This is a genomic window from Chloroflexota bacterium (assembly GCA_016197225.1).
Lineage (GTDB): Bacteria > Chloroflexota > Anaerolineae > Anaerolineales > VGOW01 > VGOW01.
Window position 1 is genome coordinate 1 of record JACPWC010000022.1, and the last position, 57,056, is coordinate 57,056.

A 57,056-nucleotide genomic window follows, 5' to 3' on the forward strand; every position below is an offset into this window, starting at 1 on the left:
GACTTCGCCGCCTTCAAGACAGCGATTGAAACGTGTCTCCGAGAAATGCCGACGACGCATAAAGCCGCTTTAGATTCGTTACTGACTCTGCGCTTTCAGCGATTTGAAAAAGCGCAGTTTATGCCCGCGTGAGGTATAGTTCGGATGGTATTACTTTAGCCTCAGGAAGTTGTGAATTGTATTCATCTCGCCAAGGGCGTTGTGTCCGAAGCACACTCAAGCTCTGGAACGCCGCAACCGGCAGACTGGACAAGTCAATCAGCGAATACTCAGACGCCGTGTTATCAGTAGTGTTCAACCCGGATGGGCATATGCTTGCATCTGTGATAGATGAGCCGAATACGGCAGTCCAGTTTTGGGATACCCGTAGTGGTCAACTCATCCGTCAGTTTGAGTGGTATACAGGGCCATCGTCCAACATTGGCTTCTCTTTGCAAAACGACACAATCGCATTCGGAAACTCTGACCATACAGTGGATTTATGGAGCACATTCTCAGGCAAGCAAACATTGAGCCTGAAGGCCCATGACGCCCCTGTTAGTGGGGTCGCTTATAGCTCTAGCAGTTCCAAATTGGCATCTGTGAGCACTGATGGAACAATCTACATTTGGGATTTAGACACTCAGCAGGTTATCCAGCAAGTTAAGACAGAACGATACGAAATCAACAATATCTCATTCAGTCCGGATGGTAGATCGCTGGCCTGGTCAGGAATCCGTCTCGGCGAAAGTGGAACTGTGCAAGTAATAGACACCTTGAATGGTCAGACATTGCATACACTCGAAGGGGAAGTCATATTTGCAATAGCATTCAGTCCAGACGGCTCCATTCTAGCTGGCGCAGATTTCACAAAGAAAGTTATCTACCTGTGGGACGTGGCATCCGGCAAACTAATCACGACCCTAACTCAATCTGATAGCATAACCAGTATTGCCTTCAGTCCAGATGGGCGTATCTTAGCCTCCGGAAGCTGGGACTCTTATATTTGGCTATGGGACATTGCTTCAAAGCGCCTTGTGAAGAAGATTGCGGGTAACACGGGGCAGATTGAGGCGGTGGCCTTTAGTCCCGACGGTCACTTTATTGCTTCGAGTACGTCTTTTGACTCGGATGTGTATATCTGGGACGCAAAGAACGGCGAGCTAAGAGACGTGCTCAGGGCACATTCCGGCGAGATAAGGCAGATTGTATTTAGTCCGGATGGGAAATTGCTCGCCTCAAAGAGTTTTGACGGTACTGTGGTTGTGTGGTCTATCAACGAAAGTAGGTAGTTTCTATACCAGCATGCTTAATTCACTTATCACTGTTGGCTGCGAGATTGTGCAAAGCGGTCTCGTGCAAGGCGCTGGTGGCAACCTGTCGTGCCGCATTGACGACACGATTCACATCACTGCCTCCGGCGCGAAACTTGGCGCGCTGACGGCGGATGACTTTGTCGCCGTCACCACCGAAGGCCAGACGACCTCGCTGCGTAAACCCTCCTCCGAATTATTGATGCACCGCGCCGTCTACGCCGCCCTGCCCTGGGCGCGAGTCGTCCTGCATGCTCACCCGCCCAAAGCCATCGCCCTCGGCGCGCTGGGCCGCGATCTGCCCGCCCTCACCCCCGACTTCTACTTGCACCTCGGCCCGTGTGTGCCGCTCGTCTCTTACGTTACGCCGACCACAAAGGAACTGGCTGACGCCGTGAGCCAGATCATCGTCGGCCAGCGCGCCGCGCTTCTGCAAAATCACGGCGTCATCGTCGCCGGCACCGACGCGGCGTCTGCCCTCCTTCGGTTACAATTGCTCGAAGAAGCGGCGGGCATCCGGCTGATGGCGCTGGCCGTTGGCGAGCCGCGCGCACTCAGTCCGGCAGACTGCAAAGCATTGGACGAAATTACCGGCGGGCGCTATCGAATTTCACCCTGACTCACTATGTTCTGGTTACTGGTCGTCGCCTCAACACTTGCCTCAGCTTACGCCATCTTCCGCCGCTCGTGGCGCTGGATGTTAGTCAGCGCCGTGCTTTACTCGCCCTTCGCCTGGTATCTAAACGCCACGCCAAACTTCAGAGGCGCGTGGCTCATCTTGCTTTTTCACCTGGCCGCCGCCTACGTCCTGCATCGCGGCAATCGCCTTACAGCCTGGCTCTTATTGACTCCAAACATGTTTCTCAGCATTTGGATTGCCCTGTTGGTAATTACTCAATAACAACCATGACTCACCTCACTGGCGCCGAGCGTGCAACTTACGTGCAAAACATGTTCGCCCGCATCGCTGGAAAGTACGACTTGATGAACCGGCTGATGACGGGCGGGCAGGACATCCGCTGGCGCAAAATTTTGTTGTCCGTGGCCGCCGTCCCTCGCGGGGGAAGTTTGCTCGACCTGGGAACCGGAACCGGCGACATCGCCGCCCAGGCCTTGCAAAACGATCCGACGCTCACCAGCGTCGGCGGCGACTTCACCCTGGAGATGATGCGCGTCGGCAAAGCCGACTCCTCCCGTCAAACCGTCCGCTTCACCGGAACCGATGCCCTCAACCTGCCTTTCCCCGATAACACGTTTGACGCCGTCACTTCCGGCTACCTGATGCGAAACGTGATTGACGTGCGCCGCGCCTGGGCGGAACAGTATCGCGTCTTGAAACCGGGCGGGCGCGTCGTCTGCCTCGACACAACGCCGCCGCCCAAAAATTTGCTCTGGCCCTTCATCAACTTTCACCTGCACGTCGTCATCCCGGTGCTGGGCCGCCTCATCGCCGGCGCGTCCGCGTCCGACGCTTACACCTACCTGCCCGACTCCACCGAGAATTTCCTGCCCGCCGAAAAACTGGCCGAGCGCATGGCCGAAGCCGGGTTCAAAGACGTAAGCTTCCAGCGGCTCATGTTTGGCACTATGGCGATCCATTGGGGGACGAAAGGGTCAACGGATTGAACGGATTTAGCGGATGATTTTTGGTTTTCCGTTCAATCCGCTAAATCCGTTGACCCAAAACCGCTATGCCAAAACGACTCATCGTCGGCCTCACCGGAGCCTCCGGCGTCATCTACGGCATCCGCGCCCTCGAACTGCTCAAGGGCAGTGAGGTCGAAACCCACCTCGTCCTCAGTCCGGCGGCCAAAGCCACCATTGCTCAGGAAACCGACTGGAAGGTGAGCGACGTTGAAGCGCTGGCCTCGGTCAGGCACGATCATCGTGACGTGGGCGCGGCCATTGCTTCCGGCTCATTTACGACGCTGGGCATGTTGATCGCGCCCTGCTCGATCAAAACCCTCTCCGCCGTCGCCAACTCATATTCCAACGATCTCATGTCTCGCGCCGCCGACGTGTGCCTCAAAGAGGGCCGCCCGCTTTTGCTTATGGTGCGCGAAACCCCGCTTCACCGCGGCCACATCCGTCTCATGGCCCAGGCCGCCGAAGCAGGTGCCATCATCTTTCCGCCCGTGCCCGCTTTCTACGGCAAACCGCAGACGATTGACGATTTAGTGAATGGCACAGTGGGCCGCGCTCTGGCCCGGCTGGGCATCGAGAACGAGGCTTATACGAAGTGGAAGGGGATGGGGGAGAGCGGCGCTGGCTGAGGCCCGGTAGATGGTGTTCAATCACCCCAGCCTGTTTATCCCATCAAATGCCGCCGTCTTGTAACACTCGGCCAGGGTCGGGTAATTGAAAACGGTGTTGACGAAGTAGTCTACCTTGCCGCCAAAGGCCATGACGGCCTGGCCGATGTGAATCAGTTCGCTGGCGCCCTCGCCAATGATGTGGACGCCGAGCAGTTCGCGCGTCTCCAGATGGAAGATGAGCTTGAGCAGGCCGGTGCTGTCGCCGATGATCTGGCCGCGCGCAATCTCGCGATATTGCGCCTTGCCAATTTCGTAGGGAATGCCCTGCGCCGTCAATTCTTCTTCGTTGCGGCCTACGGTTGAGATTTCGGGGATGGTGTAGATGCCGTAGGGGAACAACTCCGGCACGCTTTTGGCTTCGATGCTTAAGGCGTGGCAGGCGGCGAGGCGGCCCTGTTCCATCGAGGTCGAAGCCAGGCTCGGGAAGCCGATCACGTCACCCACCGCGTAAATGTGCGGGATGTCAGTCTGGTAGTGAGCGTTCACTTTGAGCCGCCCCCGGCCATCGGCGGCCAACCCGGCGGCGGCCAGGTTCAGGGTTTCGGTTGCCCCCGTGCGGCCAATGCTGTGCAGCGCCGATTCGGTGATGATCTGTTTGCCGCTGGCGAGATGAATCTTGACTCGCTGGCCGTGGTTGTCGTCGTTGATTACCTCCAGGCCGCTCACCTCTTCGCCCAGGCGAAGCGTGACCCGGTTCTGGCGCAGGTGGTAAGCCAGGGCGTCAATGATCTCATGATCGACGAACGGCAGGAGGCGGTCGCGCTTGTCAATCAGCGTCACCCGCATACCGAGGGCGGCGAAGAGGCAGGCGTATTCACAGCCGATGACGCCCGCGCCGACGACGGTGAGGGTGCGCGGCAGGTGGTTGAGCCGGAGGATGTCGTCGCTGATCAGGATGTGCTGGCTGTCGAACGAGACGTTGGCGTCTTTGGTGGCGCTGGTTCCGGTGGCAATGATGATGGTGGCGGCAGTCACGTCGCGCTGAACGCGATCGTCCACGTGATTGAGGCGGACGGTGTGCGGATCAACGAAAGCGGCCTCGGCGGTGAGCAGTTCCACACGGTTGCGCTGGAGCTGGTGGCGGGTCACGTCCAGCTCGTGGCGGATGACGTGCTCGGTGCGAAAGAGCAGGTCGTTCATGGTGATGTTTTGCTTCACCGTGTACGACGCGCCGTACAGCCCGCGCTCACGGAAGCCGGAGAGATGCAACACGGCTTCGCGCAACGTTTTGCTGGGGATGGTGCCGGTGTTGATGCACACCCCGCCAACTACTGCCTTGCGTTCGGCAATTGCCACCCGTTTGTTGAGCTTGGCGGCCTGGATGGCCGCCCGTTGCCCCGCCGGGCCGGAGCCGATGACGAGCATGTCGTATTCGTAGTCGGGCATGGCAATCTCCCTCGCAGTTATTGATAAACGAAAAACGTCAAACGTGTATGTCGTTTCACGTTTGACGTTTTTGATCTCAGCCGCGCTTTTTTGTCATGGCTATCTCGTCAGGGCGTCGTCGCCCCCGGTTCAACCGTTGAAGTAGAAGCCGGCAGTTGAGCCGTGTCCGGCAGGTTGAACAGATACGGGCTGTTCGACGGAACCAGCATCACCTGCACGTTGCCGCCCAGCTTTTGCACGTAGGTGTACTGGATCAGATCAGGGTTGTCTTTCAGTTGAGCGGCGATCAGCGCCAGCGACTTGGCTTCGGCCTCGGCCTGAATGAGCCGGGCTTTTGCTTCGGCCTCGGCCTGGATCACGAACGCTTCGGCATCGCCCTTAGCCTCAATTACGGCGGCGTCGGCCTGGCCCTGAGCCACCTGCCGGGCCTGCTCGGCCTCCTGCCTCTTCTGCTCCACCACCAACTGCGCCTGCTGGGCTTGTTGTTCGGCAATCTGCTTCTGTTCTACAGCCAGCGAATATTGCTCGGAGAACGCCACATTGCGCACCAGGAAATCCACCAGGGTCAAATTGTTCTCGGCAAACTTCTTGGTCAACTCGTCGGTGATCAACTGCTCCATCTCCACCCGCTTGGTGCTGACGATCTCCTCGACGCCATACTGCGAGGCCAGATCGCGGATGATGCCTCGCGCCAGGGGGCGCACGATGGCATCCTCGTACCGGCTCTGCCAGGTGATATGAAGCGCAACCACCTTCAGCGGGTCAATCGCATAGATCACCGAAGCGTCAATAAAAATTTCCTGCCCGTCCTTGGTTCGCGCCTTGACCGAGTCGTCGCCTGAGACTTGCCCCTCGGACGGCGAGGACGACATGGTGTACGATTGCCGTGAGATGGGATATTTCTCCACCCGCTCGGCAAACGGTATGATCCAATGCAACCCTGGTTTGAGCGAGTCAGGCCGCACACCGCCTGCCGTCAGCGGCGCAATCACCACCCCGTGTTCCTGCGGCTCAATCACCACTAGTCCGGCGCCAACAACATTCAACACCACGGCCAACACCACCGCGCCAATGACTAGCGGCACCATCCCGCCAATTTTGCCGCCGCGGGCCACCGTCAACCCGGCCAACACAATTGCCGCGAGCACAATCATCCAGGATAGGCCGGCCAGCACTTGAACAATGCTTGAAATATTCATTTGAAGTCTCCTTATGTAGGTCGCAAGCTTGCGACGTTGGTGAAGATTATATCACCCGCAAAATATGAATTGCATTTGTGTTATCATCGCCGCGTGCGACAGGCTGAAGCTCGTTGTAAACAACTGGAACTGATTGGCGACCAGGTACGGATTCGCTTTGAAACGGACCTGATTCCGGCCCCCGGCCAACTCGTCCTCGCCCGTTTGGCCGCCACTGCCGACCCGTACCTTCGTCTGCCCCTCTTCCCGTCGGCCCTTTTTCAAACCGGGTTCGCGGTAGATGTGGCCGCCTCTCACCCGGCCCTTCGTTTTCTTGCGCCCGGCGCAACGTTGGACTTGATCGGCCCGGTGGGGGTTCACATCGGCGGCCTCCCATCCCGATCCCGCCTGGCCCTGATCGCCGACTCTGATCCAGCCATCCTGCTCCCGTTCGCTTCTCAAGCCATCGCCGACGGTGGAACCGCCACCTTGCTTCTCGCCCGGCCTTATCCGCTCGACGCCCTCGACCCTGAAATCGAAATCCGCGTGGGCGACTTGCCCCAGCTTGCCGCCGAATTTGCCATGCTGGCCGACCGGGTTCTCATTCACACCGACCCGGTCTTGCATCAACCTTTGCGCCAACAACTTGCGCACGCCCGCGCCTTCGTCCCGCCCGATTATGCTTACGCGCTGGCCGAGCGTTCACTGCCCTGCGGCCTCGGCGCGTGTTGCGCGTGTGCCGTGAAGACAAGGCGCGGCTGGCAATGGGCTTGCCTCGACGGCCCCTTCTTCAGCCTGGCCGAACTCGACACCTGATCTTGTAAGGGCGAAGCATTCGGGACAACGGCTCAAAGTTCACCAGAATCTTTGCTCCGATGCTTCGCCCCTACCACGACCATGAACGTTCTCTGCCTTGTAGCTCATCCCGACGACGAAACGATCTTGTGCGGCGGCACGCTGGCCCTGCTGGCCGCGAGAGGCGCGGCGGTTCACGTAGCCTGCCTCACCCGCGGCGAGGGCGGCGAACTTGGCGAGCCGCCGCTGACCGGCCGCGAGCATTTGGGCGACATGCGCGAGCAGGAGATGGTGTGCGCCGTCGGCAAGCTGGGTGGCAAGAGCCTGACGTTTCTGGGCTACGTTGACCCCGTCGTCGGCCCCGAGGACAAACTCTTTGCGCCCGAACACGACCCAACGATGCTGGCCGGGCAAATTGTGGCCGCCATCCAGCAATTCAAGATTGATGTCGTCATCACCCACGGCTCCAACGGCGAATACGGCCACCCGGCCCACATGTTGATGAATCAGATGACGCTGGCGGCGGTCGCTTCTTTGCGCCAGGAAGTAGAAGCGCAACCGGCATTTCCCAACCACCTTACCACCCAACCACCCAGTTTCTACACCTTCGCCGCCGCTTTCCCTGATCATCCTTACCCGCGCCTCGCCAACGCCGAAGACTCCGCTGATCTGATCCTCGACGTGTCGGCTATGCTCGACAAAAAAGATGCCGCCGCCCTGTGCCACAAAACGCAGAACGCTCTCTTCGTCCGCCGCCGTTCGGAGCAAATGGGCCGCCCCGTCACCGTGCGCGAAGCTTTGCTCTCGGTCGAAAGCCTCCATCGCGTCTTCGGTCAGCCTGGTGACGAATTGTCGAAATTGTTGATCCGTTAGAGCCTGTTTGATGATTGCTCTCCAACCGCGTCCTTCGCGAAGCATCCCGGTGGGACGCGGTTGGCCCGAAGGGGCCTGCGAAGACGCGGGCTTTGAGCATTTTCCAAACAGGCTGTTAGCGATTGGAGTTGGGATTTGTCTATCGAGCTTGCTCCTTCTCACAAAATCGGCCTGCCGTTAGCCTCGCCCCTCATCGCCGGCGGCGGCGCGTTTGGCTTCGCCGACGAGTATGCCTCGCTCGCGGGTGAAACCCGTTTCTCGCGCTTCGGGGCATTCGTCACCAACCCGCTCACGCTCCGCCCGCGCTCACCTGCTAACCAGCAACACGTCATTCCATTTCCGGGTGGAACATTGATTCACACCGGCCTGCCTAACCCCGGCCTGTCGGCGGCTATCCGCGACTACGAGCACAAGTGGGAAAGATTGGGTTGCCCGGTCATCGTTCACGTGGCGGCTACCACTGTGGATGAAGTGGCAATGTGCGCAGAGAAGTTGGAGCGGGTGGAGTCGGTTGCCGGAATCGAGATCGGCTTTCGCGACGACGAGCCGCTGGCCGAGGCCGAAGCGATGTTGCGAGCCGCCGTCCAGCGCGCCCGTCAACCCGTCATCGTCAGCCTGCCGCAGGCGCGGGCACCGGCTTTTGCGCGAATGGCCGAGAGGGTTGGGGCGCAGGCGGTGACGGCGACTGCCCCGCCGCGTGGCACAATGCGACACAAAGACGAATGGGTGAGCGGGCGGCTTTACGGCCCGGCGCTCTTGCCGCAAACGTTGAGCCTTGTCCGCGAACTAAAAACACAAACCGCCCTGCCGATCATCAGCGCAGGCGGCGTGCATACGAAGGATGATGTTGAAGCGATGCTGGCAGCAGGGGCAACCGCCGTGATGGTGGATAGCGTTGTTTGGGTTCAGCCCGGCTTTTTTGACAACGGATGAAACGGATCGAACGGATTCTTCTTTATCCGTTAGATCCGTTGTCAACTACTTCTCAAGCAAAATAGTCACCGGCCCGTCGTTCAAAATCTCCACCAGCATCATCGCTCGAAAGACTCCGGTTTGCACAGGCACGCCGTAAAACTGTAGTCGCTTGGCAAAGTATTCGACGAGCGGCTCGGCCTCGGAGGGTGGGGCGGCGTCAATGAATGAGGGTCGCCGCCCTCTCTGCGCGTCGGCGTGGAGCGTGAACTGCGAGACGACGATGGCGCTCCCGCCCACTTCCAGCACTGAGCGGTTCATCTTCCCGGCTTCATCCTCAAAGATTCGCAGGTTGGCGATCTTCTCGGCCAGCCAATCGGCCTGCTCTTGCGTGTCGCCTTTGCCCACGCCGACCAGCACCACCAACCCTTTGCCGATCTCGGCCACACGCTTGCCCTCAACTGTGACTGAGCCTTTAGCAACTCGCTGAATTACTACTCGCAAAGATTAACTCCTGAGCCTACAAAAAAATCATTCCAAGCGGAGCAAGGAATGACGTTTGTCGTTTGACGTTTGAGATTTGTCGTTTTCACTTCCCTCGATCCACCACCGCCTTCACCAGCTTCACGGCAATGCTTCCACCAGGCACAATCATCCCCACCGCGTCGGCGGTGACATCGAAGAGCAGGTCGCGAGTCATGAGACTCTTGATCTGGTCTTGAAGTTTCTTGCCGCCAGTGCGCGTCTCGCCCGTTATCCCGTCGTACTCGACGATCACCTTTTTGCTTTTGGCCGCCCACTCATACTCAAAAGCGTACACAGGCCGGAAGTACAAATCAATCGCTTCCACGTCCACCCGCTCTTCGTGGATCATCTGCGCCTGCACCGGCTTGACGGCTTCGCTCATCACCTGCCGCACCACCGCAGTAGCCCGGGCTTGGGGCGGAATCACCAGCACGCCCTCGGGCGCAAACCCGGCCAGGTCGGGAATCTCCTCAGCCGTGAATGTCAGATACTTGCCGAAATCAGCCTGGTTGCCCGACATGCCATCGAAGGTGCGCGTGAGGCGGCCTTCGTCAATGCAATGCTCAACGACGTCGAGGGCCACGCCCGGCCCGCCTTTGGTCTTCGGGTCAACCGCCACTTTTTGCCCCAGCACCGTCAGGCTCTTCACTTCCGGCCCGCCGACGTTCAGGGTGTAACTGCGGCCCCGGTCATAAACCGTGCGCGTGGCAATTGTCACTTGCCAGAACGGTTCGAGCCGATTCTCGGTGGAGAGCAGTTGAATCTCTTCCGGCTTGGGTCGTGAGAGCAGAGCGCCCACCATTCCGGCCACCAGATTGGTGCGCTTGTCGTCCACCCGCACCCGGGCTACCTCCAGCGTCGTCTGCGGAATGAGTCGAAAAGCGCGTTCGGATGCCAGGGAAATGTCCATAAGTCACCTACGAGTTCAACGCCGCCAGTCCGACAGACTTAAGTTCGTCATAGAACTCGCGGAAGTATTGGCAAGTATCATGAACTGGTTGGAACTGAAGGCACTGAAAAAGTGGCGTACCATCATTAATTTTGTGATAGTCGTCGCGATGGCGGCTCTTGAACAAAACTTCTATGCGTCTATGCGGCGGGTTATCGAAGTTCTTTGTTTCGGCATTCCGATCAGGTTTTATATTCGTGTCATTCAATCGTTTTGCTAAACAATCGCCTTCAGCCAGCAACCAGGCTTCGATCTCATGCACCGAGAGATGAGGTCGAAAGAAAGTTGGCTCGAAATCATCTTGGAGCCAGTTCTTGACTCTGGTGACTTTCTCAGATAGCTCATCGTCAAGATTGTGCTGAACGTGACTTATTCCATAGAGGTCAATCAAAGTAAAAACGGCAATGACTTCGGGCTTTCGGCGATACAGAGGAACGTATTCGAATACATCTTTCAGCTTGCCTTTCAGATTAATTGGAAGCAGGCCTACTGCTTTCAAGCCATCTGCCTCCCACTGCCTCGAGATGAAATGCTTGACTGCGATTTCTTCTGTGCGACCCTCACACAGGATGACAATATGTCGTCCCCCCTTGAGTTCTCGCCGTTTCACGGGCGTCCCCCAATATGCCCGGCTAACCACAAGTCGCCCAACGTGAACTTGTCAAGCCAACCTGCTAATTCTGTTTCAGTCAGGCGTGAAAGTGTCGTTCCCCCATCCTCTTTTTCGACAACGACAACATGTTCAGGTTTGACGTAAGAAACAAGTTGGGGAGAATGAGTTGCGACAATCACCTGAGTGCGAGTCGCCGCTGACTCTAGCAACTCGGCCACTAGTTCAATCCAATCTGGGTGCAGGCCAATTTCAGGCTCTTCAATACAAATCAGGGGCGGCGGGTTGGGTGTTTTTAGAATGGCAAGCAAACACAACAAGCGCAAAGTTCCATCTGAGAGAAGATTGGCTGAGAAGCCATAGTCTTTTTCAAACGGGCGTTCCCACCAGCGCAGGACAATTTTGCCGTCGCCACCTTCGGCGGGGAATGAAATATGGTGAAAACCCTCGTAAACGTTTTTCAAAGTCTCGCAAATTTCATCCCATATCACAGGGTAGTCGCTTTGGATCGTGTGAAGCACGGGTGTTAAATTGCTGCCATCGGGTAATAAGCGGATGCTGGAACGGGCAGTCTGAGAGCCTCGAACGGGCGCGTCGGCGTCTACCCTGAAGGGCTGATAAAACGTCCAGTTCTCAAAATGATTCAATAATTTATAAGGAATGGGATAGGCTGTATAGTCTTTAACCTGATAGATAGCCAGTTCATAGGTGCTTTGAAGCTCCTTTTGCTCTTCCTTCTTGCTAGACATATTACGGAACATAGCTTTATGTCCATCAGAGCGCATCAAGTCAAGAGGCACGGTCTTCGATGGAATGGAGGCTTGGGAAACCTGCTCGGATTTTACAGAGCCCACCCGGTGCAATACCAATTTATATTGAACGGGTGTAGTCTCATAGCTAATTCCTCTTTCGGAAGCGAAAGAAAATTCAAAGCTAAAAGAAAAAAGAGCACTTTTTCCGCCTCTGAAGGTTAGAATGTCATCTATAGGGAGGTTATTCTCGAATTGTCCAGCCGCCGCCTGTGCCATCAAATTGAAAACATCTAAAAAATTAGACTTACCACTACCATTCGGCCCGATCAGCACCGTCAAGCCAGGCATGTCCAACTCAACATGGCGCAAACTACGATAGTTTTCAATTTCAATTCGCGTCAACATCGTTTGCCTCTGCTTGGGATTTTACAGCGGTAATCCCACCGCTTCTTTCACCTCAGCCAACGTTTGCTCGGCCAGACCTTGCGCTCGCCTGGCTCCGTCGTGCAGAACGTCCCACACATGATCCGGGTTCCTGGCAAGCTCGGCCCGTTTCTCGCGAAACGGCTCGAGGTGGGCGTTGATATTCTTGGCCAGAATCTTCTTGCAGTCCACACAGCCAATGCCGGCCACGCGGCACTCGCGGTCAATCATCGGTAATTCGCGCGGCGCGGGCGAAAAGGTCTTGTGGAGAGTGAAGACGTTGCAGACCTCCGGGCGGCCGGGGTCGGTGCGGCGCTGGCGTTGCGGGTCAGTCACCATCGTCATCACTTTGGCCTGAGTCTCTTCGGGCGTGGCCGCCAACTCGATGTGGTTGTTCAGGCTCTTGCCCATCTTTTGCTGGCCGTCGGTGCCCAGTACTTTGGGATACTCGGTGTTCTTCATCTGCGGCTCGATCAGCACTTGCTTCCCGGTGCGGAAGTTGAAGGTGCGCACGACCTCGCGGGCAAACTCGATGTGTGACGCCTGATCAATGCCGACCGGAACCGTGTCGGCCTTGTACAGGGTGATGTCCGCCGTCATCAGCACCGGATAGCCGACGAGGCCGTAGTTGATGTTGTGAGGATGAAGCGCCACTTTCTCTTTGAACGTCGGCAGATCGGTGAGCTTGCCGAGCGGGGTGAACATGGACAGGATGGTGTGCAGTTCGGTCACCTGCGGCACGTGGCTCTGCACAAACATGATCGTCTCGTTCGGGCGGATACCGGCGGCCAGCCAGTCCAGGGCCATCTCGGCGGTGTTCTGCCGCAAGTCCTCAAACTCGTCCATCGTGGTCAGCGCGTGCAAATCTACAATGCAGTACACGCACTCGTAGTCATCCTGTAGAGCTACGTAGTTTTTGATCGCGCCCAAATAATTGCCTAAGTGCTGGCGGCCGGTGGGCCGCGCCCCCGAAAACACTCGTCCTTTTTTCATCGTTGAATCATCCGTTTCCTTCCGTTTTATCCGTTGTCAGTTTTTCCGCTACCAGCGCCGCAATCTCCCCCGGTTCAACGTGGCGATGCGTAGCAAGCTTGGAATAGATCAGTTCGCCATTCAGACTGACCTCGAACCGCCCTCCTTCTGACGGGACGATGCGCACCTCTGAAAGTTGCGGCTCGAATTTGGTCAGCAGTTCGCCCGCCAAACTGGCGGCGCGGGCCGTGTAGTGTCAAACCGCGCAGTAAACAATCTCAATGGTGTGCATGGGCAAAAGTATAACACGCCAGCCATGAGACGCGATATACTGACTCTATGTCTAATATTCTTTCCACCGCCACTTCCATTGCCCGTCGGGCCGGAGAAATTCTCAAAGAAAATAATGGCGACCGCCGCGTTGACTTCAAAGGCGAGATCGATCTCGTCACCGACTACGACCGCCGCTCCGAAGCCTTCATCGTCTCAGCCCTGGGTGAAGCTTTCCCCGACCACGCCCTGCGCGCTGAAGAAGGAAGCCGGGCCAACACCGGCGCCGATTACGAATGGCTGATTGACCCTCTCGACGGCACCACCAATTTTGCGCACGGACTGCCAATTTTCAGCGTCAGCATGGCGCTGTTGCATTGCGGTGAGCCAGTCGTCGGCGTGGTTTACGATCCGTCGCGTGACGAATGTTTCACCGCCGAGAAGGGCGGCGGGGCATTTCTCAACAGCCACAAGTTGCAGGTGTCGGCCACCCCGACGCTCGACGCGGCTCTGCTCGTCACCGGCTTCCCTTACGACATCCGCACTAATCCCTACGACAATCTTGCCCAGTTCAATCACTTTGCCGTGCGAGCGCGGGCTGTGCGCCGCCTGGGTTCGGCCGCATTGGATTTGGCTTATGTAGCCGCAGGCCGTTTGGATGGCTATTGGGAATTTCGCATGAAGCCGTGGGACATTGCCGCCGGGGCGCTGATGGTGCGCGAAGCCGGTGGACGGGTGACTGATCATAACAATCAGCCAACATTTGTGCCTGATGCCGCGCTCCTGGCCACGAACGGCCTGATTCACGACGCGATGTTGAGAGTATTGCGCGAAGGCGAGAATGCGCCGCGACCGTAAGTTGTGTTACTATTTCTGCCATGACCGACTATACAACCCTCCTTTACTCCCTCGCCGACGGCGTCGCTGAAATCACCTTCAACCGCCCCGAAGCCCTCAACGCCTTCAACGACCTGATGGCCGCCGAGTTTCAAGAGGCGCTCAAGAACGCCGAACGCGACTCGACCGTGCGGGCCTTGCTTATCACGGGCGCCGGCAAAGGCTTTTGCGCCGGGCAGGATTTGAGCGCAGTGCGCGAACGCCCTGGAGGTCTCTCGTTCCGCGAACACTTGCTTAAGACCTACAATCCGATTGTGGCGAAATTGCAGTCGCTTGAGAAGCCGGTAGTGGCCGCCATCAACGGGGCGGTGGTGGGCGCGGGCTTCGGCATCGCCCTCGCTTGCGACATTCGCTACGCCTCCGTGTCAGCCAAGTTTCGCATGGCCTTCATCGGCATTGGCCTCGCGCCAGACTCCGGCACGAGCTACTTCCTGCCGCGCCTGGTCGGCATGGGCCGCGCTCTCGAACTGGCTTACACCAACGAGCTGGTAGACGCCGCCACTGCCTTGCAACTGGGCCTCGTCAACAAAGTGTTCCCCGCCGACGCGCTGTTGAAAGAAGCTCAGGCCTTGGCCGCCAGACTGGCGGGTGGCCCAACCAAAAGTTACGGCCTCACCAAACGGGCCATGCTCCACGCCGCTGGCGGCACCCTCGACGATGCGCTCGACTACGAAGCGCACCTGCAAGACATTGCCGGCCGCACTGACGATCACAAAGAGGGCGTCGCCGCCTTCCTGGAAAAACGCCCGCCGCAGTTCAAAGGGAAATAAGAGAGGAACCGCCAAGACGCAAAGATCGCAAAGCCCCTTCCACGTTCCTGGCCTTTGCGCGCTTCGCGCCTTCGCGGTGAACTGAAATTGCAAACGATAGCGATTCTCGGCAGTGGCACGATGGGCGCTGGCATCGCGCAAGTCTGCGCCCTGCGCGACTTTGAGACGATCCTTTACGATATCAGTGACGAGATTGTCAGCGCCGCGCTGGAAAAGATTCAGGCCTCGATCCGCAAAGGCGTCGAACTTGGCAAGACTCCAGCCGGTGAAGCCGACTCAGCCCTTGCCCGCCTGAGGACGGCCACTCGCCTCTCCGATCTCGCCCCCGCCGATCTCATCATCGAAGCCGTCCCTGAAAAGCTTGATCTCAAACAGCACCTCTTCCACCAACTCGATTTCATTCTTGCCCCCTCGGCCCTGTTGGCCTCCAACACCTCCTCGCTTTCCATCACCGCCATTGCTGGAGCCACCAAACGCCCATCGCAAGTGCTCGGCCTGCACTTCTTCAACCCGCCGCTCCTCATGGCTCTGGTCGAAGTCGTGCGCGGCGACCAAACATCAGATAAGACTCTCAACGCCGGCATGGAATTCGCCCGCGCCCTCGGCAAGACACCGGTCGTGTGCAGTGATACGCCGGCCTTCATCGTCAACCGCGTCGCCCGGCCTTTCTATGGCGAAAGCTTGCGCTTGCTCGGCGAGCACGCGGCTGATGCGCCGACGATTGACAAGCTCATGAAGTCGCTCGGCTTTCGCATGGGGCCGTTTGAACTCATTGACCTCATCGGCCTCGACGTGAACTTCGCCGTCACCCAGTCGGTCTACAACGCCTTCTTCCACGACCCCAAATATCGCCCGCATCCCATCCAGCAAAAAATGGTGGACGCCGGACTGCTGGGGCGGAAGACGAAACGCGGATTCTACGAATATCCGTAGAAGGCTTCACCGCCAAGGCGCGAAGAACGCAAAGGAATTTAAGAAGTCTCTGTGAACCCCGTGCGCTTCACGTCTGTGGTGAAAACGTTTTTAACTGGGCGATGGCAAACATTGGCCGTCGCCCTTTTTCATCTCTTTGCTCTTGCCCTCACCGCCCGCCTCGCCCACTGGCCCTTTCTCGCCGTCACTGCCGCCCTCATCGCCGTCATTCTCCCTTTTACGTTTTACGTTTCACGTTTCTCTTCTTCGTCTCTTCATCTTGTCACCCTGTCGCCCCGTCTCCTTGTCTCCCTCTCTCCTCTTCTCTTCCTCTACACCGTCACCGCCCTCCGCCTCCTCCTCGCCCTCCTCGCCCGCGTTCTCTGCCCGGCGTGTTCAACTTCCCTCACGGTTCCTAAGCCGTTCGCTTCGTGGCTCTCGTTCGAGTGGGCGGCCATCTTTTCGCTCGTCGACCTCATCGCTCTGCAAGCCGCGCAAACCTTTCCAGCCAGCCACCATGCCCGCCTCTCTACCTTTGCTCTTACAACACTTGCTGTTCTCTGGATCATCGCCCTCTTTCCGCGCCTCATTCCGGCTGGCATCACCGGCGCTGATCCGTTTGCTTACGTTCAAATGGCCGTTGACCTGGCGACACGCGGCGCGCCGACTCACTCCTTTCCGTTAGCCGACCTTGCCGGACGCCTCAACATCCCTATCTACCCAACCCTCTTCGTCGGCTACACCATCCCAAACAACGGTGAAGCCGCCACCGTCTGGCCGCCCGGTTTCTCCGCCCTGCTCGCCCTCGCCTTCAAACTGTTCGGCGAGCTCGGCCTCTACCTCCTCAACCCGGCGCTCGCCTGCCTCTGCCTGTTTGCCACCTTCCTTCTCGCCCGTCGCATCTTCAACCTGCCAACGTTCTACGCCCTCCTCGCCTCGCTCCTCCTCCTCACCTCACAAGAGCAAACCGTTCGCCTCTCCATCCCTCTCGCCGACCTTGCGGTGCAACTGTTTACGACGCTTGCGATCATCATCGCCCTCAGAGATTGGAGATTGGACGCTTCGCGTGGAGATTTGAAATTGGGATTTTGGGCTTTGGGTCTTGGGATTTTCTCCGGCCTCGCCTTCGTCACCCGCTACACCCAGCTCCTCCTCGCCCCCGGTCTCCTTTTTCTTCTTGCAACTGACCAACGGAATACGCCACATCGAATACGCAAAACCATTATTCATTGTTCATTGTTCATTGTCTCGTTCCTTATCATTGCTTTGCCTGACTTCTACTACCGGGCACTCGCCTTCGGCTCGCCCTTCGCCTTCGCCTCAGGCGAACTCGCCCAATTCTCCGCCGCCGACGTTCTCCCCGTCACCCTCCGCCTCCTCGCCGAACTCACCGCCGATTTCAATCTCGCTGTGCCATTCATCCTCGTCGGCGCAATCTACCTCGCCAAAAATCGCCGCCTTGCTCTGGGCCTCGCCCTGGCACTCGGCCCCATCGTCCTCTTTCATCTGCCTTACCATTACCTCAAACTTCGCGACCTGCTTTTCCTCTTCCCAACCCTCTGTGCCCTCGCCGCCCTCGGCTTGCATCGCCTCGCCGCTTACGTTTCACGTTTCAAATTTGACGCTTCTCGCCAGACCTCATTCTTCATTGTTCATTGTTCATTGTTCATTCTCCTCGCCTTCCGCTGGAACGCCCAACTACCTCTTCTCAACGGCTTCTACACTTATGGCTTCCTCAGCGGCGAGCAACGCGCTCACCTCAACTCACTTGCCGACCTCACCCCGCCCAACGCCGTCATCGCCGGCTCGCTCAACACCGGCGCCGTCTCCCTTTATGCTGGCCGCCAAACCGTCCGGCCCGGCCATCTTTTGCAACCTGGCCGCACCTGGACAGACTCGGAGTGGCGAAGCTTTGTCGCCGCCCTGCACGCCGACGGTCGCCCCGTGTATCTGCTCATGGACAGCGAAGAGATGATCGATCCAGCAAATGCGCTCGTGTCCTGCTGTCGGCTGAGTCCTATTGCCGAACTCTACCTTCCGTATTACTATCGGAGTGGCGCGGCCACCAACGAAATCGTGCCGCTCTATCGCGTGGACTTCAAATGAATGTTTTGATTCAAGGGAACGCCGCCGAGTGTGAGACCTTCAGCCGACTCTATCAACAGGCCGGACACACGACTGACGCTTCTGCTCGCGTGGACATCGCCCTCGACCTTCACCTGGCCGATAAGGCCGCCAAGCAAGCCTGGCTCAAAGGGGCAACCGCCGATGTGATCCTCACCGCCGCCGTTCCCTGCTCGGCCACCGAAGCCGCCTCGTGGTCGCCGCACCCGGATCGAGTCGTCGGCATCTCGCCTATCTTCGGGAATATGATCGAGCTGGCCCCGGCCCTGCAAACGCCGCCCGATGCGCTCGAACGCGCCGAAGCCTTTCTTCGCTCGTTGAACCTTGAAGTGGTGCGCGTGGCCGACGGCCCCGGCCTGGTGCGCTTGCGTGTGTTGTGTTGCCTGATCAACGAAGCCGCCTCGGCCCTGGCCGAGGGCGTGGCCTCGTCGGCGAACATTGATACGGCTATGAAGCTTGGCGTGAACTATCCGCGTGGCTTGCTGGAGTGGGGTGACGCGCTCGGCCTCGAGGTGGTGCTGGCCGTCCTGCGCGCCCTGCAAGCCGACTACGGCGAAGATCGCTACCGGCCTTCACCGTTGCTGATTCGCAAAGCGTTAGCGGGTCAGAAGTTTTCGTAGAGCAAGCTGGCAACTTGCTCCACGAAGGAGAATGCAATGGATACCGTCGCTAAGAAAACTGTTTTGCGAATGTTCACCTACGGCCTGTTTGCCGTCACCGCCAAGGATGGCGAAAGCGGCCATGCCATGCTGGCGAACTGGATCACGCAGGTGTCGTTCGAGCCGCCTATGCTGGTCCTGGCTGTGGAACACGACAGCCACATGCGAATATTGGTTGACATGCACGGCGCATTCGCCGTCAACGTCCTCGAAAGCGGCCAGCGCGACTTTGCCGGGCAACTTGGCCGAACCTTCGCCAAGCATCCCGACAAGCTCAAAGAGGTGGCCTGGAAGCCCGGCCCGGTTACCGGTTCGCCGATCATGGAAGTTGGGCTGGGTTGGGTGGAGTGCCGTGTCGTCGAAGAGCAAATCACCGGCGACCACAACCTCTACATTGCCGAAGTGGTCGAAGCCGGCGTGAACAAGGAAGGCGAGCCGTTGACTTTGAAGGAGACGGGGTTTAAGTATTCGGGATAAAACAAAAACGCCGCTGGCTTTCACCTCAGCGGCGCAATTTCTAATTCTCCAATCCTCTAATCACAACCATCAATTCCTCAAATACGCCTCCAGCCCCCGCACCTCGCTCATCGTTCGCAAGTGCGCCAGCGCCCGCTCGCTAATCTGGCGCACGCCCTCGGGACTCATCTGCCAGTCGGCGGCAATGGCCCGCAACGGTAGCGCCTCGCCGCCGCCCAGCCCAAACCGCAAGCGCAAAATTTCTGCTTCCCGCTCGTCCAGCCGCGTCAGCGACTCTTCCAGGATTCGGCGCAAGCCCCGCTCAACAATGGCGGCTTCGGGGTCAATGGCTGTATCGTCCACCAATCGCTCAAGCGAGTCGCGATCTTCGGGATTGATGGGCACGTCGAGCGAGATGACCTCTTGCCCATCCTGTAAAAGCTCGGAGGCCGCTTGAGGCGAAAGCCCCGCTGTCTCAGCCAATGTCTCAAGGCTTGGCGCGTCGCCGATCTGTTGAGTCATTTGCGCCGCCAGGCGGCGAAGCTGGCTGAGCTTGTGAACGCGGTTGACGGGCAGGCGCACCGAGCGGCCCAAATTGGCGATGGCCCGGCCAATGCCCTGCCGGATCCACCACACGGCAAAGGTGGCGAAGCGCGTGCCGCGCCGAGGGTCGTAGCGGTCGGCGGCTTTGATCAGGCCCAGCACGCCTTCTTGAACCAGGTCGTCGTAAGTGAGCGATGCGTTGCGAAAGCGGCCAGCCAGGTTGAGCACCAGCCGTAAGTTATGCAGAACAAGCGCCTCGCGGGCGGCTTCCCCGTCCGCCTCCTGCTGCCGGAGCGAACGGCGCTGGCCCGGCGTGAGGGAGCGTTTTTCGAGGCGGCGGCGAGCCACGTGGCCGGCGGCTACCCGTCGAGCCAGGGCAATTTCCTCTTGATGAGTCAGCAAGTGCAGGGGTGCTTCTTCTCCCAGCAAACGTTGGAGTGGTTTTGTGGCGAACATCATCATGTCACCTTTTTGATAAGCCAGACCTTATTTGTCCCATTTGTCACAAGCATATTGCCTTTCGAGGGGGAAGTCAAAGACGAGATTAAGTTAGTAACTATAAGTTATACTGATAGGCGGGAGAGAGAATGGAGCTTCGACACCTGATTTATTTTGTGGCGGTGGCCGAACGGCTGAACTTTTCGCGAGCGGCTGAGGATTTAAATGTAGCCCAGCCGGGAATCAGCCAACAAATTCAGGCGCTGGAGCGCGAACTGGGTATGCCGTTGTTTGAACGGCTGGGCAAACGGGTGGCGCTCACCGAGGCCGGGCAGGCGTTTCTGCCCCATGCTCGGCAAATTCTGGCGGCAGTGGAGGCGGCCCGCAACGAAATTCGGGAGCGGGGGACGTTGAAGCGCGGCACGGCCAGCCTGGGCGCGCCGCCGACCGTGAGCGCCCATCTCCTGCCGGCCCGGCTCACCGCCTTCGAGCAAAAATACCCCGGCCTGGAAGTGACTTTGCGCGAGGCCGGAACCGAAACGCTCCTGAAGTTCGTCGAAGAAGGGGAGCTTGATTTGGCGATTGTATCCACTGACTTTTTGCCAGCCTCGGTTGAGGCCATGCCGTTTTGGGAAGAGGGCTACGTGTTAGCCGTCGGCGTGGGGCACCCTTTGGGTGGCCGGGACACCGTCTCCATGCCGGAGTTGGCGGCTGAACCTTTCATCCTGTTTCCTGAGGGTTACAAGCTCCGGGAGGTGACTCTGGCCGCCTGCCGCCGGGCCGGGTTTGATCCCAAAGTAGCGCTGGACGGCGGCTCGATGCAGAGCGTGCTCCAGTTTGTGGCCGCCGGTTTGGGGGTGGCGCTTGTTCCTGAGATGGCCCTGATAAACACGGCCACGATTCACGCTCTGCAAATTTCCGATCAGACCTTGCGCCGTTCGCTGGGCCTGGTGTGGCGCAAAGGCCGCTACCTCAGCCCGGCGGCGCGGGCACTGCGCGAGTTTTTGCAAGAGGAATGACGGTTTTGCCCGGCTCGCCTCGCCGCTCATTCAAGTGGGAATGGGTGGCGTTCGGCGCCATCCTTCTCCTCGGCGTTGCCCTGCGTTTTTATAAGCTTGGCGACCTGCCGCGCGGAATCTACCACGACGAGGCCTATTACGGCCTCGACGCGGTGAGCGTGATCGAGGGCGCGCGCCCGATCTTCTTCCCGGCCAACAACGGGCGTGAGCCGCTGTACATTTACCTCCTGAGTCTTAGCGTGGGGGCGTTTGGGCGCACATCGTTTGGCCTGCGGTTTGCCTCAGCCGTCATCGGCACGCTGATCCTGCCGGTCACTTACCTGCTAGGCCGGGCGTTGTTCAACCGGCGCGTTGGCTTGCTGGCGATGGCGATTTGCGCGATCACGTTCTGGCCGGTGGCGCTCAGCCGGGTGAGCTTTCGGGCCGGGGCGTTGCCGCTTTTTCTTGGCCTGGCAATTGCGCTTGGCTGGCTTGGCCTCTCGCGCCGCAACTTGCTGTTGGCGATCTTGGGCGGGGTTGTTTACGGGCTGGCGTTCAACACCTACACGGCGGCGCGGGTGACACCGCTGGCGTTCGGAGCGATAGCGGTTGTAGCATTTCTAACGCAAAGACGCAAAGACGCAAAGGCGCAAAGTTTTGTAAATACACAAACATCTAATCCGCCCACGACCCCTGATTCTAATCCTGGCCTGGCTCTGCCGGGAAAGCGCCCCGGCAAGACTACAGCTAATCTTCAGAAGGATGTTTCCCAGCGGATTAGAAACGTCGCTCCTATTCCAAGTTCGCCGACTGAACAGATAAGTTTTCATTGGCGCGAGGCTCTCGCTTTCGTATTGAGCGCCTTGCTCGTCGTCGCGCCGCTTGGCGTTTATGCGTTGACTCATCCAGAGCAGGTGTTTGCCCGCGAAGGGCAGGTCTCGATCTTTGAGACCGAGAGCGGCAACCCGGTTTTGATTTTGCTCAAACACGTTTGGCTGGCCCTCGGGATGTTCGGCTGGCATGGCGACTCCATCGCCCGCCACAACTTGCCGGGGCGGCCTGTGTTCGACCTTTGGACGTTTGCATTTTTCATCGCCGGACTCGTTATCGTGTTCATTCGCGCCTGGCGGGCAGACACACGGGTCTGCCCCTACAGATTTGTTCTGGTGTGGCTGGCGGCGACAATTCTGCCCACCATCTTGGCCGAAGACACGCCTCACTTTTTGCGGGCCATTGGCTTGTTGCCGGTGCTGTGGCTGATTCCGGCGGTTGGGTTTGAGACACTACTAGACCTCACCGGTCTTAAGAGACCGGTGAGGTCTGGAGCGGTTGCGTTGCTCCTTCTTGCCTCAACTTTCTCCACTGCTCGCGACTACTTTTTGGATTACGCCAATGACCCCATCACCAATTACTCCTTTGAATCTGCGGCCACCGACCTGGCCGCCCACATTAATAGCCGCCCCGAATTTTCTAATCGGATAGATAATCGCCTGTGGGATAATTTCGCCGCGCTTCATTTTTTGATTCCGGATCGGGAAGGAAGCGACTCGGAGAACCGGGTGCAACTTGCGGTTTGGCCGTATGAAGCCGACGAGGTTCGGGCGGCAGTGGCGGCCCTCCCGGCGAATTCGTTGATCAGCATCAGGCGCGGGGAATTGGCGAGAGGTGATTTAGAGACGACGCCCTATTCGTTGTATACGCTCTTCACCGCCGAGCCGGCCCAGTCGGAGTCGCCAGCCGTTGCATTTGGCGAGGCAATTGAGTTACGATCCTGGGAAGTGAATGAAATCAATGGCAACGCGCAAATTCGCCTGCGCTGGGCGCTGGCCGGCTCGCCCGTCACCGCCGATTATCATGTTTACGTGCATGTGCTGACGGGCGGCGAAATTTCGGCCCAGGCCGACGGCGAGCCGCTGGGCGGGCTGTATCATTTCTCGTGGCTCAGGCCGGGCGATGTGTTGAACGACGAATACATTTTGCCGAAAGGGGAGCAGGTCGTGGTTGGCCTGTACGCGCCAGACGGCACTGCGCTGGGCGAGGCGCTGGAGTTGAAATGAGTTTTGGAACATCGATCAGAAAGCACAAAGGCACTAAGACACAAAGGCACAAAGAAAACTTGGTGTCGTTGTGCCTTCGTGTCTTCGTGTTAAGTGGTATTGCCCTTTATTGTTCCCGGCCTGCATCGGCCCAACAACCCAACCTACTCACTAACCCGGGCTTTGAGAGTCCATACTTTCAACAGTGTTGCCACACCGAGCCGAGCTTCGACCCCAACGCGCCTTACGCCGAAGTGCAGGTGGCCAACGGCTGGAAGGCCTACTGGGTTGAACCCGACTCCAGCCCGGCCTTCAAAAGTTATTGCGATTACAACGTCGAGCCGGTCACCTGTCAGCCTTACCACCGCCCTGAATTCCGCGACCTGGGAACGGCCCCCGAACGCATTCACGGCGGCGCGAACGCGCAAAAATATTTCACCTTCTACTCCACTCACCTGGCCGGGTTGTATCAGCAAGTGACGGGCGTCATCCCCGGCCAGACCTATCGCTTCACAATTTACGTACAAGCCTGGTCAACCGACAGCAGTGTGCCGGGCGCGTCATCTTTCGGCGAGCAGGCGATGGGCTTGCAAATGGGCATTGATCCCAACGGCGGCACCGATCCGTTCAGCGCCAACATTGTCTGGAGCCAGACCTACAACCCGCTCGACATCTGGCAACAACTTGGCGTGGATGTCGCCGCGAAAAGTTCAACCATCACCGTCTTCACCCGCTCGTGGCCGCGCCTGGCCCTGCGTCACGTTGACATTTATCTCGACGACGCCAGCCTCACCGCGCTCGGCGGCGAAGCCGGAACCTTCCCCACCAGCGCCCCGCTCATCGGGGTGACTCCGGGGGCCACTACCGACGCCTTGCTCAACCCGGCGGCCACCCCCAGGCCGCCAACACCCACCTGGCCGCCCACCAGCACGCCCCTCGCCAACGGCGAAGTCTGGTACACCGTTCGCTCCGGCGACGCGCTCGTCGTCATCGCCTTCTATCATCAAACGACGGTAGACGAGATCCAGCGCCTCAACGCCCTGAACTCAGCTACGATCTTCGTCGGACAAAAATTGTTGATCAAACACGTGACGCCTCAACCCACACTGACCGCCACTTTGAATGTGACGTTGACGCCGTCTCAGACGCCCGAGCTGGTTCTTTTGTCCACTGACACGCCTGTTCCTATTAGCAACTCGCCCGATTACGGTCAACTGTGCGTAGTCGCGTATAATGACGCCAACAGCAACGCCATCAACGACAATGAATCGCCTTTGCCAGGCGTGCGGGTGACGCTTAGTGTGGGCAACACGCCGCTCGAAAGTTACGTAACTGCCGACGAGCCGGATCACTGCTTCTTGCAATTGCCGCCGGGAACTTACACCCTCTCGGTGGCCGCCCCGGCTGGTTATGCGCCCACCACGACCAGCGAATCGGCTGTTCAACTTGAGGCAGGCAAAGTGATCACGCTGGTGTTCGGCCTCACTTCGGCCACCTCAAGTTCGCTTGAGGCAGGCGGGGCGTTTTTCGGAGCCAGCGGGCCTTTGCTCGTCGTCGGGACAGGAATCATGGCGCTGGCCCTTGCAGGCGGAGTCCTGCTCGTGCTTATGGCGCGAAGAAAGTAAACAATCGGCTCAGGCCGATTGTTTGATGAAAGGAAAACAAGAAATGCGTTCAATAAAAATAAGTAGCCTGGTGCTGGTTCTGGCGGCCCTGGCCGCCGCCGCCGTGCCTCTCACCGTGTCGGCCTCCCCGACCCAGCCACAGACCAATCTGCTCAAAAATGCGAGCTTCGAGGAAGGCTTCACCGGCGGCGTCGCCAACAGTTGGAGCAAGTGGACAATCTCGGACGCCGCCGCCACGCCCCAAAACAACTGTGGCCGCAAGGAACCCACCTACCAACAAATCACCTCGTCGTTGGATGCGCGCCGGGTGAAGGATGGCTCCAGCGCCCAGCAAATGCTTACGCCCGTTCAAGACCCGGGCTTTGGGTTTTACGGCGGCCTTCAACAAACGGTGGCCGGCCTCACGCCGGGCAAGACCTATCGCTTCAGCGTTTGGGTTCACGCCTGGTCGAGCACCAAAGACAACCCGGCCCTCTCGGAAAGCACCGGCCCGGCCTACTTTGAAGTGGGCGTCGGACAAGGCCCGACGTTCGCCGCCGATCCTAACGTCAAACACTCCGGTATCAAAGATATCAAAGACAACTATGTTCAACTAAGCCAGGACTTGACGGCGACCGGCAACACCATCACTGTCTTCATTTACGCCAACCCCTCGGCTTGTTCTAAACACAATGAGGCCTTCTTCGACGCCGCCTCTCTCACAGAAGTGACCGGCTCGGGCACCGCCGCGCCCACGACTGCGCCTGGCGCGACCAAAGCGCCGCCCACCGCCACCCTGCGCGTGCTGGCAACCAAATTCCCCACGCCCACGCCCAACGCCGAAGGCAAGATCGTTTACACCGTGCAGGCCGGCGACACCATCATTGACATCTGCGGTGTGATCGGGCGCGGCACCGACATCACCTGCATTGACGACATTTTGAAGTTGAACGGGTTGAGCAATGCGCGAGACATTCGTGTGGGCCAGCAGTTGGTGATTGGCACGACGGGGGTGGTGGTTCAGCCGACGGCGACCACCCTGCCGACCGAGGTTCCCACGACGGCCCCCACCACCGATCCCAACGCTTCACCGACGACGGCCCCTCAACCCACCACAATTGATCAGCCAACGGTTGATCCTAACGCTTCGCCAACCTCTGCACTCAACGTGATTCCTACTGAAGTCGCCGTTGGCGGCGAAGGCTCGATTTGCGTGACGCTATACAACGACGCCAACGGCAACGGCATTCTCGACCAGGGCGAAGGGCTGGTGGCGGGCGGCAACTTTTCTCTGCTTGACCTGACGGCCAGCACGACGTTGCAGACTTACACCACCGACGGCGCGAGCGAGCCGCACTGCTTTGAGGGCTTGAACAGCGGCAACTATCGGGTCACATCCACCCTGCCTGAAGGGTTCAAGGCCACCACCCGCGCCGACTGGGACTTGCCTCTTTCGGCGGCCAGCAGTGCTACACTGGAGTTTGGCGCGCAATCCACCGGCGGCACGACGAGCGGCGGCGACACCGGCGGCGCGACGACTAACACCGACAGTGGCCGCCTCACTCGGGCCTTGTTGGCCGGGGCAGGCGTTGTGCTCCTGCTCATCGCGGCGGGCGTGGCCGGGTTTTTGGTGCTGACGCGGAGACGATAAAAAAAACCAGAGAATTGGAGATTGGAGGATTCTCTAATCTCTAATTCTCTAATCTCCATCAATGAACAAGCGGCTGGAGTGGATCACGTTAGCCGGCGTAGCTTCTCTGGCCGCTTTGCCGTTGTTCCTCAACCCCGGCTTCCTCAACACCCGGGGCGGCGGCGACAGCCCCTTCCTTCTCTTTCGTCTTCATCAGCTTTACTCGGCCCTCACGCAAGGCGTCTTCCCCGTCCGTTGGATGCCCGACGCCGCTTTTGGCCTCGGTTATCCATTTTTCAATTATTACGCCACCCTGCCATTTTACCTGGCCGCGCTCTTCAAGTTTTTTGGCGCGTCTTATGTGCTGGCCCTCAAGCTCACGCACCTGAGCGGTTTTTGGCTGGCGGCGTTCGGCATGTACGGTTGGTTACGGGCCGCAGGCGTAAATCGAAGCGCGGCCTGGCTGGCGGCGGTTGCTTACACCTTCGCCCCGTTCCACCTCGTCAACGTTTACGTGCGCGGCGACTCGCTCGGCGAGTTCTGGGCCTTTGCGCTCTACCCGCTTTGCCTCTGGGCCGCCCAGCCCCTTCGCAATAACCAATTACCAATAACTAATAACTTTCGTAACCGGTTATTAGTAATTGGTTATTCGTCAGTGCCCCTCGCCCTGGCCTACGCCGCCCTCATCTTCACTCACAACATCTCGGCCCTCATCTTCTCGCCCTTCCTCGGGCTCTATTTGTTCGCCTCACTCTTCGCCTCGCCAAATACTCAACCCACTTCACGTTTCACGTTTGACGTTTCGCGCTCTCTGTTGTTCATTGTTTATTGTTCATTAGCCATTGCCCTCGGCCTCGCCCTCTCCGCCTTCTACTGGCTCCCCGCCCTGCGCGAAACCGGCTTCGCCCAGCTTGGCTCGCAAACCACCGGCTTCTTTTTCTACGGCAATCACTTTCGCGGCCTCAACCTGATCCAACCTTCTCTCCTCTTCAACTACGACGTTGGTAGTTCCACCACCACCCCGTTTGCAATGGGTCTGGCTCAAACTATTCTGCTTGGCATCGCTATCCTTGTCGTCGTCTATCGTGTGCTTCAAGCAATCCGTAAACGTGATGAAGCTTCATCCTTCATCCTTCATCCTTCATCCTTTCTTCTTTTTGGCCTCGCCCTCTCCACCTTCATGCTCACCCGCTTCAGCGCGCCGCTGTGGGCCAACTTGCCGCTACTGTCCTTCTCCCAATTTCCCTGGCGCTTCCTTTCGGTGCAAAGCCTCTTCGCCAGCGCCCTCATCGGCCTGGCCGGGCAATTCTCAATTCCCAATTCAAAATTCACAATTTCGCTTGTCGTTTTGTGCATTGCGAATTGCGCCTTGAGCATTCTTGGTTTGCGCCCCGACTTCGTCCCCATCACCGACGCCGACGTAACTGCCGAACGCCTGCAAACCTACGAATACTTCACCGGCAACATTGGCACAACCATCCGTAACGAATACTTGCCCAGGTGGACTCAGCCCCGGCCTTACTCGTCTGAAGAATACATCTTTGGAACGGCTTCGCTCAAGGTGTTGACCGGCGAAGCGGGGGGCGAGCGACTCGAAAAACGAGCCGCCTCACAAACCTGGGCCGTCAACGTCAACTCCGGCTCGGCTCGCGTGGCTGTGCCACTGCTTTACTGGCCGGGCTGGCAAGCGCGGGCCGACGGCAAACCGCTCGACGTGACTCCAGCCGACGGCCTGGGCTGGGCCTCGTTCGACCTGCCTCGCGGCGAGCATCAGGTTGAACTCAAACTTGGGAACACACCCACGCGCCGCAACGCCAGCCTCATTTCAATCATCGCTTTGCTCGTCACTGTTGCGCTGGCTCAACCCTGGAACCGCCTCAAAACCACCTTCGTGTTCTTTGCGTCTTCGCGGTTAAAACTCTCCGGCCTTCTGATCCTCTTGATCATCCTCGCCCTCGCCGGTCGCTGGCTCAACGCCCAGGCCAAACCCAGCGGCGCGGCCACCATGGACTTCGACCAACTCGGCTACCTGCACGCGGCCCCGGTCAAGTTTGGCAATTTCGACATTTTGCAAAGCTACAACTACTCCGCCGAAACGCTCCGGCCCGGCGAGACGCTGGCCGTGTCACTGCTCTGGCAGGCCAGCGGCAACGCCACCTTCACCCTCGATCTCGTCTCGCCCGCCGGGCATTTGCTCAACCTGCCGCACACCATCGCCCAAACCAGCGGCCCGGCCAAAGATTACACGGTTGCCGCCTTGCGCCTGCCCGATACCCTTCCAACCGGTGTGTATCTTTTGCGGCTGTCCCTCATTCAAGACAACCTTCTTGCGCCCGCCCTCACCTCAGGCAGCCAGCCACGCGGCGCAATCTACTTGCGGCCTATTCGTGTTGTAGGAGCGATTCGCGAAGCGTATCGCGATGTTCCATTTACTCAACTGACTCCAGCCCTCGGACTGGGAGCCGTCACTGCTTCCCAAACCGACTCGTCTTCCGTCACCGTCACTCTTAACTGGCAAGCCATCGCGCCCATCCCAGCCAACTACATGCTGGCTCTGCGTTTGCGCGACTCAACAGGTGCAGAGTTGGCCGCCCTCGACGTTCAGCCGACCGGCGGCATTTACCCCACCAGCATTTGGCGGCTTGGCGAAGTTGTGGCCGATCAGTATCAACTTGCGTTGCCCTCCGGTTTAATTCCGAGCGAGTATCCGTTGACGATCACGCTTTACGACGCGGCCACGCTCGCCCCGGCAGGGACGGCCACACTCCCGATCACGCTCACCCAGTGGTCGCCGCCGCCCGGAACCGAACCGCTTCATCAGTTCAACCAAGCGATTGCGTTGCACAATGTCACCCTGCCGGGCCTTGTCAAAGCGGGCGACGCGCTCGCGTTCACAGCGCGATGGATTGCGCTCGCGCCACCACAAGAATTAGAAGTTCGCTGGAGTGTCGTCGGACTCAACGGGCAGGTGACAACGTTTGCCGACTTGTCGCTGGCGGCCAAACCGAGTTCAGAATGGGCGGTGGGGGCGTTGGTGGCCGGTCATCCGTCGTTCATCATTCCGGTCAACACCGCGCCGGGCAATTACAAGATCGAAGTTCAACTGCTCGACGCGGCGGGCAAACCGATCTCGCCCTCAGTCAGTGTTGGCAACCTGCTCGTCGCCGCCTCAGATCGCACTGCAACATTGCCGCCGATGCAGTTTGAAGCGAACGCGCAGTTTGGCCCAATCAAGCTGGCCGGCTACGACGCCGCTCTAACTCCTGCCACTCTAACGCTAACTCTCCACAGGCAAGCCTCCGGCCCGGCTGAGGCCGACTACAAATACTTCGTCCACATCCTCAACCCCGAAGACGAGTCAATCCCCGCCCAGGCCGACGGCTTCCCGACCGTGCCAACCTCGCAGTGGTTTGAGAATGAAGCCGTCAGCCAGATGGTGACGATCTCGCTGGCCGACCTTGCGCCTGGCGTAGTTTACAACATCGGCGTCGGCTGGTACGACCCGGCTACCGGCAACCGTTTGGGCGAGCGGGCGATTTTGAGTCAAGGGGTGGTGAAACCGTAACCGCGACGCGAATTGCGTGTCCCGTTGTGCGACAAAGTTGCACAATTGACAACCTTCAACTTCAAAGGGGCAACCATGAAACTCAACTACGGCAAGACCTTTTTGCTCGGCTTCGGCTTCTTGGGCGTCAGCGTCATCTGGTCGGTCTACAACGTTTACGTCCCGATCTTCCTCGACCGAAAGTTCGGCCTCGACCCGGTCTGGATCGGCTTCTTTATGACGCTGGACAACATCGCCGCTCTGCTCATCCAGCCGCCGGTCGGCGCGTGGTCGGATAAACTGCGAACGCCCATCGGGCGGCGGATGCCGTTTCTGCTCATCGGCGCTCCAATTGGGGCAATTGCCTTTGGCATCATTCCGCTGGCGCAAGTTCTGCCGTTGTTCGTGGCTTGCACCAGTTCGCTCTTGTTGAGCATGGCTCTGTGGCGCACGCCAGTCGTCGCCCTCATGCCCGACATCACGCCGTCGCAGTTCCGTTCGCAAGCCAACGGCGTCATCAACCTCATGGGCGGGGTGGGAACGATTGTGGCCACGCTCGGCGGGTCGGCGCTTTACGAGATGAATCCGGCCTACCCGTTCTGGCTCGGCTCGGTTCTGGTAGTGGCCGCCACCCTGTTGGTGTTCTTCCTGCTCAAAGAACCAAAGGTTTTTGAAGCAAGCGAGGCGCAACCCGGCATGATCGAGAGCCTGAGGTCGGTGGTGCAGGACGAAGACAAGAGCGGCCTGCGGCTCCTGCTGGCGATCTTCTTCTGGTTCCTCGGCTTTGCGGCCATCGAAGCCTTCTTCTCGTTGTATGCCATCAACCATTTGGGACTTGGCGAGTCGGACGGTGGGCGGCTGATCGGCCATCTTGGGTTGATCTTCGTCCTCTTCGCCATGCCAGCCGGTTACCTCGGCGGGCGGATCGGGCGGCGGCCCACCATCCTCGCCGGGATCGTTTTGATGAGCGCCGCGATGCTCGCCATTTTCTTCACCCCGGCTGGCACACTCACCATCCCGCTCACCCCCAAACTGCCGGCGCTGGGGGTGATTCCGGTGATCAGTATCTTCATGATGACAGCCGGAGCGGCCTGGGCGCTGATTAACATCAATAGTTTACCGATGGTGGTGGATATGACCGACGCTTCGCGCGTCGGCACGTACACCGGCCTCTACTATTTGTTCTCCACCCTCTCGGCCATCGCCGGGCCGAACGTCAACGGCTGGATTATCAAGTTGACCGGGAATAACTACAACGCGATCATGATCGTTGCCCCGATCTTTATGGTTGTGGCGCTGGTGTTGATGGTGGGGGTGAGGAGCGGGGAGGCGGTGGTGGTTGCCCCGGCGGCGGCTGGAGATTGATGTAGAATAACGGTTGTTGGCAAAGAAAGGCAGGGTAGGGATATGAATGACTTAATCGAATTGTCTCTGGATAAGCTGGGTCGCATCCTGATTCCAGATTCTCTGCGACGCCGCCTAAGTTTAGCTCCTGGCATGGTGTTGATCGTGGAGAAAGGCGAGGGGGGCGGCTTGCGTCTGCGCCTTCAAACTCCTCAGCCAGCGCTGGTTGACAAGAGGGGAATACTGGTCGTAAAAGCCGAGCCAACCAGTGATTTGAGCGATCTAACCCGACGCGAACGCGATCAACGCCTGTTTACTCTGTTGCAAAGAACCGGCCTGTGAGAATTCTTCTTGATACTTCGGTGCTGGTTGCGGCGATGGTAGAGGCGCATCCGGCCCATTCGGCGGCTCTGCCTTGGTTACAACGAGCAAAAGGCGGTATAGACACGGGGCTGGTTGCCGCTCATTCATTGGCAGAACTTTATGCCATTCTAACAACCCTACCTGTTGAGCCACGTATCCTCCCATCCATTGCTTTGGAATTGATCAAGCACAACGTCCTTGATATGCTTGAAGTTGTGTTTCTCTCTGGCGACGACTATGCCACTTTGATAAGCCGGCTGGCGGGATTGGGAATCGTCGGCGGCGCGACTTATGACGCGCTGATTCTGCACGCCGCTTCAAAGGCAAATGTCGATCAAGTTATTACGCTGAACGAGAAAGATTTCCGGCGCGTATACCCTGAGTTGGCTGATCGAATCGTCTCTCCCTGATAGATTGCAGAAATGTACGCAGATTTATCGGTTATACACTTCCCTATTCACGCAATGGGGCATTGGCTTCCCCTCCAACCCCGCCAGCAAATTCTCGCAAGCAAGCTCGGCCATGCGCTTGCGCGCCCCGCGCGTGGCCGAGCCGATGTGGGGCGTGATGAGGCAGTTGGGCAGACGATAAAGAGGGTGGTCGGCGGGCAGGGGTTCGGGGTCGGTCACATCGAGGGCGGCCCCGGCGATCCAGCCTTCGCTCAGGGCGCGATGCAGGGCGGTCATATTCACTACGCCACCGCGCGCCGCGTTGACTAAAATCGCAGTCGGCTTCATCAGCCGCAAGGCGCGTTCGTCAATCAGGCGGCGAGTCTCCGACGAGAGCGGCAGGTGCAGGCTCACAAAGTCGCTCTGGCGAAGCAGGTCATCCAACGAGAGACGGCTGGCCCTGAGAGTCTGCTCCGCTTCTTGGTTGGCATTGCGGTTGGCGTAAACAATCTGCATTCCAAAAGCTTTGGCTCGCGTCGCCACCGCGAGTCCGATTCGCCCCAGTCCCACAATTCCTAAAGTTGCTCCATTCAAGTCCGCGCCCAACCACGCTGTCGGCGTCCACGTTGCCCAGCGGCCTTCGCGGGCGTCGGCGCTGGCTTCGGGCAAACGCCGCGCGGCGGACAGCAAAAGCGCCATCGTCAAATCTGCCGTTGCTTCGGTGAGCACGCCGGGCGTGTTGCCAACGGGGATTCCGCGCCGGGTGCAGGCGGCCACATCAACGTTGTCTACGCCTACAGCCATGTTGCTTACCACGCGCAGGCGTTGCGCTCTGCTCAAAAGCACTTCGTCAACGCGAAGAGTGAGCAGGGTGAACAGGCCTTCGGCTTCGCTCAAGTGCGCTTCAAGTTCGGCAGGGCCGATCAAGAGTTGACAGCGATCCTTCAGCATCGCCAGCCAGTCGTTGGGCAAGGCGTGAGAGACGATTGCAAGTGGCAGGTTGCTCATACGATCAAGTATAGCGCCGCCGCCAAAAGCGCCCCAACCGCCGCCGCCAAAAAATTCACCCAGTCGTTATCGAGCCACTTCCAACCGCGAAGCGGGCGGGTGGGCGAGCCGCAACGGTGAGTCGGGTGGCGCTCGGTTTCTTTGTGGCACTGGTCGCAGTAATAAATCGCCTGCACGGTTGCGCCGAGGAGGCTATCGAAGAGAGAAGCGGCGAGGCCGGAGAGGGTGAGGGTGAGCAAGAGAGTCAAAGCAGAAGAGCGAAGAGAGAGAAGAGACGGGTCAAGAAAGATGGCGATGAGGGCGGTGAGAGCGATGAGGAGAGAACCGGCGAGGGCGGCGAGCGTGCCCCAGGCGCTGACTCCGCCCGACGTGCCGACTTCGACGGTTTGGCCGCCGGTGATTAAACGCGGCGGACTCTTGCCTAGCACCCCAAGCTCGGTGGCCCAGGTGTCGGCGTTGGCGGCGGCCAGGGCGGCGGCGCAGGCGACCCACCAGGCCGGGTGCTGAGTGGCGGCCCAACCGACGATGCACAAGGCAGCCACGCCACCGTTCGCCAATGCTTGTCCGAGATCGCGTTGCGATCCTTTGGAAAATTTTTCGACGAGTGATTCTTTTTGTGTCTCTTTGAAACGTGAGAGGGCGCTGGAGGAGATGAAGAAGGCCAACAGCAAAGCCGCGCCGGGCAGGCCGCCGAGTCCAAACAGCAGGCCGCCAGTGATGATGGCCCCCGCCACGCCGCTGCCGCTCAACGCGCGGCGGCGATAACCGAGGTAGCCGATAATGGCGGCCAGAGCAATTCCAAGAGCGAGTTGGGTCAGCATGGAGGCAATAATTTAACCAGGCTCTACCAGATTGAGTGTGAAAACCCTTAACGCAAAGGCGCTAAGGCGCAAAGTCGCTAAGAAATAAACGGGTTTTTCTTTGCGCCCTGGCAACTTTGCAGCTTTGCGTTAAAAAATCCCGTTAAACTCGGAAGAGCCACAAAGGTTTTCTTTGTGAAGCTTTGAGGCTTTGTGCCTTTGTGGTGGAGTCCTAGAGCAAGCCGAGGGCGGCAACCCAAAGAAAGGCCTGGACGAGACTGGAGCCTAACCACAACAGATAAGCGGCGGGGCGCTCGGCGCGGCGCACGTGCAGAACGCCGCCGACGAGCGAGTTGACCAGCCACACCAGCCCGCTGATGACGGGCAGGATAAAGAGGCCAACGGGTGAGCCTGTCCGGTCGGGCAGGCCGTTGATGTTGAAGTGAAGGGGAATAGCTGGCGGCAGGGACGGAATGCGAACGGCGATGACCACCATCAGCAAGAACGGCAGAACGAAACTGATTCCTACCAGCGCCTGAGCCGGGCGGTCGCGCCACAAGTCCCACTCGTAAAACTTAGGGCGGTTGTAGGTATGCTCAAGCGGCTCAAGGATGCCCTTGCGGCCTTCGCTCTCGAAGGAGTCTATGAAGGCATCAATGTTTTCGGGTGAGATCACGTAGCCGCCGAAAGTGGTGACGACAATGAGTTGGCCTTCTTGCGGCGTGGTGGCGTAATACGTCAGGTCGCCGACGGTTTTGGTGTGGCCGCGCCCGACGAGACACCCCGGCCACCACAGGCCGCGCGGCGCGAGGTCGCTCGGCAGTTCCTTGCCAATGAGCAGGCCGGTGATCTCGCGCATGGGGATGATTTCACGCATTGGCCCCCAGGCGATGACGAGCGCGTTTTGGGTGAAGCGATATTGGGCGTTGACCAGCGAGAAGGTGCGGTAGGCGATGAAGACGATGACCGGCAGGCTGAACAGAGTCAGCATGACCCACAACGGAGTAAGGAGGTTGACAGGCGTACGGGCCAGAATGACGACGAACAGCACGGTGGCGGCGGCCAGGATGATCATGGCCGTGACGCCGATGACGATGCCGAGGGCGCGGGGCGGGCGGGACATGGTTGGATATTTGACGTTGGAGGTTGGAGCCTTCTAACTTCCAACCTCCAATCTCTAACTTCCAAATCTAGGCTTTCGCCATTTCGCGTTCGGTTTCGTACACCGGCGCGCACCAGTGGCGGTACTTTTGCGCTTTGCCGCGCACGACGTTGAAGTACAGGTCGCGCAGTTCGGAGACGAGCGGGCCCATCCGGCCAGCGCCGACCGGGCGGTAATCCACGCGGGTGATGGCGGCAATCTGCACCCCCGTCCCGCTGAAGAAGGCTTCGTCGGCGACGTAGATTTCAGTGCGGTCAATCGGGCGTTCGATGACTTCGACGCCCATTTCTTCGCGCAGGAGGCTGATCACCGTGCGGCGGGTGATGCCTTCGAGGATGTTGTCGGTGATGGGCGGGGTGATGACGACGCCGTCGCGGATGAGGTAGAGATTCTCCGCCGAGCCTTCGGCCATGTGCCCGTCCTGGTTGAGGACAATGGCTTCGTCGAAGCCTGCGCGCTGGGCGTCGGTCTTGACGAAGGCCGAGTTGACGTAGGAGCCGGCGATCTTGCCGCGCGCCGGAATGCTGTTGTCGTCCACCCGCCGCCAGGAGGAAATGGTGACGTGCGCGCCCTCTTCATTTTCCACGTAGCGGCCAAACGGCACGGCCACCATTGAGATTTCGGGGGTGAGGTTGTGCAGGCGCACGCCGATGATCTCGTCACTGTAGAACGCCAGCGGGCGGATGTAGCAATCCTGATGGTAGTCTTCGGTGCGAAGCAGATCCATCAAGTGATTGACGAGATCATCTTCAGAATAGTTGAACTCCATCAAGAGCAGTTTGGCCGATTGCAAAAATCTGCGGAAGTGGTCGTGGGGCCTGAAGACGAAGAGCTGACTCTCGTCGTCGTTCCAGTAGCCGCGCAGGCCGCCGAAGGCGGCCGTGCCGTAATTCAACGCGTGAGAGAGGACGCCGATCCGGGCTTCACTGTAAGGGACGATCTTGCCTTGAAAGAATGCATAGTTTGGAAGAGGCATTCATTTATCTCCTTTGCTGGATGATTATACTCGATGCGGATTGCGTGAGTCTTGGAGTGGCAATCTATTGAGTCTGCTTTTACTGTGTGCTTACCGGTTTTTGACTGCTATGTATGACAGCTACGCCCGGCCAAACACTGGAATGCGCGCGCCGTTCGTCGCGCCCGCTTCGTCACTGCACAGCCAGAGCACGGCGGCAGAAATTTCTTCGGGCGAGCTGCCGGTTCTGGGCTTCGCCGGATCAGGCGGCGCAGTTTCGATGCTCCGGATTTGGATGGCGTTGACGGTCACGCCCGTGTCCTTAAGTTCCTGGGCCAGCACCAACATCAACGTGTCTTGCGCCGCCTTGCCAATGGCATACGGCGCTTGTTTGGCGTTGGGCGTTTGCGCCACTGGCGTGCCAATGTGCACAAAGCGTCCCCAGTTGTTGGCGGCCATCATCGGGATGAAGGCGCGGGCTATGTGGAGAGTCGTCCACAAGTGCTGATCGAGCATGGACGTGACCTCAGCCAAATCCATTTCGGTCACAGGCGCTCCGGCCTTGTAGCCGCCGACGAGATGGATGACAGCATCGGCCCGCCCGAACTTTTCTTTCACCGCTCCGGCCAGCGCGTTCACCGAAGCCGGGTCGGTCAGGTTGGCGGCGTAAGCCAACACACGCCCGGCGGGCAGGGCCAGTTCGCTCGCCAGCGTTTGTAGTGGCTCGAGGCGCGACCCGACGAGGGCCAGTGAAGCCCCGGCCTGGGCGAAAGCGCGGCACAGCGTCGGGCCAAGACTCCCGGCGGCCCCGGCGACGACGATGATGCGATCTTTGATGGACATGGCAATCTCCTAATAAGTGATTCTTAGCGCCAAACCCTTAGGGTCTTCGAGACCCTAAGGGTTTATCGGATAGGGTCTTAGTTGACGTTCCCACGCAATGAGATCAATGCGCGAAGTCAGATCGAGCGAGAGGGGCGTGACTGAAACAAACTTGCCGCTGGCGATGGCGGCGACATCGGAGTCCGGTTCCGGCTCTGAATCGAGTCGGCGATGATAATCCACTTTGCGCGGGTCGGTCAGATTCTCGCGTTGAGGCTTGATGGGCAGGTAGTAGCGTTGACGCGAGAGGCGGGTGACCTGCCAGGGAGTCTCAGGGGTGGCCGCCGCCGGCACGTCAACTTTGATCACGTCCACGTCCGGCGGAAGTTGCTGTTGGAAAATGAGCGCGGCGAAGAAGCGGGTGAAGTGAGCGGCGGCGGCGAAGTCAATGTCTTCGGAGTGCGTGAGGTGAGACTCCGGCCATGTTTCGAGCGCGCCGGCCAGAGACGGAATGCCGAACGAGGCGGCCTCCAGCGCCGCGCCCACCGTGCCGGAAATGGTGATGCCACTGCCCACGTTCTCGCCGTAGTTGATGCCCGACACGACCAGGTCGGGCGGGCGAGGTGTCAGCTCCAGAATGCCGTGTTGCACGGCCTGCGCCGGCGTGCCGTCCACGGCAAACACCTCCCAGTGGTCGCCGCCGATCTGCTGGCGTTGGGCGTGAATGACGCCGCCGGTGTTGGACGGCAGACTGCGGCCCGCGCCCGACCATTGTTCGCGCGGGGCGGCCACTGTCACCCAGCCCAGTGTTGAGAGCGCCTCAGCGGCCGCTCGCAGGCCGGGCGAGTTGATGCCGTCGTCGTTGGTAAGCAGAATGAGTTTTTCGTCGGGTGGCATGGCTCAGGCGTTATACTACCCCAACTTGGGTGAAGCTTCAATGCGAAAATTATGCGCGATTTTATGCCGGTAAACCCTGCTAAGTTTTGATACAATGCGTAGAATTTCCGGGACATGGACTCTTTGATGAAAAACGTTTTCTTTGATCACGACGCCGGCGTGGATGACCTGCTGTCAATCATCTTTCTGCTGGCGATGAAGCAGGTGAAGCCGCTCGGCATCGGGGTGACTCCGGCGGACTGCTACCTTGAAACCGGCCTGCCGGCCACGCTGAAGATTCTGGAACTGCTCAAGCGCGCGGAAATTCCGGTGGCGGGCGGCGTGCTGAATGGCCGCCACGAATTCCCCAGCGGGTGGCGGCATCACTCCGACACGGTGGACGCTCTGCCGCTTCTCAACGAAACCGGCGGGCCGCACATCGCCGCCCAAACTCTGCCCGCCCACGAACTGCTCATTCAAACTGCGCGCGCCAGCAGCGACCCGGTCACGCTCCTCTTCACCGGCCCGCTCACCAACCTGGCCGCCGCCCTCGATCTTGCGCCCGACATCGAGCAACGCTTTGAGCGGCTGTACTGGATGGGCGGCGCGGTAGACGTTCCTGGCAACGTGTTGCCGCCCTACGGCGACGGCACAGCAGAGTGGAACGCCTACTGGGATGCTCCGGCGGCGGCTCGCGTGTGGCGCTCGACGATTCCGATCACCCTCGTCGGCCTCGACGCGACGGACAGTGTGCCGGTCACGCTGGACTTTTTGCGGCGGCTGGCCCGTCAGAGGCGGTTTCCTCTTTCCGATCTGGCCGGGCAATGTTGGGCCGTCACCGTCAACACAGGCTACCATCTGTGGGACACGCTCACCACGCTCTCCATCGGCTTCCCCGACTTGATCACGGTGTGCGACGTGCCGTGCGAGATTGTCACCGAAGGGCCGAGCGAGGGCCGCACCCTGGCCGCGCCGGGTGGCCGCCTGGTGCAGGTGGCCGGGCCGGTGAATGCGGCTCAAGTGTACGACACGGTGCTGACGTTGCTACAACAGTAGTTGATGCCCGACTACCTCAACTGGCTTCGCTCGCGCATCGGCTCGCGCAAAGTGATCATCGCATTTGCCACCGCTCTTATTTTTGACGATGATGGGCGACTGCTCTTTCAAAAGCGCACCGACTTTCGCGAAGCGTGGTGGGGCTTGCCCGGCGGCGTGCTTGAAATTGGCGAGACGTTTGAGCAGTGCGCCGTTCGAGAGGCGCTCGAAGAAACCGGCCTGCGCGTCCAGCCGACGCGCTTAGTCGGCGTTTACACCTCACCTGACTACGATGTGCGCTACCCAAACGGCGACGAGGCGCAACAGTTCACCGTCGCCATCGAGTGCCGGGTGACGGGCGGCGACTTCCGGCCTGACGGCGTTGAAGTTGCCGAGCACCATTTCTTTTCGACGGAGGAATGGCGCAAGCTGACTCTGCCGCCCTGGTATGCGGCCATGGCTCGCGATTTTGCTTCGGGGAAGCCGCCACAGTTTGACCCGCCTTTGTTCAAACCCGCTATTGCCGACGGCTGGCGTGAATTGCGCGCTCAAATCGGTTCGGGGCGGATGATTGCGCCCGGAGCCGGGGCGTTCATCCAAAACGAATCGGGGCAAGTTCTGCTTGGCTTGCGGAGCGAAGGACTGTGGGGCATCCCGGCTGGGTTGATGGAACTGGGCGAGTCGATCAGCGGCACGCTCGTGCGTGAAGCTCGCGAAGAGATGAACGTGGACATCGCCCCGCGCGAACTGCTCGGCGTCTTCACCGGCCCCGACTTCTTCCACACTTACGCCGACGGCAACGAAGTGCAGATCGCCTCAACCCTCTTTCGCGCCGACATCGGCGGCGGCGAACTCAGGCCCGACGGCCACGAAACGCTCGACCTGCGCTGGTTCGACCCGGCCCACTTGCCGGAGATGCCGGCCCGGCACAGGCGGCTGGTGGAGTTTGCTTTGAAGAATCGTTAACGTAGGGGCGAAGCAGTCGGAGAATGGTTTTGCTATTCTCCAAAGTATTTGCCCGACTGCTTCGCCCCTACAATGCCGCTACCTGACATTGCTGATCCGCGAGTAAACTCCTGCTGAAGTGGATTATACTCTGCCAGCGAACTTACACGAAAGGAAAGCACATCTCATGAACCGCAACATCATCCACACCGACCACGCTCCCAAAGCCATCGGCCCCTACTCACAGGCTGTTCGCGTCGGCGATTTTGTTTACACTGCCGGGCAAGTGCCCATCGTCCCGGCCACCGGCGACCTGATCGCTGGCGAGATCGAAGCCCAAACGCGGCAGGCGCTCACGAATATCAAAGTTATATTGGAAGCGGCGGGTAGCGGGCTGGACAAAGTGGTGAAGACCACCGTCTTCATGACCAACCTCGGCGACTTCGCCCGGATGAACGGCGTGTACGCCGAGTTCTTCCCCTCGAACCCGCCCGCCCGCTCGACGGTGCAAGTGACGGCCCTGCCGAAGGGCGCGATGGTGGAAATTGAGTGTGTAGCGGTTGTTCAGTGAACAGTCAACAGTAGATAGTAAACAGTGAACAGTGATCGGTGAACTGTTTACTGTTCACTAGAATCCAAACGCGCATCCGTCCGCTCGCGGATCACTCCCGCCCCACAGCACACCGTCAGGCTCGCGGCGGATGATCTGGCCGCGACCGAAGAGGGCGCGACCCCAGCCGCCGACGGTGAAAACGTCGTGGCCCATCTCTGAAAGTTTGGCCGCCGACTCGCGTGGGATGCCTTCTTCTATCGCCACCCGTCCACTCGGCTCGCCCGGCTCCAGACAAATGCGCGGTCTGTTGAGAGCGGCCTGCGGATCGAGCGCGTCGTCAATCATGCCAATGACAACTTGGGTGTGGCCCTGCGGTTGCATGAAACCGCCCATCACTCCGAATGGCCCAAACAGTGAACCGTCGGCGCGGGTGAGCAGGCCGGGAATGATGGTGTGATAAGGCCGCTTGCGTGGCGCGAGGGCGTTGGGGTGATCCGGGTCCAGGCTGAAGTTGTGGCCGCGATTTTGCAGGCTGAAGCCCGTGCCTTCAGGAACCAGGCCAGTGCCAAAGCCCATGTAATTGCTGTTGATGAACGAGCAGGCGTTGCCCGCCCCATCCACCACGCAGAAATAAACCGTGTCCGACCCGGCGACGGGGGAGCCGTGTTGGGTGTCAATTGTGGCGCGTGAGGGGTTGATCAGTTGGCGTCGTTGGGCGGCATAGGTTTTTGAGAGCAGGCCGTCGAGCGGGGCCGGGTTGAAGGCGGGGTCGGCCACGTACCAGCGCGTGTCAGCGAAGGCGATTCGCAGTGCTTCAATAATGAGATGCAATCGTTCAGGCGAGAGTGGATCGAGCGAGGCAATGTCGAAGCCTTCGAGAATGTTGATGGCAATGAGAGCCGTCAGCCCTTGCCCGTTCGGCGGACACTCCCAGACGCGCAGGCCGCGATACGTCGTGCTGATTGGCTCGTCCCACGTCGAAGTGTGCGCCGCGAGGTCGTCCGTCGTCATGGCGCCGCGGTGTTTCTGAATCGTGGCAACGATCTTCTTCGCAATCTCACCACGATAAAACGCCTCTTTGCCACCCTCAGCCATGATCCGGAGCCAGAATTGTCGTCATTGGCATTGAACCATGCCGCTCGACAAGATCGCACCAGCCCGCGCCCGCGCCGGGCACGGTCACGCAGTGCGCATGAAACGGATCGGCAATCTCTAATCCTTCATTCTCCAATCCCTGTTTACGAATTAGATCAATCGTCAGCGCCGCCGGTGCGCGCCCCGATCCATTCAGCGCCGTCACCGTTTTGGTGGCCGCGTCGAAATACAACGCAAAGCAATCGCCGCCAATGCCGGTTGACGTTGGCTCGGCGACGTTGAGGGCGGCGGCTGCCGCCACGGCGGCATCTGCCGCGTTGCCGCCCTGCATCAGAATCGAAAGGCCGGCCTGGGTCGCCAAAGGCTGGCTGGAGGCCACCATGCCGCGCGTGGCGAGGATGGGAGAGCGATAGGAGTCGAATTTAGGTTCAGAGGTCATAAGTAACTCGTCAAACGTCAAACGACACCCGCAGGGGGCCGTGCCAACGTGAGTAGCGTGTAAAGTTTGTTGTTTATTTGCTAACCCTAGCTTTCAGGGCGGCGATATTTTCGGGGACAGTGTTCGGGCCGCCGAACACGGCGTTGCCCGCCACCAGCACCGTAGCCCCGGCGTCGGCGGCCTCACCGGCAGTGCCAGGGGTGATGCCGCCATCCACTTCCAACCACGCCTGCGAGCCAATGCCATTCAGCATCCGCCGCGCTCGCCGAATCTTGGCCGTGCTGGCCGGGATGTAGCTCTGCCCGCCGAAGCCGGGATTGACCGTCATCACCAGCAGGAGATCGAGGTCAGGCAAAATTTCTTCGACGGTGACGAGAGACGTAGCCGGATTGAGGGCCACGCCCGCTTTGACGCCGAGGGCCTTGATAGCTTGCACGGTGCGGTGCAGGTGCGGGCAGGCTTCGACGTGAACGGTGATGATGTCGGCTCCGGCGCGGGCGAAGTCGGCCAGGTAGCGGTCGGGCGACTCGATCATCAGATGCACGTCGAGCGTGGCCTTCATCTCGTCACACAGCGGGCGCAAGGCTTTAACGACGAGCGGGCCGATGGTGAGGTTGGGGACGAAATGGCCGTCCATCACGTCCACGTGAACCCAGTCGGCTCCGGCGGCGAGAGCTTCGCGGGTGTGGTCAGCTAATCTGGCAAAGTCGGCGGAAAGGATGGAGGGGGCGAGTTTGATCATGATGATTTCACTGCGAAGGCGCAAAGAGCGCGGAGAAGAGATGTAGCATCCTGAGCGGAGCGGCGATGCTGTCCCGCCGCGCAGTCGAAGGATGCGGGCCTCCGCTCAGGGCGCTTGTTTCGTTAAATTGATGCTTTCCAGAAAACTCAAAACGATCTCGTTGACCTGCTCCGGCGCTTCCATGTTGGCCAGGTGGCCTGCGCCGGACACGACAACTTTGCGGCAAGACGGGATGCGCTGTCCTAGAATGTCGGCGATGTTGTGAAAGTCTGGCGCGTCGTGTTCGCCGGCGATGGCCAGCGCGGGCGCGCGAATTTGCTCCAGACGTTCGATGGCCGGAGGCTGTAGCCATCGTCCGGGGTCGCGGTTGAGCCAATGCCAGCCTGAATACGTAGTCACCATCTGCCTCAGCCGGGCCGCCACCGGCGGCAGTTCGTTCGCCGGGATGAACAACTCGTCGTCCAGCCAGGCTTCTCTGGCCGCCGCCACACCTGCCGACTGCGCTGTGGCCCGCGGGCCTCCCCAGTCTTTGGCCCAACGATAGCCGCCCAGCGTGCCGTCAATGGTGATCAACGAGCGCGTCGCTTCGGGATAGGTGAGGGCAAAGTCAATAGCGATGCCGCCGCCTAACGAAAAGCCGGCGATGTGCGCCGAGTCAATCTTCAAAATTTGAAGCAATGCTTTGAGGTCGTCCAGGTGGGTGTAAGGGTCACTGGCTGGTGTGGCCGACTGGCCGAAGCCGCGCAGGTCACAGCGGACGACTTGATAATGCTGGGCAAACGCCTCAAATTGGTCGTCCCACATCCGCGTGTCGAGGCTGAAGCCGTGAACGAAGACGAGCGGCTGGCCTGCTCCAGCCATTTCATAATAAAGGCGCGTGCCGCTGACTTGAGCGAAGCCGGTTTGGATTTGCATGATGAACGATGATACTCTTGAAGTGCGCTAAAAGCAAAAACCCTCTCGAAGACTTGAGTCTTCGAGAGGGTTGCTCAACATCTGGCGGACGAGACTTATTTGGAGCCGTCCTCAATTCTCCAATCTCTAATTCTCTAATCTCTTACCCTTTCGCCCTCCCCGCCGCCGTCATCAGCGCCCGCTTGGCTAACACGGTGGCCAGGTGAACACGATACTCGCCGGAGGCGTAAGCGTCACTCAACGGGTCTTTGAGGGCGGCGGCCACTTTGTTTGCGGCGGCGGCGCAGGCGGCCTCGTCGCAGGCCGACCCCATCAACGCCTCCTCGGCGGCGCTCACCCGCACCGGGTTGCCCGTCACGCCGCCCACGGCCACGCGCGCGCCGTTGCACTTGCCGCCGCTCATCATCACCATGACGGCTACCCCGGCCACAGCGTAGCTGGAGGCCGGATGGCGGTGCTTCATGTAAGACGCGCCGGCAGTCTTGCCATAAGCCGGAACGCTCACCGAGGTCAACACTTCGTCGGCGGCCAGGGCAGTGGTGAGCAGGCCGGTGAAGAAGTCGGCGGCGGCGATGTCGCGTGTGCCTTTCGGCCCCATGACCGTCATTGTCGCGCCGAGGGCGATCATGGCCGTCGGGTAGTCGGCGGCGGGGTCGGCATGGGCCAGCGAGCCGCCCAGCGTGCCCTTGTTGCGGACTTGCTGATCGCCGATGTGGGACGCCGTCTCGGCCAGCAGGCCGCACTCAGCCTTCACCAGCTCGGACGATGCAACCGCCGTGTGAGTGGTGAGCGCGCCGATCTTCAAGTTGCCGCCATCTTTGCTGACTCCGGTGAGGCCGCCGATGCGGCTGATGTCCACCAGCGCCGCCGGGCCGGCCACCCGCAGTTTCATGGCCGGGATGAGGCTATGGCCGCCGGCCAGCACTTTGGCCCCGCTCTTGGTTTTGAGAAGCTCAACGGCTTCGTTGAGAGTCGTCGGGCGATAGTAATCGAAGTTTGCAGAGTACATTGTTAGTCTCCCTAGTCCTGTAGTCGTTTGGTCGGATAGTCGCATAATCTTGTGGTCGTGTTGTCCAACCGCCGGACAACAAGACCACCAGACCACCAGACTAAAAGACTATTTCTTCATCGCCCGCCAAATCTTTTCCGGCGTGAGCGGCATGTCAATGTGCTTGACGCCGAACGGCGTGAGGGCATCCATCACTGCGTTGACAATCGTCGGCGTGGAGGCAATGGTGCCCATCTCGCCCACGCCCTTGACGCCCAGCGGATTGTGAGGCGACGGTGTCTCAGTGTGTCCGGTTTCGATCATCGGGAACAACTCGGCGCGCGGGATGGCGTATTCCATGAGATTGGCCGTCACCAGTTGGCCGTTTTCGTCATACACGCCTTCTTCAGTGAGCGCCTGCCCAACACCCTGCACTATCCCACCGACCACCTGGCCGTTAACGATGAGTGGGTTGATGATCTTGCCCACGTCGTCAACGGCAATGTAACGCTGAAGGGTCACCTGGCCGGTGTCAGGGTCAATTTCTACTTGCGCGATGTGGGCGCTGTTGGGATAAGTGAAGTTGGCCGGGTCGTAATAGGTGTCTTCTTCCATGCCCGGCTCCATCCCGTCGGGCAGGTTGTGGGCGGTGTAGGCGGCAAAAGCCAGGTCGCCGAAGGATTTGGACTTGTCGGGCGAGCCTTTGACATAGACCTTGCCGTTGTCCTGGTCGTAGACCATGTCTTCAACCGCCGCTTCCAGTTGATGTGCGGCGATCTTCATCATCTTCGCTCGCACTTTTTCGGCGCTACGAACCAGGGCGCTTCCGCCGACCGATGTGCTTCGACTGCCGTAAGTGCCCATGCCGTTGGGAATCACGGCAGTGTCGCCGTGAACAATGTCAACATCGTTGATGTTGACGCCCAACTCGTCGGCCACGATCTGAGCAAACGTGGTCTCGTGGCCCTGGCCGTGCGTGTGGGCCCCGGTGAGCACCGTTACTTTGCCGGTAGCGTGGACGCGAACAGAGCCGCTCTCCCAGAAGCCGGTGACGCCGCCCAACGCGCCCGCCACCTTTGACGGAACCGGGCCGCTAGCTTCGATACAACCTGCGATGCCAATGCCAACCAGCTTGCCTTTCTTACGCGCCTCGGCCTGTTGCTTGCGCATCTCGGCATAGTTTGACATCTCGATGGCTTTATCAAAGAGACGCTGGTAATTGCCGCTGTCGTATTGCAGAGCCACCGGCGTTTGATACGGGAATTCATTCGCCGGAATGAAGTTCTTGCGCCGGAACTCAACTGGATCCATGTTCAACTCGCGGGCGGCGGTGTCCACCAGACGTTCGACCACGTAAGCGGCTTCGGGCCGACCCGCGCCGCGATAGGCGTCCACCCAAACGGTGTTACTCAGCGTGCCCCATATTTGGCCATAGATAGCTGGAATCTTGTAGAGGCCGGAAAGCAGGGTGACGTAGAAAGCGGTGGGGATGAGTGAGGCGACGAGTGAAATGTAAGCCCCATTGTTGGCCCACGTTTCAACCCGCAAGCCAGTGATCGCGCCGTCCTTCTTCAGGGCCAGCTTGCAAACTGTGACATGATCGCGGCCCTGTGTATCCGACATGGCCGCCTCGCTGCGCGAGGACACCCACTTGACCGGGCGATTGAGCTTGCGCGCCGCCCAGGGCACGAGGGCTTCTTCGGGATAAGTCGGAATCTTGCTCCCGAAGCCGCCGCCCACATCGGGCGAGATCAACCGCAGTTTGTGTTCCGGGATGCCAATGAGGAAGGCGCTCAACACCACCCGAGTCAGATTGGGGTTCTGGCTCGTCGTCCACAGGGTCATTTCTTCTTTGCCTGAATCCCACTGGGCGAGCGCGGCGCGCGGCTCAATGGCGGTGGCGATCAATCGCTGGTTGACCAGTTCCAACTCCACCACTTTGTCGGCCTCGGCGAAGGCTTTGTCGCATTCGTCCTTGTTGCCTAGCGCCCAGGTGTAGCTCATGTTATTGGGGATTTCATCATGGACTAAAGGCGCGCCGGGCTCGGCGGCTTTGCGGGCGTCGGTGACGGAGGGAAGCGGCTCGTACTCCACTTCGATCAGGTCGAGGGCGTCGGCGGCGATGTAAGGGGACTCGGCCACCACTGCCGCTACCCGGTCGCCCACGTGCCGCACTTTGTCTGTTTGCAAAACGCGCTGGACGGGCACTTTGATGTTGGGGACGTTCCAGCCGCTGGGCAGTGCGCCAACGTCCATGGTGTCTTGGCCGGTGAACACGGCGATCACGCCGGGGTGGGCTTTGGCTTTGCTGATGTCAATGCTTTTGATTTTGGCATGAGCGTAGGGACTGCGTTTGATGGCAAGGTGGGCCATGCCCGGAATTTTGAGGTTCGCCACGTAACTGCCCTTGCCTTGAATGAATCGCGGGTCTTCCCGCCGCTTCATGCTGGTGCCAACGTATTTGCTCATAGGAAACTCCTCTAATTGGTTATTGGTTATCAGTAATTACTAATAACCAATTACTAACCCGCCGCCTGCTGAATGGCTTTGACGATATTCTGGTAGCCGGTGCACCGGCAGACGTTGCCCTCCAGCCCGTGCCTGATTTCGGCCTCGGTGGGATGAGGGTTGCGGTTGAGCAAGTCCACCGCCGTCATGATCATGCCCGGCGTGCAGAAGCCGCATTGCAAGCCGTGCTTTTCCCAGAAGCCCTGCTGAACCGCGTGCAGGGTACCGTTTTGAGCTAGCCCCTCAATCGTGGTCACGCTACTGCCATCGGCTTGCACGGCTAGCAGGGTGCAGGATTTAACCGCCTGACCGTCCAGCAGAACGGTGCAAGAGCCGCACTGGCTGGTGTCGCAGCCGACGTTGGTTCCGGTCAGCCCCAGTTCCTCGCGCAAAAAATGCGCCAGCAGAACGCGGGGTTCAACCTCTCGCGTTTGTTGGACTCCGTTCACCGTAATTGAAACCGATTGCTTCATACTATTAGCCTCCTTGTTGATGATGTGGGTTGTTGACACTTACCGGCACGCCCGGCAGTGAAATAAAAACTCCAGCGGGCCGGGAGGGGCAGGCTGGAGTCAGGAAGAGGCGGCGTCAGGTTGCAGGCGCAGGGCGACCCGTGCAGATTGAACGGCGTGTGCTGGCGCTGTTGAAGGTTTGGCATGGATGAGGTTTGAGTTGCCGATTGGTTTCTACTCCACTCTACCGCAAACTTCCATCAAAAGTCAATCTTTTGGGGAAAATGCTGAATTGCTCATTGGGTCTTAACCCTGCGCCGGGCGATCCGGTTCGCGTTCAGGCCAGTTCGTTGCGGGGCATGGGCCGCTCCGGGGCGTCTTCCAGCAGGCCGCCGTGACCCAGAGCGAAAATGTCGGCGCGAGTCAGGCGGTCGCCGGCCAGGAGGCGCGGCAGAACCCAGTCTACGATGTTGACTTTGCGGCTCCGGGCGCAACCGGGCGCGCCCAAAATTGCCGCATCGCCCAGGTAGGCCACCAATAGCAAATTGCCGGGGTCCACTGGCACGCCAAAGCAGGTCACTTCACCGCCCGCCTGTTCGATGGCTCTGGGGACGATGTCGTGCCTGTCCATGATGGCGGTTTCCCCGGCCAGGACGATCAGACGCGCTCCCGCCTCGCGCGCTCGTTGCAGGCTTTCAATCAAAGTTGCTTCGCCGGTCTCATCTTCCAGTGGCACGTAGTCGGTGTTGTGGATTTGCGAACCAAGTGCCTCAACGCGGTCACGTAGCGGGGCAAAGTCGGCGAAAAGTTTTTCTTGCAGAGACGGCGACCCCGACAGAATCAGGCTGACGGATTGCGGCTTTAGCTCGTCCACCCGGATTAAGGGGAAGCCGTCACTCTTCCCGGCGGCTTCAGCTTGTCCAATAACTGTTTCCGGCACGGCGAAGGGGATGATTTTGACGGTGGCGACGATTTGGCGCGGGCGGACGGCGGTGTGAGAGGCCAGGGTGGCCAGGGTGACGCCGTCACAGGCGTTGACCCGGTTCAGTCGTTCCACGTCTACGCGCAAAACGCCCTGAACGGTCGCCAGCAGGTTCACCCGCCCCGAAGCCGGGCCAGAGAGCCGCAGGCCGTCCCCGGTCACGGCCTGGGCCACGCGGCGGGCGGCGGTGTCCTCGTCCAAATCGCCCGGCTCCAACTCGGCCACGTATACCGAGTTTCGCCCGATGGCTCGCAAAGCGGCAACGTCGTCGGCAGTGAGCGGCTTGCCCTTGCGTAAGATGCGTTTGCCGTCCGGCCCGGCGATGTTGTGGCCGAGAATTTTGTTTTGGGCGTGGGTGAGGGGAACTGGCCCGAACTTCATAACGAAAAGCGGTCAGCTTTCAGCCATCAGCTTTTTGAAACTTCAGGCTACGTGCTGACCGCTGAAAGCTGATTGCCAAGAGCTACACTTCAATTCTCTTTTTGACTTCGTTGAAAAACTCGCCGGCCAGTTTTTGAGTCACCGGCCCCATCATCCGGGCGGCCAGGCTGGCCAGTTGGCCGAGGATGACAATGTCCGCCGTCCACTTCAAATCGGTTGAACCGTCCGGGCCGTCGCTGAGAAACATTTCGCTGGTCACGTCGGCGGCGCTGCCGGGCGCGTTGCCATGCCCTTTGATTTTGGCCCGGTTCGGCGCCTCCAGTTCCAGGAACTCGCCGTCGCCGCTGAATTTAGCCTTGACCGAGCCGAGGCCGATAGCGGCAATGGCTTTGAACTTTTTATTTGGCTCAATGATTTCAATTGACTCCACGCCCGGCGCGCACCCGGCCACCTTGTGCGGGTCGGTGAGAAACTCCCACACTTTCTGGCGATGGGCTTTGATGTTGGTGGTTCCTTCAAGATGCATGGTTTATCTTTCTTGGCGGATTTCGCGTTGCCACACAACGGGATCGGCGATGCTAGCCAATGCGTTTGTCTTCGCCAATCCGGCCAGCGCCAAAGACATTGCCCGGCCTCGTTCAGCTTTCGATGTGGTCGTCGCTTTGCGGAGCAGGGTAATTCGCACCTCCGCTCCTTTAATTTGGCGTGCGGGCTTGTCAACCCAGGTAATCTGGTTGCCATTGACGATAGCACGATAGGTGGTCAACATGTTTCCTCCTGCTCCAAATTATACCCGCCAAACTTAGCCATTCGTCACTCAATGCTTGCCAGATATTTCTCTGGCTCTTTCTCAAACGACCGCTTGCAACCGGCGCAACAGAAATAATACGTTTGTCCGCTGTAGTCGGTAGTATAACGTGCCCCGGCAATTTCGACCATCATGCCACAGACGGGGTCTTTGGCTTCGGAGACTTCGACCGGCGCTGATGTGGCAATTGGGAATTGGTTATTGGTAATTAGTAATTGGCGGCCCACCTGCACGATCTCGGCCAGGATGCTGATGGCGATCTCTTCCGGCGTGACGGCGCCAATGTCCAACCCTGCCGGATATTTTAGCCGAGAGAGGCGATCTTCGGGGATGCCGGAGTCGCGCAAATATTGGATGACAGATTCCGCCCGCTTCTTGCTGGCGACGAGGGCGATGTAGGGCGCGTCGGTCTTCAACGCCGCGATCAGCGCGTCTTCGTCATAGTTGCCGTGCGAGGCGACGACGATGTAAGTTTGCGGGGCGGCCTTGATTTGCGAGAAGTCAATGTGATCGCGCACCATGTCGGCCTCCGGGAAACGGTCAGGTGTCGCGTCCATTCCCATCACGGTGACGGCGTAGCCCATGCCTTTGCCCAGTCTTGCCAAAGCTTCGGCCAGAGGCAGGTGGCCGACGACGATCAGTTGTGGTTTTGGCAAATGCGGTTCAATGTAGACTTCCAACGTGCCTCCGCTGATGCAAGTCAGGGCGATCTCAATCACGCCATCATCCGAGCGCCCCAATTTCTCCGGCGGGCACAACCGCAACAAGCGCGGTTGTCCGTCTTGCAAGGCTTTGAGCGATTCGCGGATGACGCTGGGCTGGGCGCAACTGCCGCCGACCCAGCCCGTCAGCTTGCCGTCAGCGGTGATGATGGCCTTCGCTCCGGCTTTGGCCGAGGTTGGCTTTTCGGCGCGAACGACGGTGGCGAGGACGAACGGCTGGCCCGCTTTGGCGAGCGCCAGCGCCTGATCAAGATAGTTTTCTAGCATAGAAAAATTCACCGCAAAGACGCTAAGAGCGCAAAGTCATCTTTATCCTCTTCGCGTCCTTCGCGCCTTCGCGGTGAGAAAATGATATTTGACGTTTTACGTTTGACGCTTCACTCTTCCAGCGCCACGCCCTTCTCTTTCAAAATCGCCCACACTTTCGGCGGGGTGAGAGGGATGTCAATGTGGCGCACGCCGAGATGCCACAGCGCGTCCACGACGGCGTTGGCGATGGCCGGCGGCGCGCCGACAGTGGGCGACTCGCCGACACCCTTCAAGCCCTGTGGATGGTGCGGCGAGGGCGTCACCGTCTCGCCTACTTCCCACTTGGGCGATTCGACGGCGGTAGGCACCATATAATCCATAAACGTGCCGCCGTAGAGGTTGCCTTGTTCGTCGTATTGCATCTCTTCCATCATCGCGGGAGCAAAGCCCATGGTCAGGCCGCCGTGAATTTGGCCTTCGACGATCATGGGGTTGATGCGGTTGCCGCAGTCGTCAATGGCTACAAAGCGCCGAATCTTCACCTGGCCCGTGCCGCGATCAATGTCTACCACGCAGATATACGAGCCGAAGGGGTAAGTCATATTCGGCGGGTCGTAGTAGTTGATGGCCTCCAACCCGGCTTCCATGCCTTGCGGGTGATTGGTGTAGGCGGCGAAGGCCAGCTCTTGAATCGTCTTGGCCCGATCCGGCGAGCCTTTGACGTAGAACTTGCCGCGCTCCCACACCAAATCCTCCTCGGCGGCTTCGAGCAGGTGAGCGGCGATCTTCTTGGCCTTGTCGCGGATCTTGCGGGCGGCGACTGCGCCAGCCGCGCCGGCGGTCGGGGTGGAGCGACTGCCATAAGTGCCGAGGCCATACGGAGCAGTGTCGGTGTCCCCTTCCTCCACTTTGATGTCGCCGGCAGGGATGCCGAGTTCTTCGGCGATGATCTGGGCGTAAGTCGTCTCGTGTCCCTGCCCCTGACTCTTGGTGCCGAAGCGGGCAGTGGCCTTGCCGGTGGGATGGACTCTGATCTCGCACGAGTCGAACATCTTGATGCCGATGATGTCGAACTGATGCGACGGCCCCGCGCCGACGATCTCGGTGAAGGACGAGATGCCGATGCCCATCAACTCGCCGCGCTTGCGCTTCTCGGCTTGCTCTTTGCGCAGGTCGGCGTAGCCGATCATGTCCATCGCCTTTTGCAGGGCGGCGTGGTAGTTGCCGCTGTCGTATTCCCAGCCGAGCGCGGACACATAAGGGAACTGCTCCGGCTTGATGAAGTTCTTCATGCGGAACGCGGCCGGGTCTTCGCCGCGCTCGTGGGCCATGATGTCCACCATGCGCTCGATGGCGTGCACGGCTTCGGTGACGCGGAATGAACAGCGGTAGGCGACGCCGCCGGGCGGTTTGTTGGTGTACACGCCGTCCACTTCCATGAACGCCTTCTGGAAATCATACGAGCCGGTGGCGATGTGCATCAAGCCGGCCGGGAACTTTGAGGGCGCGGCCTGAGCGTCGGCATAACCGTGATCAGCGAGGGTGGACATGCGCATGGCGGTGATGTGACCGTCCTTGTCCGAAGCCAGTTCGGCGGCGATGTGATAGTCGCGGGCGAATGAATCGGCTTGCAGGTTTTCGGAGCGATCTTCGATCCACTTGATGGGGTGGCCCAGCAAGACCGAGGCCGCGACGGCCAAAACATAGCCCGGATATGCCGGAACCTTGCCGCCAAAGCCGCCGCCGAGGTCGGGTGAGATCACGCGGATGTTCTCTTCCGAGAGGCCGACGTGCCCGGCCACGAGCGCCAACACCGTGCGGATGACGTGCGGGGCCTGTGAGGTCATATACAGATCAAGATGTTTATTGACGCCGTCCCAGTTCGCCAGACAGCCGCAGGTTTCCATGGAGGCCACATGGATGCGCGGGAGGTAGATATTCTCTTTCACCACCGTGGCCGCGCTGGCAAAGGCTTTTTCGGTCGCCGACTTGTCGCCCACTTCCCAGTGCCAGATACGGTTGTTCTCTTTGTCGTCGCGGACTTTGGTCGCGCCGGGTTCCAGCGCCTTGCGCGGATTGACGACGACGGGCAGGGGGTCGTAATCCACTTCCACGGCGGCCACCCCGTCGGCGGCGGCGTAGCGGTCTGCCGCGATCACCGCCACCACTTCCTGCGCCTGGTACTTCACCGTGTCAATGGGCAAAACCATTTGCTTGTCGCCCGCTAGAGTCGGCATCCAGTGCAGGTTGTACTTTTCCAGGTCCTTGCCAGTGATGAAGCCCAGCACGCCCGGAATCTTGGCCGCCTTTTCGGTGTTGATGCTTTTGATTTTGGCGTGAGCGTAAGGACTGCGCACGATGTCGAGCCACAACATGCCCGGCAGTTTGAAATCGTCAATGTAATTGCCTTTGCCCTGAAGGAAACGCGCGTCTTCCTTGCGTTTCATCGAAGAGCCGAGACCGTGTACTTCAGCCATAGTATCCTCCGTATTTCGTATTGCGTATTTCGTATTTACGGACTACACAATACGCACTACGCCTCCTGCATTTTCTTGGCGGCATACTGCACCGCTTTGACGATGTTGTTGTAGCCCGTGCACCGGCACAAGTTGCCCGACAACCCCCAGCGAATTTCGTCTTCGGTTGGGTTGGGGTTCTTCTTCAGCAGGGCGACAGACGACAACATCATTCCCGGCGTGCAGAAGCCGCACTGCAAACCGTGCTCCTGATGAAAGCCTTCCTGGATCGGATGCAGAGCGCCATTTTGGGCCAGGCCCTCTACGGTCATCACCTCGCCGCCGTCGGCCTGCACAGCCAGCACGGTGCAACTCTTGACGTTGCGGCCATTGAGCATGACGGTACACGCGCCGCACGACGACGAGTCACAGCCGATGTGAGTGCCGGTGAGGTTGAGATTCTCGCGGAGGAGGTGCACGAGCAAAAGCCGCGACTCGACATCGGCATGGTGAAGTGTGCCATTGACAGTAACATGAATGTGATGGGTGCTCATAGTTGACTCCTTGTTGGATGCCGCCGTCTAATCCGCCCGTCACCTTTGGTCTTAAGTTGACCGCCTTTCTGCTGGGATGTTTCCCAACAGAACCAAAGGTGAAGAAAGAACAAAGGTTGCTAGCGGATTAGAGCGACCACACCACGCACTCAGCCCTTCGCCCTCGCCACCGCTTGCTTCAACGCGCGAACGGTGAGCGTTTTGACCAGTGAGCGTTTGTACTCCGCCGAGCCGCGCGGGTCGGCGCTGGGGTCAGCGGCGGCGGCGGCCAACCCGGCGGCGGCGCGGATGGCGTCGTCGGTGGGCGCTTTGCCATGCAGGGCGGCCTCGGCGGCGGTGGCCTTGATCGGCACGAGGCCGACGTTAGTGAGGCCAATGCCAACGTATGAGCATTTGCCGCTTGCGTCGAGAGTCACCTGAGCGGCTACAGCGGCGGTGGCGTAGTCGCCAACCTTGCGCTCAATTTTGAGATAGCACCCGCCGGTGCGTGGCTTGTTGGCCGGGATTTGGATCTCGGTTAACACTTCGTCGTGAGCCAGAGCCGTCTCAAACGTACCTTTGAAAAAATCGGTGATGGGGATGGTGCGGTTTCCCTTCGGGCTGGCGGCCACCACCTGGGCGCCGTAGGCCAGCATGGTGGCCGGGTGATCGTTGGCCGGGTCGGCGTGGGCCAGGTTGCCGCCTACTGTAGCCAGGTTGCGCACCACCGGGTCGGCGATCATTCTGGCCGTGTCGGCCAGCAAGGGGTACTTCTTATGGATCAACTCGGACTCGTCGAGTTCCGACTCGCGGGTCATCGCCCCGATCTTGAGCCAGCCCCCATCCTCGCGAATGTAGCTCAGGCCTTCGAGGCGGTTGATGTCAATAAGCAAAGCGGGCGACGCAAGCCGGTACCGCATCATCGGTATCAGGCTATGGCCGCCCGCTAGAATTTTGGCCTCCGGGTTCTGCCCCAACAAAGTAATGGCTTCACTCAGAGTCTTTGGAACTGCGTAATCAAAGGTAGGTGGAATCATGGGCATCGCTCCATTTTGGGTAATGAGTAATTGGGGAGTAGGGTGAAGATTGAGGAAGGGTGTCGGCGGCCTCCTTTCGTAAGAGATAGATTTGTGGCTAAAGTGGGGCGCTGTTTGCGCTGACTATCTATTGAAACAAAAAACGGCCCGGCGGGATAGACCCAACCGGGCCGATATTTGACCTAATCAGTCCAATTTACGCCAGCCCGCGCCGCACGGCCTCTGCCGCCGCCTGCGCTCGCGTGGTCACACCCAATTTCTCGAACACATCCTGTAGTTTGCGCTTGACGGTGGTTTCGCTGAGGTGCAGTTCGACGGCAATTTTGGGATTGCTTGCCCCGGCCACTAAGAGGCCCAGGATGCGATGTTCGTCATCCGTCAGGCCGATCTCTCGAATCGCCCGTTCACGGCTGTAGTCGGTGAATTGCTCGACGACGAGATCGATCACCCTCGGGCTGAGGACCCGTTCGCCGCGATACACGGCCCGCACGGCCTGGGCCAGCGTTTCATCCGACGCGCTTTTGAGGACGTAGCCGATTGCCCCGGCTTGCAGTGCGCCTTTCACGTACTCCTCGTCGTCGAAGGAGGTCAGCATCAGAATCTTGGTTGTGGGGTGTTGGCGCGAGAGAATTCGCGCCGCCTCCACGCCGCTCATGCCCGGCATACGGATGTCGAGCAGGATGACATCGGGCGCTGTCTGCCGCGCCAACTCGACGGCGGCCGGGGCGCTGTCGGCTTCGCCCACCAACGTCATGTCCGGGTAATTGGAGAGCAGGCTACGCAATCCTTGCCGGACGATGGGGTGGTCATCCACGATCAGAATGCGAATCGGAGCCATTGGGCAATTAGAGCGTGGAGTTATCCATCCCTGCCCTCTTCTCCAGCATGATGAATCGGCGCGGTGAGGTTGACGCGCGTTCCCTGCCCCGGCGCAGTGTGGATGGTGAGCCGCCCGCCCAGGCCCTCAGCCCGCTCGCGCATGCCCAACAATCCGACACCGTCTCGCCGGGTATCATTGGGATCGAAGCCCCGGCCATCGTCGGCGACAGAGAGCGTCACGGCGGAAGGGGTGAAGCCGACGGCGACCTCGGCCCGGCATGCGCCGGCGTGAACGCTGACGTTTTGCAGGGCCTCCTGCATGATCCGGTACAGGCCAATTTCCATGTCGGGCGGCAAGCGAACTGCCTCGCCGCTGGCCTGCACCACACACGGAATGCCAGTGTATTGGGCGAAACGCTCGGCATAGCGCCGCAGTGACGGAACCAACCCCAACGCGTCGAGGGAGGGCGGGCGCAAATCGTAAATGATCTGTTTGATCTCGCGCTCCATGCGCCGCAAAACTTCTGCCACTTGCTCAAGCGAGGCCTCGGCCAGCGCCAGCTCGTCCCCCCGCAGCCGCTCGCGCCCAGACTTGAGTTCGAGCAGGGCGCCGATGAGCAATTGATTGAGGCCGTCGTGCATATCTTGCGAGATGCGCTGGCGCTCGCGCTCCTGCACGTTCACGGTGTCGGCCAGCAGTTGGCGCAATTGCTCGGCCTTCTGGGCGAGGGCTTCCTGCGCTTCTTGCAGAGCCTGGGTGCGATCGGCAACCTTGCGCTCCAGCCCGGCTTTGGCCGCCTGCAACTCTTCGTACAGTTGCGCGTTGCGGATGGCGATGGCGACCTGGGCCGCATACGTCACCAATAGTTGTTCGTGGTCGTCGTCGTAGGGCGTGGGCCGGTTCGCCACCCCGATCATGCCGATGGGTGATTCGCGCCCGCGTAGAGGCACACCCAGGAAAGTGTGCACCGGTGGGTGTCCCCGCGGCTGGCCGACACGCAGTGGATCGGCCATTGCATCTTCAGAACGCACCTGGCGGTTCTCCAGCACCACGCGGGCGAACACGTTGGGCCGCAGGGGAATGACGTGCGATTGATCATAAAACTCGGTCGTCGGGTGGAAGCCGCGGATCGCCACCACGTCCATTGCCTTCCCGTCCGCCGTATTCAGGCCGATGAAGCCGAACTGCGACTCGGTGAGGTCGAGGCAATGGCCCAGAGCGATGTCCATCACCGATTGCAAATCGCGCAAGGTCGAGAGTTCAACCGCCAGGTGATAAAGCGCCTGGAGGCGGTTGCGCTGGTGAGCGTCACTATCCTGTTGAAGTGTTGGAGCGAGGGCAATAGCCATAGTTACCTCATCTGAATATCAAACGGCGCTTTGAGTATACTCCCGATCAAGCCGTTTTTGATCGCCTGCCGGAGAGTATAATCGTAGTCATGCCCGGCTCAAATGGCCTCCGCCTCGCCGAACTCCTTGCCTCCCTCTCTCTGGCCATTGACCTCGGCACCGGCCAGCCGCTGGAGTGGGTGATGAAGTGTACGCTCCTTGCCGCCAACTTGAGCAAAGCCCTCGGCTTGAGCGAAGACGACCAGCGCGACGTGTTTTTTCTCTCGCTCCTGCGCCACGTCGGTTGCACCGCCAACGCGCACGCCGACGCCGGACGTTTCGGCGATGAACTTGGGGCCGCTGAAGGCCTGACGCTCGATATGGATGATGTGGCTCAGGCGTTTGGCTTTGTGTTTCGCAGCGCGGGCAGGGGCCGGCCTCCGCTTGAAAGGCTGGGCTACATCGGCGGCCTGTTGGCGGCCGGGC

The 57,056-nt window shown here is 59.6% G+C and carries 55 protein-coding genes and 1 pseudogene (1 of these 56 running past the window's edge); 26 read left to right on the plus strand and 30 right to left on the minus strand.

Annotated elements, in window-relative coordinates; translation table 11 throughout:
• Positions 1-311 precede the first annotated feature (311 nt).
• The 5 genes from HYZ49_04040 (at position 312) to HYZ49_04060 (ending at position 3,565) form a co-directional block, all read left to right on the plus strand.
• A complete protein-coding gene (locus tag HYZ49_04040; GenBank protein ID MBI3241446.1) occupies positions 312-1,271 on the plus strand; it encodes a WD40 repeat domain-containing protein in 960 nt (319 codons plus the stop codon).
• Positions 1,272-1,284: 13 nt separating this feature from the next.
• The gene (locus HYZ49_04045; protein MBI3241447.1) at positions 1,285-1,911 is read left to right on the plus strand and encodes a class II aldolase/adducin family protein; all 627 of its coding nucleotides are present in this window, start codon (positions 1,285-1,287) and stop codon (positions 1,909-1,911) included.
• A 6-nt stretch (positions 1,912-1,917) separates the two neighbouring features.
• Positions 1,918-2,193 (plus strand): hypothetical protein, encoded by a 276-nt coding sequence (locus HYZ49_04050; protein MBI3241448.1) that lies wholly within the window; start codon positions 1,918-1,920, stop codon positions 2,191-2,193.
• A gap of 5 nt (positions 2,194-2,198) precedes the next feature.
• Complete coding sequence (locus HYZ49_04055) at positions 2,199-2,918, plus strand: ubiquinone/menaquinone biosynthesis methyltransferase (protein ID MBI3241449.1); 720 nt, start codon at positions 2,199-2,201, stop codon at positions 2,916-2,918.
• Positions 2,919-2,983: 65 nt separating this feature from the next.
• Positions 2,984-3,565 carry a UbiX family flavin prenyltransferase gene (locus tag HYZ49_04060; GenBank protein ID MBI3241450.1) on the plus strand — a complete coding sequence of 194 codons (582 nt, stop codon included), beginning with the start codon at positions 2,984-2,986 and terminating at the stop codon, positions 3,563-3,565.
• Positions 3,566-3,586: 21 nt separating this feature from the next.
• Here HYZ49_04060 and sthA read toward each other — a convergent pair whose 3' ends face one another.
• Positions 3,587-4,993 (minus strand): Si-specific NAD(P)(+) transhydrogenase, encoded by a 1,407-nt coding sequence (gene sthA / locus HYZ49_04065; GenBank protein MBI3241451.1) that lies wholly within the window; start codon positions 4,991-4,993, stop codon positions 3,587-3,589.
• A gap of 107 nt (positions 4,994-5,100) precedes the next feature.
• The gene (locus tag HYZ49_04070; protein MBI3241452.1) at positions 5,101-6,192 is read right to left on the minus strand and encodes a hypothetical protein; all 1,092 of its coding nucleotides are present in this window, start codon (positions 6,190-6,192) and stop codon (positions 5,101-5,103) included.
• A gap of 39 nt (positions 6,193-6,231) precedes the next feature.
• Here HYZ49_04070 and HYZ49_04075 point away from each other — a divergent pair, with 39 nt between their 5' ends.
• The 3 genes from HYZ49_04075 (at position 6,232) to HYZ49_04085 (ending at position 8,772) form a co-directional block, all read left to right on the plus strand.
• Complete coding sequence (locus HYZ49_04075) at positions 6,232-6,987, plus strand: hypothetical protein (GenBank protein MBI3241453.1); 756 nt, start codon at positions 6,232-6,234, stop codon at positions 6,985-6,987.
• Between the two features lie 81 nt (positions 6,988-7,068).
• Positions 7,069-7,839, plus strand: a complete 771-nt coding sequence (locus HYZ49_04080) for a PIG-L family deacetylase (protein MBI3241454.1) — start codon at positions 7,069-7,071, stop codon at positions 7,837-7,839.
• A 135-nt stretch (positions 7,840-7,974) separates the two neighbouring features.
• On the plus strand, positions 7,975-8,772 hold the full coding sequence (locus tag HYZ49_04085; GenBank protein ID MBI3241455.1) for a nitronate monooxygenase: 798 nt from the start codon (positions 7,975-7,977) through the stop codon (positions 8,770-8,772).
• A gap of 45 nt (positions 8,773-8,817) precedes the next feature.
• On the opposite strand, the gene HYZ49_04090 is transcribed toward HYZ49_04085, so the two are convergent.
• The 6 genes from HYZ49_04090 to HYZ49_04115 form a co-directional block, all read right to left on the minus strand.
• Positions 8,818-9,255 (minus strand): D-tyrosyl-tRNA(Tyr) deacylase, encoded by a 438-nt coding sequence (locus HYZ49_04090; GenBank protein ID MBI3241456.1) that lies wholly within the window; start codon positions 9,253-9,255, stop codon positions 8,818-8,820.
• Positions 9,256-9,340: 85 nt separating this feature from the next.
• The gene (locus HYZ49_04095; protein ID MBI3241457.1) at positions 9,341-10,186 is read right to left on the minus strand and encodes a hypothetical protein; all 846 of its coding nucleotides are present in this window, start codon (positions 10,184-10,186) and stop codon (positions 9,341-9,343) included.
• A gap of 7 nt (positions 10,187-10,193) precedes the next feature.
• Entirely contained in the window at positions 10,194-10,835 is a 642-nt protein-coding gene (locus HYZ49_04100; protein MBI3241458.1) for a DUF4276 family protein, read from the minus strand.
• On the minus strand, positions 10,832-11,992 hold the full coding sequence (locus tag HYZ49_04105; protein ID MBI3241459.1) for an AAA family ATPase: 1,161 nt from the start codon (positions 11,990-11,992) through the stop codon (positions 10,832-10,834). Before HYZ49_04105 ends, HYZ49_04100 begins: the two co-directional genes overlap by 4 nt.
• Before the next feature lie 21 nt (positions 11,993-12,013).
• Positions 12,014-13,003: a tryptophan--tRNA ligase gene (trpS, locus tag HYZ49_04110; GenBank protein MBI3241460.1), complete on the minus strand. Its 990-nt coding sequence runs from the start codon at positions 13,001-13,003 to the stop codon at positions 12,014-12,016.
• Between the two features lie 7 nt (positions 13,004-13,010).
• A complete protein-coding gene (locus HYZ49_04115) occupies positions 13,011-13,214 on the minus strand; it encodes a SelT/SelW/SelH family protein (GenBank protein MBI3241461.1) in 204 nt (67 codons plus the stop codon).
• Between the two features lie 107 nt (positions 13,215-13,321).
• On the opposite strand from HYZ49_04115, the gene HYZ49_04120 reads away from it, so the two are divergent.
• The 6 genes from HYZ49_04120 to HYZ49_04145 all read left to right on the plus strand — a co-directional run bounded on the left by HYZ49_04120 (position 13,322) and on the right by HYZ49_04145 (position 19,091).
• The gene (locus HYZ49_04120) at positions 13,322-14,110 is read left to right on the plus strand and encodes an inositol monophosphatase (GenBank protein ID MBI3241462.1); all 789 of its coding nucleotides are present in this window, start codon (positions 13,322-13,324) and stop codon (positions 14,108-14,110) included.
• Between the two features lie 20 nt (positions 14,111-14,130).
• The gene (locus HYZ49_04125; GenBank protein MBI3241463.1) at positions 14,131-14,919 is read left to right on the plus strand and encodes an enoyl-CoA hydratase/isomerase family protein; all 789 of its coding nucleotides are present in this window, start codon (positions 14,131-14,133) and stop codon (positions 14,917-14,919) included.
• Between the two features lie 120 nt (positions 14,920-15,039).
• The gene (locus tag HYZ49_04130) at positions 15,040-15,852 is read left to right on the plus strand and encodes a 3-hydroxybutyryl-CoA dehydrogenase (GenBank protein ID MBI3241464.1); all 813 of its coding nucleotides are present in this window, start codon (positions 15,040-15,042) and stop codon (positions 15,850-15,852) included.
• Between the two features lie 111 nt (positions 15,853-15,963).
• Positions 15,964-17,937 carry a glycosyltransferase family 39 protein gene (locus tag HYZ49_04135; GenBank protein ID MBI3241465.1) on the plus strand — a complete coding sequence of 658 codons (1,974 nt, stop codon included), beginning with the start codon at positions 15,964-15,966 and terminating at the stop codon, positions 17,935-17,937.
• A complete protein-coding gene (locus tag HYZ49_04140) occupies positions 17,934-18,575 on the plus strand; it encodes a 3-hydroxybutyryl-CoA dehydrogenase (protein MBI3241466.1) in 642 nt (213 codons plus the stop codon). The genes HYZ49_04135 and HYZ49_04140 overlap by 4 nt, the downstream gene beginning before the upstream one ends.
• Positions 18,576-18,611: 36 nt before the next feature.
• Positions 18,612-19,091 carry a flavin reductase family protein gene (locus tag HYZ49_04145; GenBank protein ID MBI3241467.1) on the plus strand — a complete coding sequence of 160 codons (480 nt, stop codon included), beginning with the start codon at positions 18,612-18,614 and terminating at the stop codon, positions 19,089-19,091.
• 69 nt (positions 19,092-19,160) lie between these two features.
• Here HYZ49_04145 and HYZ49_04150 read toward each other — a convergent pair whose 3' ends face one another.
• Positions 19,161-20,069, minus strand: coding sequence for a sigma-70 family RNA polymerase sigma factor (locus tag HYZ49_04150; protein ID MBI3241468.1), 909 nt, complete (start codon positions 20,067-20,069; stop codon positions 19,161-19,163).
• 131 nt (positions 20,070-20,200) lie between these two features.
• On the opposite strand from HYZ49_04150, the gene HYZ49_04155 reads away from it, so the two are divergent.
• The 8 genes from HYZ49_04155 (at position 20,201) to HYZ49_04190 (ending at position 31,980) form a co-directional block, all read left to right on the plus strand.
• Positions 20,201-21,070, plus strand: coding sequence for a LysR family transcriptional regulator (locus tag HYZ49_04155; protein MBI3241469.1), 870 nt, complete (start codon positions 20,201-20,203; stop codon positions 21,068-21,070).
• The gene (locus HYZ49_04160; protein MBI3241470.1) at positions 21,067-23,106 is read left to right on the plus strand and encodes a glycosyltransferase family 39 protein; all 2,040 of its coding nucleotides are present in this window, start codon (positions 21,067-21,069) and stop codon (positions 23,104-23,106) included. Before HYZ49_04155 ends, HYZ49_04160 begins: the two co-directional genes overlap by 4 nt.
• A gap of 86 nt (positions 23,107-23,192) precedes the next feature.
• Positions 23,193-24,710 (plus strand): LysM peptidoglycan-binding domain-containing protein, encoded by a 1,518-nt coding sequence (locus HYZ49_04165; GenBank protein ID MBI3241471.1) that lies wholly within the window; start codon positions 23,193-23,195, stop codon positions 24,708-24,710.
• 43 nt (positions 24,711-24,753) lie between these two features.
• Positions 24,754-26,340 carry a LysM peptidoglycan-binding domain-containing protein gene (locus HYZ49_04170; protein MBI3241472.1) on the plus strand — a complete coding sequence of 529 codons (1,587 nt, stop codon included), beginning with the start codon at positions 24,754-24,756 and terminating at the stop codon, positions 26,338-26,340.
• Between the two features lie 61 nt (positions 26,341-26,401).
• Positions 26,402-29,884, plus strand: coding sequence for a hypothetical protein (locus HYZ49_04175; GenBank protein MBI3241473.1), 3,483 nt, complete (start codon positions 26,402-26,404; stop codon positions 29,882-29,884).
• Between the two features lie 75 nt (positions 29,885-29,959).
• Entirely contained in the window at positions 29,960-31,228 is a 1,269-nt protein-coding gene (locus HYZ49_04180; protein ID MBI3241474.1) for an SLC45 family MFS transporter, read from the plus strand.
• A 42-nt stretch (positions 31,229-31,270) separates the two neighbouring features.
• Positions 31,271-31,549 carry an AbrB/MazE/SpoVT family DNA-binding domain-containing protein gene (locus HYZ49_04185; GenBank protein ID MBI3241475.1) on the plus strand — a complete coding sequence of 93 codons (279 nt, stop codon included), beginning with the start codon at positions 31,271-31,273 and terminating at the stop codon, positions 31,547-31,549.
• On the plus strand, positions 31,546-31,980 hold the full coding sequence (locus tag HYZ49_04190; GenBank protein MBI3241476.1) for a PIN domain-containing protein: 435 nt from the start codon (positions 31,546-31,548) through the stop codon (positions 31,978-31,980). The genes HYZ49_04185 and HYZ49_04190 overlap by 4 nt, the downstream gene beginning before the upstream one ends.
• Positions 31,981-32,004: 24 nt before the next feature.
• Here the strand turns inward: HYZ49_04190 and HYZ49_04195 are convergent, their stop codons facing one another.
• From HYZ49_04195 to surE, 6 genes are all read right to left on the minus strand, one after another.
• Positions 32,005-32,967, minus strand: a complete 963-nt coding sequence (locus HYZ49_04195) for a D-glycerate dehydrogenase (protein ID MBI3241477.1) — start codon at positions 32,965-32,967, stop codon at positions 32,005-32,007.
• Entirely contained in the window at positions 32,964-33,788 is an 825-nt protein-coding gene (locus HYZ49_04200; GenBank protein MBI3241478.1) for a DUF92 domain-containing protein, read from the minus strand. Before HYZ49_04200 ends, HYZ49_04195 begins: the two co-directional genes overlap by 4 nt.
• Before the next feature lie 211 nt (positions 33,789-33,999).
• On the minus strand, positions 34,000-34,890 hold the full coding sequence (locus HYZ49_04205) for a DUF1648 domain-containing protein (GenBank protein ID MBI3241479.1): 891 nt from the start codon (positions 34,888-34,890) through the stop codon (positions 34,000-34,002).
• 67 nt (positions 34,891-34,957) lie between these two features.
• Entirely contained in the window at positions 34,958-35,905 is a 948-nt protein-coding gene (locus HYZ49_04210; protein MBI3241480.1) for a branched-chain amino acid transaminase, read from the minus strand.
• 120 nt (positions 35,906-36,025) lie between these two features.
• On the minus strand, positions 36,026-36,727 hold the full coding sequence (locus HYZ49_04215; GenBank protein MBI3241481.1) for an SDR family oxidoreductase: 702 nt from the start codon (positions 36,725-36,727) through the stop codon (positions 36,026-36,028).
• A gap of 54 nt (positions 36,728-36,781) precedes the next feature.
• Positions 36,782-37,603 carry a 5'/3'-nucleotidase SurE gene (gene surE / locus HYZ49_04220; protein MBI3241482.1) on the minus strand — a complete coding sequence of 274 codons (822 nt, stop codon included), beginning with the start codon at positions 37,601-37,603 and terminating at the stop codon, positions 36,782-36,784.
• A 126-nt stretch (positions 37,604-37,729) separates the two neighbouring features.
• Here surE and HYZ49_04225 point away from each other — a divergent pair, with 126 nt between their 5' ends.
• From HYZ49_04225 to HYZ49_04235, 3 genes are all read left to right on the plus strand, one after another.
• Positions 37,730-38,638, plus strand: a complete 909-nt coding sequence (locus HYZ49_04225; protein MBI3241483.1) for a nucleoside hydrolase — start codon at positions 37,730-37,732, stop codon at positions 38,636-38,638.
• 3 nt (positions 38,639-38,641) lie between these two features.
• Positions 38,642-39,583, plus strand: coding sequence for an NUDIX domain-containing protein (locus tag HYZ49_04230; GenBank protein MBI3241484.1), 942 nt, complete (start codon positions 38,642-38,644; stop codon positions 39,581-39,583).
• Between the two features lie 166 nt (positions 39,584-39,749).
• Entirely contained in the window at positions 39,750-40,133 is a 384-nt protein-coding gene (locus tag HYZ49_04235; GenBank protein ID MBI3241485.1) for a RidA family protein, read from the plus strand.
• 57 nt (positions 40,134-40,190) lie between these two features.
• On the opposite strand, the pseudogene HYZ49_04240 reads toward HYZ49_04235, so the two are convergent.
• The 15 genes and pseudogenes from HYZ49_04240 to HYZ49_04310 form a co-directional block, all read right to left on the minus strand.
• Positions 40,191-41,649: pseudogene (locus HYZ49_04240) on the minus strand (gamma-glutamyltransferase family protein).
• Between the two features lie 73 nt (positions 41,650-41,722).
• Positions 41,723-42,391: a ribulose-phosphate 3-epimerase gene (locus HYZ49_04245; GenBank protein ID MBI3241486.1), complete on the minus strand. Its 669-nt coding sequence runs from the start codon at positions 42,389-42,391 to the stop codon at positions 41,723-41,725.
• Between the two features lie 105 nt (positions 42,392-42,496).
• Positions 42,497-43,306: an alpha/beta hydrolase gene (locus HYZ49_04250; protein MBI3241487.1), complete on the minus strand. Its 810-nt coding sequence runs from the start codon at positions 43,304-43,306 to the stop codon at positions 42,497-42,499.
• A gap of 142 nt (positions 43,307-43,448) precedes the next feature.
• On the minus strand, positions 43,449-44,315 hold the full coding sequence (locus tag HYZ49_04255; protein ID MBI3241488.1) for a xanthine dehydrogenase family protein subunit M: 867 nt from the start codon (positions 44,313-44,315) through the stop codon (positions 43,449-43,451).
• A 108-nt stretch (positions 44,316-44,423) separates the two neighbouring features.
• Positions 44,424-46,763 (minus strand): molybdopterin-dependent oxidoreductase, encoded by a 2,340-nt coding sequence (locus tag HYZ49_04260; protein ID MBI3241489.1) that lies wholly within the window; start codon positions 46,761-46,763, stop codon positions 44,424-44,426.
• Positions 46,764-46,816: 53 nt separating this feature from the next.
• Entirely contained in the window at positions 46,817-47,275 is a 459-nt protein-coding gene (locus HYZ49_04265; protein ID MBI3241490.1) for a (2Fe-2S)-binding protein, read from the minus strand.
• 316 nt (positions 47,276-47,591) lie between these two features.
• A complete protein-coding gene (locus HYZ49_04270; protein MBI3241491.1) occupies positions 47,592-48,617 on the minus strand; it encodes a molybdopterin-binding protein in 1,026 nt (341 codons plus the stop codon).
• Between the two features lie 82 nt (positions 48,618-48,699).
• Positions 48,700-49,143 (minus strand): carbon monoxide dehydrogenase subunit G, encoded by a 444-nt coding sequence (locus HYZ49_04275; GenBank protein MBI3241492.1) that lies wholly within the window; start codon positions 49,141-49,143, stop codon positions 48,700-48,702.
• A 3-nt stretch (positions 49,144-49,146) separates the two neighbouring features.
• Positions 49,147-49,386, minus strand: coding sequence for a hypothetical protein (locus HYZ49_04280; GenBank protein ID MBI3241493.1), 240 nt, complete (start codon positions 49,384-49,386; stop codon positions 49,147-49,149).
• A 44-nt stretch (positions 49,387-49,430) separates the two neighbouring features.
• On the minus strand, positions 49,431-50,414 hold the full coding sequence (locus HYZ49_04285) for an XdhC family protein (protein ID MBI3241494.1): 984 nt from the start codon (positions 50,412-50,414) through the stop codon (positions 49,431-49,433).
• Between the two features lie 110 nt (positions 50,415-50,524).
• Positions 50,525-52,873 (minus strand): carbon-monoxide dehydrogenase large subunit, encoded by a 2,349-nt coding sequence (locus HYZ49_04290; protein ID MBI3241495.1) that lies wholly within the window; start codon positions 52,871-52,873, stop codon positions 50,525-50,527.
• 56 nt (positions 52,874-52,929) lie between these two features.
• Positions 52,930-53,406, minus strand: a complete 477-nt coding sequence (locus tag HYZ49_04295) for a (2Fe-2S)-binding protein (GenBank protein MBI3241496.1) — start codon at positions 53,404-53,406, stop codon at positions 52,930-52,932.
• Positions 53,407-53,555: 149 nt separating this feature from the next.
• Positions 53,556-54,422: a xanthine dehydrogenase family protein subunit M gene (locus tag HYZ49_04300; GenBank protein MBI3241497.1), complete on the minus strand. Its 867-nt coding sequence runs from the start codon at positions 54,420-54,422 to the stop codon at positions 53,556-53,558.
• Between the two features lie 196 nt (positions 54,423-54,618).
• A complete protein-coding gene (locus HYZ49_04305) occupies positions 54,619-55,260 on the minus strand; it encodes a response regulator transcription factor (GenBank protein MBI3241498.1) in 642 nt (213 codons plus the stop codon).
• A gap of 20 nt (positions 55,261-55,280) precedes the next feature.
• On the minus strand, positions 55,281-56,591 hold the full coding sequence (locus HYZ49_04310) for a GAF domain-containing sensor histidine kinase (protein ID MBI3241499.1): 1,311 nt from the start codon (positions 56,589-56,591) through the stop codon (positions 55,281-55,283).
• 89 nt (positions 56,592-56,680) lie between these two features.
• Here HYZ49_04310 and HYZ49_04315 point away from each other — a divergent pair, with 89 nt between their 5' ends.
• Positions 56,681-57,056, plus strand: the beginning of a protein-coding gene (locus HYZ49_04315) for an HD domain-containing protein (GenBank protein MBI3241500.1). It continues 1,181 nt past the right edge of the window; the window shows 376 of its 1,557 coding nt (coding positions 1-376); its start codon is at positions 56,681-56,683; its stop codon lies beyond the right edge, outside the window.

Bases quoted from the DNA above. Each gene is read 5' to 3' on its own strand.
- HYZ49_04285 (MBI3241494.1), bottom strand. From the start codon at position 50,414: ATGCTAGAAAACTATCTTGATCAGGCGCTGGCGCTCGCCAAAGCGGGC.
- HYZ49_04120 (MBI3241462.1), top strand. From the start codon at position 13,322: ATGTCTAATATTCTTTCCACCGCCACTTCCATTGCCCGTCGGGCCGGA.
- HYZ49_04050 (MBI3241448.1), top strand. From the start codon at position 1,918: ATGTTCTGGTTACTGGTCGTCGCCTCAACACTTGCCTCAGCTTACGCC.
- HYZ49_04295 (MBI3241496.1), bottom strand. From the start codon at position 53,406: ATGAGCACCCATCACATTCATGTTACTGTCAATGGCACACTTCACCAT.
- HYZ49_04270 (MBI3241491.1), bottom strand. From the start codon at position 48,617: ATGAAGTTCGGGCCAGTTCCCCTCACCCACGCCCAAAACAAAATTCTC.
- HYZ49_04215 (MBI3241481.1), bottom strand. From the start codon at position 36,727: ATGTCCATCAAAGATCGCATCATCGTCGTCGCCGGGGCCGCCGGGAGT.
- HYZ49_04045 (MBI3241447.1), top strand. From the start codon at position 1,285: ATGCTTAATTCACTTATCACTGTTGGCTGCGAGATTGTGCAAAGCGGT.
- HYZ49_04160 (MBI3241470.1), top strand. From the start codon at position 21,067: ATGACGGTTTTGCCCGGCTCGCCTCGCCGCTCATTCAAGTGGGAATGG.
- HYZ49_04210 (MBI3241480.1), bottom strand. From the start codon at position 35,905: ATGCCTCTTCCAAACTATGCATTCTTTCAAGGCAAGATCGTCCCTTAC.
- HYZ49_04290 (MBI3241495.1), bottom strand. From the start codon at position 52,873: ATGGCTGAAGTACACGGTCTCGGCTCTTCGATGAAACGCAAGGAAGAC.
- HYZ49_04060 (MBI3241450.1), top strand. From the start codon at position 2,984: ATGCCAAAACGACTCATCGTCGGCCTCACCGGAGCCTCCGGCGTCATC.
- HYZ49_04230 (MBI3241484.1), top strand. From the start codon at position 38,642: ATGCCCGACTACCTCAACTGGCTTCGCTCGCGCATCGGCTCGCGCAAA.
- HYZ49_04310 (MBI3241499.1), bottom strand. From the start codon at position 56,591: ATGGCTATTGCCCTCGCTCCAACACTTCAACAGGATAGTGACGCTCAC.
- surE (MBI3241482.1), bottom strand. From the start codon at position 37,603: ATGCCACCCGACGAAAAACTCATTCTGCTTACCAACGACGACGGCATC.
- HYZ49_04235 (MBI3241485.1), top strand. From the start codon at position 39,750: ATGAACCGCAACATCATCCACACCGACCACGCTCCCAAAGCCATCGGC.
- sthA (MBI3241451.1), bottom strand. From the start codon at position 4,993: ATGCCCGACTACGAATACGACATGCTCGTCATCGGCTCCGGCCCGGCG.
- HYZ49_04255 (MBI3241488.1), bottom strand. From the start codon at position 44,315: ATGTACTCTGCAAACTTCGATTACTATCGCCCGACGACTCTCAACGAA.
- HYZ49_04095 (MBI3241457.1), bottom strand. From the start codon at position 10,186: ATGGACATTTCCCTGGCATCCGAACGCGCTTTTCGACTCATTCCGCAG.
- HYZ49_04040 (MBI3241446.1), top strand. From the start codon at position 312: ATGCTTGCATCTGTGATAGATGAGCCGAATACGGCAGTCCAGTTTTGG.
- HYZ49_04225 (MBI3241483.1), top strand. From the start codon at position 37,730: ATGAAAAACGTTTTCTTTGATCACGACGCCGGCGTGGATGACCTGCTG.
- HYZ49_04260 (MBI3241489.1), bottom strand. From the start codon at position 46,763: ATGAGCAAATACGTTGGCACCAGCATGAAGCGGCGGGAAGACCCGCGA.
- HYZ49_04070 (MBI3241452.1), bottom strand. From the start codon at position 6,192: ATGAATATTTCAAGCATTGTTCAAGTGCTGGCCGGCCTATCCTGGATG.
- HYZ49_04200 (MBI3241478.1), bottom strand. From the start codon at position 33,788: ATGCTGACCCAACTCGCTCTTGGAATTGCTCTGGCCGCCATTATCGGC.
- HYZ49_04105 (MBI3241459.1), bottom strand. From the start codon at position 11,992: ATGTTGACGCGAATTGAAATTGAAAACTATCGTAGTTTGCGCCATGTT.
- HYZ49_04145 (MBI3241467.1), top strand. From the start codon at position 18,612: ATGGATACCGTCGCTAAGAAAACTGTTTTGCGAATGTTCACCTACGGC.
- HYZ49_04205 (MBI3241479.1), bottom strand. From the start codon at position 34,890: ATGTCCCGCCCGCCCCGCGCCCTCGGCATCGTCATCGGCGTCACGGCC.
- HYZ49_04305 (MBI3241498.1), bottom strand. From the start codon at position 55,260: ATGGCTCCGATTCGCATTCTGATCGTGGATGACCACCCCATCGTCCGG.
- HYZ49_04055 (MBI3241449.1), top strand. From the start codon at position 2,199: ATGACTCACCTCACTGGCGCCGAGCGTGCAACTTACGTGCAAAACATG.
- HYZ49_04275 (MBI3241492.1), bottom strand. From the start codon at position 49,143: ATGCATCTTGAAGGAACCACCAACATCAAAGCCCATCGCCAGAAAGTG.
- HYZ49_04245 (MBI3241486.1), bottom strand. From the start codon at position 42,391: ATGATCAAACTCGCCCCCTCCATCCTTTCCGCCGACTTTGCCAGATTA.
- HYZ49_04195 (MBI3241477.1), bottom strand. From the start codon at position 32,967: ATGAGCAACCTGCCACTTGCAATCGTCTCTCACGCCTTGCCCAACGAC.
- HYZ49_04125 (MBI3241463.1), top strand. From the start codon at position 14,131: ATGACCGACTATACAACCCTCCTTTACTCCCTCGCCGACGGCGTCGCT.
- trpS (MBI3241460.1), bottom strand. From the start codon at position 13,003: ATGAAAAAAGGACGAGTGTTTTCGGGGGCGCGGCCCACCGGCCGCCAG.
- HYZ49_04170 (MBI3241472.1), top strand. From the start codon at position 24,754: ATGCGTTCAATAAAAATAAGTAGCCTGGTGCTGGTTCTGGCGGCCCTG.
- HYZ49_04250 (MBI3241487.1), bottom strand. From the start codon at position 43,306: ATGCAAATCCAAACCGGCTTCGCTCAAGTCAGCGGCACGCGCCTTTAT.
- HYZ49_04080 (MBI3241454.1), top strand. From the start codon at position 7,069: ATGAACGTTCTCTGCCTTGTAGCTCATCCCGACGACGAAACGATCTTG.
- HYZ49_04300 (MBI3241497.1), bottom strand. From the start codon at position 54,422: ATGATTCCACCTACCTTTGATTACGCAGTTCCAAAGACTCTGAGTGAA.
- HYZ49_04185 (MBI3241475.1), top strand. From the start codon at position 31,271: ATGAATGACTTAATCGAATTGTCTCTGGATAAGCTGGGTCGCATCCTG.
- HYZ49_04265 (MBI3241490.1), bottom strand. From the start codon at position 47,275: ATGAAGCAATCGGTTTCAATTACGGTGAACGGAGTCCAACAAACGCGA.
- HYZ49_04155 (MBI3241469.1), top strand. From the start codon at position 20,201: ATGGAGCTTCGACACCTGATTTATTTTGTGGCGGTGGCCGAACGGCTG.
- HYZ49_04280 (MBI3241493.1), bottom strand. From the start codon at position 49,386: ATGTTGACCACCTATCGTGCTATCGTCAATGGCAACCAGATTACCTGG.
- HYZ49_04175 (MBI3241473.1), top strand. From the start codon at position 26,402: ATGAACAAGCGGCTGGAGTGGATCACGTTAGCCGGCGTAGCTTCTCTG.
- HYZ49_04150 (MBI3241468.1), bottom strand. From the start codon at position 20,069: ATGTTCGCCACAAAACCACTCCAACGTTTGCTGGGAGAAGAAGCACCC.
- HYZ49_04130 (MBI3241464.1), top strand. From the start codon at position 15,040: ATGGGCGCTGGCATCGCGCAAGTCTGCGCCCTGCGCGACTTTGAGACG.
- HYZ49_04140 (MBI3241466.1), top strand. From the start codon at position 17,934: ATGAATGTTTTGATTCAAGGGAACGCCGCCGAGTGTGAGACCTTCAGC.
- HYZ49_04180 (MBI3241474.1), top strand. From the start codon at position 29,960: ATGAAACTCAACTACGGCAAGACCTTTTTGCTCGGCTTCGGCTTCTTG.